The following is a 56,475-nucleotide window of genomic DNA, read 5'->3' on the forward strand; positions in this document are numbered from 1 at the left end:
GCGGCCCGAGTGGGTATCTGTCGCCTCGACCCGGCAAACTGGACGCGTGCTGTTGAAGGACATCCGCGCCATCGTGAGCGAACCGGTGGTGCTGGCGCCGGAAGACCCGGCCGCCGAGAACGCGAACACGAACTGGTTCGGTGCGCCGCTACACGAGCGCATCAGCCTGTCCGCGGACGAGGTCGTCGCCACGTTCGAGGAGGCGGCTTTCGTGCTGCGTGAACAGATAGCCGGCGCCGGGCATCAGGGCTCCGCGACGTTTTACGTCTGGCACGACGCCATCGCCGGGCAGCTTCGGTGCTCGGCCGGGACGTGCAAGGCGAACGATCTGCCGTTCGATACGCCGTACCAGGTGACCGATGATCTGCGGGCCATCGTGGTCGAGTTCCTCGAGGATCGGGCGCCCGGTTCGATCGTCTGGGGTGAGCTGGAGCCGGTGCCGTTCCCCGAGGGACCGGAGGAGGCGTCCGGCCTGGCCGTGTGGGCGTTCGATCTGACGCCGTTCGGCCGGTGACGTCCGCTGACGCTGCCGGGCTGATCGCCGGTTACCTGCTCGACGCGGTGGTGGGCGATCCACGGCGGTTCCACCCGGTCGCCGGGTTCGGGACTGCCGCAGGTGCGCTGGAGCGGCGGGTCTATCGGCCCGGCCGTGCTGCCGGTGCGCTCTATACGACTGTCGCGGTCGGTGTGCCGGTGCTTGCCGGGTACGCCGCATCGCGGGCCACCCGTGGGCGCCCCGTGGCCCGGTTCGTGGTCACGGCTGCTGCCACGTGGACGGTGCTCGGCGCGCGTACCCTGCGGCGGGAAAGCCGCGCGATGGGCCGGCACCTGACCGAAAATGACATGCCTGCCGCCCGCGAGAGGCTCAGCCATCTGTGCGGCCGGGATCCGTCGGCGCTGGACGAGCCGGAGCTCGCTCGCGCGACCGTCGAGTCGGTCGCCGAGAACACGTCGGACGCTGTGGTGGCGCCGCTCTTCTGGGGCGCGCTGCTCGGGCCGGCCGGTCTGCTCGGTTACCGCGCCGCCAACACGCTCGACGCGATGGTCGGCCACCGGTCGGAGCGCTACGCGCGTTTCGGTACGCCGTCGGCCCGGCTCGACGATCTGCTTAACCTGGCGCCGTCCCGGCTGACCGGCCTGCTCACGATCGCGGTGGCGCCGATCGCGGGCGGTTCGCCCCGGGAGACGCTGCGAGTCTGGCGGCGGGACCGCAACGACCACCCGTCGCCGAACGCCGGCCAGTGCGAGTCGGCGATGGCCGGCGCGCTCGGTGTCCGATTGGGTGGACGAAACGTCTATTTCGGTCGGAGCGAGACCCGGCCGTTCCTCGGCGACGGCCCCCGCCCGGGTGCCGCGCACCTGCGCCGGGCGGCCCGCGTGTCCGGCGCGGTCGGTGCGGCAGCGGCGGCTCTGGCAGCCGTGGCCGCCCTGTGGCGACGGCGCTGACAAGACGACGGGCTGACAGAAAATGCTGATCGCTGGTACTACATCGGACGCCGGGAAAACTGTTGTGACAGCGGGGATCTGCCGCTGGCTTCATCGCAGCGGGGTTCGGGTCGCGCCGTTCAAGGCGCAGAACATGTCGAACAATTCGGTGGTTGTTCTGGGGCCTGACGGGCGGGCCGGTGAGATCGGGCGTGCCCAGGCCATGCAGGCGGCGGCATGTGGTGTCGAGCCTGATCTGCGGTTCAACCCGGTATTGCTGAAACCGGGCAGCGACCGGTCCAGCCAGGTGATTCTCATGGGGGAGGCGGTCGACACGGCCACCGCCCGTAACTATCGGTCGATGAAGCCGCGGCTCGCCGAGACCGCTTACGCGGCCCTGGCCGAGCTGCGAAACGAATACGACGCGGTGATCTGCGAGGGCGCCGGCAGCCCCGCGGAAATCAATCTGCGAGACGGCGATTTCGTCAACATGGGGCTGGCGCGCCACTTCGGTATGCCGGCTCTGGTCGTCGGGGACATCGACCGCGGTGGAGTGTTCGCGGCGTTCTTCGGGACGCTCGCGCTGCTTTCCCGCGAGGATCAGGAGCTGGTCGCCGGCTTTGTGGTAAACAAATTTCGTGGTGATCTGGGTCTGCTCCAGCCGGGTCTCGACATGATCACCGAAGTGACCGGGCGGCCGGTCCACGGTGTGCTCCCGTTCCATTCCGACGTCTGGCTGGACGCGGAGGATTCGCTGGCTTACGGGCGGATTCTCGGCCGTCCGGGTCCGCCGCGCGGCGCCGAGTGGCTGCGTGTCGCGGTGATCCGGCTTCCGCGTGTCTCGAACGCCACCGACGCCGAGGCGCTCGCTGCCGAACCGGGTGTCCAGGTGCGGCTCACGACCGAGCCGGCCGAGATCGCCGACGCCGACCTGGTGGTGCTGCCCGGATCGAAGGCGACCGTCAGTGATCTGGCCTGGCTGCGGGAGACGGGCCTGGCCGACGCGGTCCGCGCGCACGCCGCCACGGGAAAACCGCTGCTCGGCATCTGTGGCGGATTCCAGATGCTCGGCGAACGAATCCACGATGAGGTGGAGAGCCGGCGCGGCTCGGTGTCCGGTCTTGGACTGCTGCCGGTCGAGGTGACGTTCGCAGCGCGCAAGACCCTCGGACGCTCGTCGGGCGCCGGCCTGGGTGCGCCGGCGCGCGGTTACGAGATTCATCATGGGTACGTGTCATCGGGCGGCCCGGAGCCGTTCCTGCACTACGACGACGGCCGTCCTGAGGGTGCCGTGTCCGGAAATGTTCATGGCACGCACTGGCACGGGGCGTTCGAGTCGGACGAGTTCCGGCGCCGGTTCCTGACCCGGGCGGCGGCGCAGGCCGGCCGGCACGGGTTCACGGTCGCGCCGGACACCCGTTATGCGGCGATCCGCGAGCGCGCTCTGGACGTGCTCGGTGATCTGGTCGAGGAGCACCTGGACACCGGGGCTCTGCTGCGGCTGATCGAGAAGGGCGCGCCGCCCGGTTTGCCGTTCGTACCACCCGGGTCCCCGTAGGGGTTCATCCCTGACGACAGTGGTTGCGTTCCGCGCGTACGTTGGTCCCACGCAGCCATGACTGCCGCGTGAGCGGCGGGGATCGGGGTGAGATCGATGACGACTTCCGACGACGCGACCCAGCCGGTGCGGCGCCGGGTGACCCTGACCGGCATCAGTTCACGTGCCTGGGAGCATCCGGCCGATCGCGGCGCACTCTCCGCTCTGCGCGAGCTGCGCGGCTTCGACGACGTCGTGAAGACGTTCTTCGGCATGTGGAACGAGCGGGGTTTCCGGCTCACCTTCCTGGCCGGTTCGATCCGCGTCGACCACCGGCAGTACCCACGGGTCTACCAGCGCTTCACCGAGGCTGCGGCCACGCTCGACGTGCCCGACCTGCCGGAGCTCTACGTCACCCAGAACCCGATTATCAACGGTCAGGCGATCGGCCTGGACAAGCCGTTCATCGTGATCACCACGGGTGCGGTGGAGAAACTCGACGACGACGAGCTGCGCGCCCTGCTCGGGCACGAGCTGGGCCACGTGCGCAGCGGCCACGCCGTCTACAAGACCATCATGTCGATCCTGACCAGCTGGGCGGCGAACATCAGCTGGATCCCGGTCGGCGCGATCGCGCTCCGGGCGATCATCGCGGCGATGCTGGAGTGGTGGCGCAAGGCGGAGCTCTCCGCCGATCGGGCCGGTCTGCTCGCCGGCCAGGACCCGGCCGCCTCGCTGCGCCTGCTGATGAAACTCGCCGGTGGCGGCGACCTGTCGCAGATCGACACCGCGGCCTTCCTGGAGCAAGCCGGCGAGTACGAGGGTGGCGGCGACCTGCGGGACAGCTTCCACAAGATCGGCATCACCGCGTGGAGCACCCACCCGGTGCCGGTCGCCCGCGCGGCCGAGCTGCGCAAGTGGGTCGACTCCGGCGAATACTCACAGATCCTCGCCGGCGACTACCCGCGCCGTGACGACGACGGTTCCTCGTCGGTCTCCGAGGATGTGAAAGCGGCCGCTTCGGCGTACAAAAAAGATTTTTCGGACTCGCAGGACCCGCTGGTCGGGCTGCTGCGCCGAGTCGGCGGCGGGGCGTCGGACATGGCCGGCGCGGCTGCCGGCCGGGCGATGAATTGGGCGAGCGACGCGCGGCGGCGCGGTCAGGGTGACAACGGTGGTGAGGGCGCGCCGCAGAACTGATCGGGCCTACGATCGGCGGCATGAGCCTGAGTGAATCCGATCTGCGCGCCGCGATCCGGCGCGAGTTGCCCGGCGTCCGTGCCGACCTGGAACGGTTGGTTCGGATCCCGGGCATCGCCTTTGAAGGTTTCGATCACGCGCACGTCGAGCGGTCCGCCGAAGCGGTCGCCGAGCTGTTGCGCGGGTGCGGGCTCGACACCGAGATCGTGCGGCACGGCGGCCAGCCGGCCGTGATCGGGCGCAAGGCGGCCCCGGCCGGCGCGCCGACCGTGTTGCTGTACGCGCACCACGACGTCCAGCCGGCCGGTGACCCCGCCCTGTGGACGAGCGACCCGTTCGAGCCGGTGGAACGCGACGGCCGGCTGTACGGCCGGGGCGCCGCCGACGACAAGGCCGGCGTGATGGCACACGTCGCCGCGCTGCGCGCGTTCGGCAACCAGCTGCCGGTCGGCGTGGTCGTCTTCGTCGAGGGCGAGGAGGAGTACGGCTCCGACTCCCTCGACACGATCATCCACGAGCACCTGGAAGAGCTGCGGTCCGACGTGATCGTGATCGCCGACTCCGGCAACTGGGACATCGGGCAGCCCGCGCTGACCACCTCTCTGCGCGGCCTGGTCAACCTGTTCGCCGAGGTCAGAGTGTTGAAAAGTGCCGTGCACAGCGGCATGTTCGGCGGCCCGGTCCCGGACGCGCTGATCACCCTGTCCCGGCTGCTGGCGACGCTGCACGACGACTCCGGTGAGGTCGCGGTCGACGGTTTGGTCGGCCGGGAAGGCGCCAGCGTCGATTACCCGGCGGACCGGTTCCGCCACGAGGCCGGGATGCTCGACGGCGTCGAGTTCATCGGCAAGGGCACCATCACCGACCGGATCTGGACGAAACCGGCCATCGCGGTGCTCGGCATCGACGCCCCGCGCACGCTGGAGGCGGCGAACGCGCTGCAGCCTTCGGCGCGGGCGAAGATCAGCGTGCGGCTGGCGCCGGGTGAGGACCCGGCGTCGGCGTTCAAGGCCATCAGTGCCCACCTGGAGCGGAATGTTCCGTGGGGGGCCTCGTTGAAGGTCGAGCTGGAAAGTGACGGCTCGCCCTGCGTCATCGATGCGACCGGGCCGGCGTACGACGCGGCCCGGGCAGCTTTCCGTGACGCGTGGGACGGCACCGAGCCGGTCGACATGGGTGTCGGCGGCTCGATCCCGTTCATCGCCACGTTCCAGGAGCTCTTTCCGGACGCGGCGATTCTCGTGACCGGCGTGGAGGACCCGCACTCGAGTGCCCACGGACCGGACGAGAGCCTGCACCTCGGTGAGTTCGAGCGTGTCTGCGTCGCCGAGGCGCTGCTGCTCAAGAACGTTGCGGAGAGCCTGACGAAGTAGTGAAGCGGGGTGGCCGATGGCCGAGTTGTCGTGCGAGGTCCTGGTGGTGGGCGCCGGTCCGACCGGTTTGATGCTTGCCAACTGGCTGACGCGCCTGGGCGTGGACGTGATCGTCACGGACACGAAGGACGGGCCGACCCGGGAGTCCCGGGCGCTCGTCGTACAGGCACGGAGTCTGGAGATTTACGACCAACTCGGCATCGGTGACCAGGTGCTGGAAGCGGCCCGGCGGGCTGAGGCGTTCGCGCCGGGTTTCGGCCCTCGCGCGTTCGGCCGGATCCCGCTCGGGCCGCTCGGGTTGACGGTGACTCCGTACCCGTACATCGAGATTCTCGAACAGAGCCGCAACGAGGAGATCCTCTACGACAACCTGCGCAAACTCGGCGGCGAGGTGCACTGGGAGAACCCGGTCACCGCTGTCACGCAGACCGAGCAGGGTATCTCCGCGAAGATCGGCAATGACACGGTCGGAGCGCGGTTCTGCGTCGGGTGCGACGGGGCGAACTCGGTGGTCCGCCGGGCTCGCCGGATCGGGTTCGACGGGGTCACCAACCCGCATCGGTTCTTCGTCCTGGACGCTGTGGGTGTCTCCGGCCTCGTCGCGGACTCGATCAACGCTCGGCCGAACGGGACTGATTTCATGGTCGCGTTTCCGATGGGTGGCAGGGCGAACTGGCGGCTGATCGGCGCGGTCGGTGAGACGGATCTGGATGAGGAAGACGCCCGGCACCGGCTCAGCCGAACATTTGGCGTTAAATACGAAAAATCTCGATGGTTTGCTACGTACAAAGTGCATCACCGGGTTGCCGCCGCCTTCCGGGACGGCCCGTTCTTCCTGGCCGGGGACGCTGCCCACGTGCATTCGCCGGTCGGCGGGCAAGGGATGAACACCGGCCTGCAGGACGCGCACAATCTCGCCTTCAAGCTCGCCGACGTGCTGCACGGCAAGGCCAAGGACACCTGGCTCGATCGGTACGAGGCCGAACGCCGCCCGGTCGCCCGCAAGCTCGTCGCCACCACGGACTGGCTCTTCGGGCTGATCACGTCGAACCGGCTTCCCGCGCGTACCCTGCGGCGTCTCGTTGTGCCCCTGATCGCGCCGATCGGTGTTCGGCTGCTGCCGCGCTCGTCGGCCGGGTCGCGGTTGTTCCAATACGTGTCGCAGACGCGGATCCACTATCGGGGGACATCGTCCGAGGGCCGGCGCGACCCCGTGGTGGGTCGCCGGCTGCCCTGGAGCGGCGCGAATTACGCCGTGCTGCGCGCCGCCGAGTGGCAGGTGCACGCCTATGGCGACGTGACCGCGGAAGAGGTGCCTGACCTGGGCATACCTGTGCATCTTTTCCCCGCTGCGCCGGGCACGGCGCTGCGTCCCGGCCTGCTTTATCTGGTACGCCCGGACGGCTTCGTAGCGGCCCGCTCCGAACCCGCCGAGGCGGAGCTGCGGTTCCGCTACGCCTTGGCACGGTGACTTAAATCGACCTTTGGTGCGGCGATCAATCCTGTTAGGATTCGAACATGCGTTCGATTGTTGCGCCTGCGCCGACCAGCCGCGTGGTCCGGGCTCTGCCCGCCGGCCCGCGGGACACGCTCGCTCGCCTCCGGACCCGCGATCGGATCGAGTCGATCGCCCGGCTTCGTGCCGCCGCCCGGGCACTGGGAGACGTCGACGTCTCCGGGTGGGACGACGACACGCTCCACGACCATCTCGAGGATCTCTCCAAGGTGCTCTGCGCGCTCGACACCGAGCTGAGCAGGGTCGCCGACGCGGTGCGGGCCCGAGGCTTCCGCGTCGCCGAGCCAAAAGCAGCGTGACCGTGGCGCGGGAAACAGCGTGACCGTGGCGCGACCCAGCGCCGAAAACAGCGTGACCCTGCCAGGATGGGATTCGTGCGGTTCCTCGACATCGCTGCCACCTCGGCCGCCGTCAGCTCGACCTCAGGCCGGAAAGCCAAGATCGAGCTGCTGGCCGACGCATTGCGCCGCCTTGAGCCGGGAGAGATCACGGCCGGTGCGGCGTACCTCGCCGGCGAGCTGCGGCAGCGGCAGACCGGAGTGGGTTATGCGGGCCTGCGCGATCTGCCACCGCCGGCGGCCGAGCCCACGCTGAGCGTCGCCGCGGTCGACGCCGCGATCGCCGAGATCTCGGTGGTCGCCGGGGCCGGATCGCAGGCCCGGCGTCGTGATCTGGTCGGCGCGCTCTTCGGCGCGGCCACCGCCGACGAGCAGCGGCTGCTCGTCGGCCTGTTCGGCGGCGAGCTGCGGCAGGGCGCGCAGGCCGGGTTGCTGGCCGACGCGATCGCCACGGCCGCGCAGGTGCCCAAGACCGCGGTACGCCGGGCGCTGCTGCTCTGCGGTGACCTCAAACAGGTGGCGTCCGCGGCCCTGACCGGCGGCGCTGCCGCGCTCGCCGAGATCCATCTGCGGGTCGGCACCCCGCTGAGCCCGATGCTGGCGAGCAGCGCGCCCGATGTCGGCGCCGCCCTGCTCGCCACCGGCACACCGGCCGTCGTGGACACCAAGCTCGACGGCATCCGCATCCAGGTGCATCGTTCCGGCGATGACGTGGCGGTCTTCTCCCGCAGCCTGGACGACATCACGGCCCGGCTGCCCGACGTGGTCGAGGCCGTCCGGGCGCTACCGGTGCGTGAGGCAGTGCTCGACGGCGAGGCGATGGCGCTCGGCCCGGACGGCAGGCCCCGCCCGTTCCAGGAGACGGTGACGCGTGGCGTGACCCTGATGCCGTACTTCTTCGACCTTCTGCACCTCGACGGCACCGACCTGCTCGACGAGCCGGGCCGGGTCCGCTGGGCCGCCCTCGCCGACGCGCTGCCGGGTGAGCTGCTCGTCGGCCGGTCCACGGCCGAGACCGAGGAGCAGGCCGCGGCCGTCTTCGCCGCCGCGCTCGCCGCCGGCCAGGAGGGTGTGGTGGTCAAATCACCCGAGGCGGCGTACGACGTGGGTCGCCGCGGTGCCGCCTGGGTCAAGGTGAAACCCCGGCACACCCTTGACCTGGTGGTTCTTGCCGTCGAGTGGGGGCACGGGCGTCGCCGCGGCTGGCTGTCCAACCTGCATCTCGGCGCGCGTGACCCGGAGACCGGCGAGTTCGTGATGCTCGGCAAGACGTTCAAGGGGCTCACCGACGAGCTGCTGCGCTGGCAGACCGAGCGGTTCAAGGAGCTGGCCGTCGACGACAACGGCTGGGTCGTGCGGGTCCGGCCGGAGCAGGTGGTCGAGATCGCGTTCGACGGTGTGCAGACCTCGCCGCGTTACCCGGGCGGGGTCGCGCTGCGGTTCGCGCGTGTGCTGCGTTACCGCGACGACAAGCCGGCCGCCGAGGCCGACACGATCGACACCGTCAGAGGGCTGCGAGACTCCGGACATAGTTGACCTGCTGATTGATCACGGCGGCGTCGGACTCCTGGTGAATCTTGACGCGGGCGACGTACTGCCGGGTTCCGCTCATCACCGTGACGTGGACGGTGCCCTGCGGGACCGTCTCCTTGTAAAGCAGGAGCAGCAGGCTCAATCCAGCAGTGAGGCAGATGCCGACAAAAGCGAGAAGTTTCGCCCAGGCCGGGGTGCGCCTCTGCCCGTACCAATGATCGGTGACCTGCCAATGTGACCCGGCCAGCGGGAAATCGCCGACAGGCGTGCGCACCAGCGAGGAGGTGACCTCGATCTCGGCGATCTGGACGATCACCGGGCCGGCTGCCGTCGGTGACACCGCGCTCGGCGGCGGGGAATCCGTGCCCCAGGGGTCACCCGGCGGGAAGGTCATGCCGCGAGATTAATCCCCGGCGCCAGGCGCCGCGAGATCCCTTTCCTTCTCTTTGCGTTTCAGGTCGGCGGCTTCGACCCGGTCCAGCGGGCGTTGCCCGCTTGCGGCCTTCTTGGGTACGCGCGGAGCCTGGCTGACCGGAGCCTGCTTGTCCGGATCATTGAGACCGTGCGCCTCCCGGCGGGCCTGCCACCCATAAAGGAACAGGGCCATCACGGCGAACAGCCACCACTGGACCGCGTAACCGCCGTTCTGCCACGAGTCCTCGTGTGAGATCGGAACCTGCACGAAGGCCGGGTCGGCAGCCGGGGTCTGCTCGTTCAGCAGGACGTAGGCGCCGTAGACCGGGAACGGCAGCTCCTGGGCGAGACGCGGGACACTCAGCCGGCGGGTGTCCAACCGGCCGTCCCGGCGCTCCACCGCGGCAGGTCGGCTTTCCGACAGGTGAATCTGGCCGACGACCGTCACCCGGCCACCGGGCGCGGCCGGGACCTCGGGCGCGGCGAGCGCGCCGGTGTCCCCGGCGGGCACCCAGCCCCGGTCGACGAGGACCGCCGTGCCGTCGTCGAGCATCAGCGGGGTGACGATCTCGAAGCCCACCTCGCTGCCGACCGTCCGGCCGCGGGCCTGGATCTCGTAACTGGCGTCGTATCGACCGGTGAGGGTCACCTTTGTCCAGGCCAGGGCCTTGCCCGGGGCGGCGCCCGGAGTGCCGGCGGCGGTCGGCGCGGTGAGGATCGACGTGAGCGGAACGGCTTGCACCGAGTTCGCGGAATCGATCCGGTCATTGATGTCGGTGCGCTCGTGGTACCGCCGCAACTGCCAGTTGCCGAGCATCACCATGACCACCGCAGCGACGACGGTCAGCGCGAAAGCAGCGAGCCAGCGAGGTGTCAGCAGGAACCGGTACACCCCCAGAGGCTACCTGGCGCGACGGTAACGCCCGCCGCAGCCAGGTAGTCTGCGACATCCGGCAGTCGTTATCACGCGGCTGCCGATAGCGGAATCCTCGGGGGAGACATTGATCACCCAGCCTCGTCTGGTCGTGAGCGCGCCGTCGTCGGGCCACGGCAAGACAGCCATCGCTGTCGGGCTGCTCGCCGCCATCGCGGCGCGTGGCATCCCGACGGCTGGCTTCAAGGTCGGACCGGATCACACCGATGCGGCGTACCTCGGTCTGGCAGCCGGCCGTCCCGGCCGCAACCTTGACCCACGCCTGGTCGGCGCCCAGCGCGTCGCGCCGCTTTTCGCGCATGGCGCGGCCGGCACCCAGCTCGCCGTCGTCGAGGGGGCCATGGGCCTCTTCGACAGCCTCACCGGCCAGCCCGAGGTGGACGGCACCGCGGCCGTGGCGGCAGCGCTGCGCGCCCCCGTCGTGCTCGTGGTGGACGTCGCCGCGATGGGCCACTCGCTCGCCGCGCTCGTCCACGGGTTCCGCATGTTCGACGAGATGGTGCACCTCAACGGGGTGATTCTGAACAGGGTGGCCTCCGCCCGCCACGAGCAGATGCTGCGCAGCGCCATGGACGACATCGGCATGCCGGTGCTCGGTGCGCTGCACCGCGGCGATCTGCCCAACGTCCTGCCGGCCCGGGCGCACGGCCTGGTGCCGGTCGCGCACCGCACCGTCGAGGCCGGCCGGGCGGTCCGCCGTCTCGGCGAGGCCGTCGCCACCATGCTCGACATGGACCGGCTGATGGCCCTTGCCGCGTCCGCTCCGCCGCTGCCCGGCCCGATCTGGACGCCGTCCGAGGCGGCAGGCGAGGCCACCGACCAGCGGCCGATCGTCGCGCTGGCCGGTGGACAGGGCGCGCCCTACACGTACGTGGAGACCGCCGAACTGCTCGCCGCCGCCGGCGCCGACGTCGCGGTGGTGGACCCGCTGCGCGACGAGGCGCTCCCGCCCGGGACGCGCGCCCTGGTGGTGGGCGCCGGCCTGCCCGAGGGGTACGCCGAGGAGCTCTCCGCCAACCATCGGCTCAGCGCGGTCGTCGCCCAGTTCGCCCGCGAGGGCTGGCCGGTCGTGGCCGAGGGCATCGCGTTCCCGTGGCTCACCCGGGAACTGGACGGGCGGCAGATGTGCGGCGTGCTGGACGCCGCGGCGACCACCGCCGAGCAGACCGTCGCCGGTTACCGCGAGGCGACCGCGCCGAGCACGTCCGTTCTGGCTCCGGCCGGAGCGCGCATCACCGGGTACAAGCAGCACCGCGCGATCGTCACGCCGCGCGCGGGCTCGACGCCGGCCTGGACCTGGTCCGGCGGCAATCCCGAAGGCTTCGTCTGGCGGCAGGTGCACGCCTCACAGCTGGGCCTGCACTGGGCCGCGGCGCCGGAGATCGCCAAGCGCCTGGTGGCGGCGGCGCTGGCCGGCCCGGGGCAATCGTCCGGCCCGTCGGGTTCCGGGCAAGGATCCGGGCCTGGTTCGCAGGGTCCTGGGCAGGGCTCGGGGCAGGGTTCCGGGCAGGGGATGTCTGGGCCTGGCATGCAGCAGCCTGCGATGCAGCCGGTCATGGTGCCGCAGCAGCCGCCGGTCATGGTGCCGCAGCCGCCTGCGATGCAGCCCCCTGCGATGGCGCCGGCGGGGATGGCCGGAGCGGGGATGGGCGGAGCGGGGATGGCAGGCGCCGGCCTGGCGACGGCCAATCTCGGGCCGCAGGGTCAGCGGGATCAGCAGTTCGCGGGCGGGCCTGGGAACGGGCCGACCGGTCCGGTGCCGATGCCGGCGAGTTCGGTGCCGGTGCAGGCGGGCTCCCCGGTGATGCGTCAGCAGGGCCCTGGACCGTTGACTCAGCACAGCCCGGGACCGGCCATGCACGGCGGCCCCCCGATGCCTCCGGGCGCTATGCCTCCCGGCACGATGCCGCCGAACGGAATGCCGCCGAACGGAATGCTTCCGAACGGAATGCCTCCGGGCGGGATTCCGATGATGCCGCCGATGCCGAGTCCTGGTTCCGGTCCGGGGATGCCCGGTCCGGGGATGCCGCCGCCCAACCAGGGCCCGGCCAAACCGCCGAACCAGGGTCAGTCCGCGAACCCGGAGAACCGCCCGACCGCGGACATCCCGATTCACTCCTGAGTGGCCGGTGACCAGCCACAAAAGCCGGAAACAACCCTGCGTGCGAAAGCAGATGGCGGCACCCGGAAGTTGTCGTACCCCCCTCGTACGGTGAGGCATACGACAACCGAAGGAGGGCATCGTGGCCGATCGTGTGCCGCTGGACTTCGATCCGCCGGTTCGTCAGATCAGAGCTCTGCTGCTCGGCGTCGACGAGAGAGACCTGGCCACGCCGACGCCCTGCCCGGGCTGGCCGGTCGCCGCGTTGCTGGACCATCTGATGGGCCTGGCCTACGCGTTCACCCAGGGAGCCCGCAAGCGCTCCGGCATCGGGGCCGATGGCCCTCCGCCCGAGCCGTCGGCCGAGCATCTGTCCCACCACTGGCGCAGCCGCCTCCCGGTGGTCCTCGAGGAGCTGTCCATGGCGTGGAAAGATCCGTCCGCCTGGACCGGCACGGCCACCGTGGGTGGCGTGACCCTCCCGGCAACCGACATGGGCATTGTCGCGATGAACGAGTTGGTCATGCACGGCTGGGACCTGGCCCGATCCACCGACCAGGACTACGCGGCCGACCCGCGGACTCTGGAGGTGCTCATCGAGTTCCTCTCCCAGGGCCCGGCCGAGGGCACCCCGGGCCTCTTCGGCCCGGCGCTGCCGACCGGCCCCGGCGACGACCCGCTGCGCCAGGCCCTGGGCCTGGCCGGCCGAGACGCGACCTGGCAACCACCCCGCCGCAGGTGAGACAGCAGTGACGACCAACCGGACCTGATCGTTGACCGCGGGGCGCCCTCCTCGGCTCTCGCCCAAGAATCACGGCGGTGAGGCACCGGGGTTCTACCAGGTCAGTTTTTCGGTGGGCGGGGTGAATTGCTTTTTGGGTTCGCCCTTGAGGGCGTCCCGCAGGGTTTGCGCGACTGTGAACTTCGAGATCGTTCCGCGGCCGGTGCCCACCACGTGCTCCGGGTTGTCCGGGTCGGCGACGAAGGCCGAGGCTGCCAGCTCAGGTGTGTAACCGCTGAACCACGCCGTCTTGTTGCCGTCGGTCGTGCCGCTCTTGCCGGCTACCGGGCGGCCCAGCGTGGCGTGCACCATCTCGGAGGTTCCCCAGCCGCCGCAGCTGCCGCGCGCCGAGCCGTAACCCGTCACGCACCGGGCCGCGTCGGTGGCGGCGCGAGCCACGTTGACGCTGAGTTCCCGGTGGCAGCGTGGCGCGGCGACCAGTTTGCCGTCGTGGACGGCGTGCGAGCCGTCCGGGTTGCGGATCGACATCACCGGCAGTGGTTCACAGTACTTTCCCTCGGCGGCGAGCGTCGCGAAGACGTTCGCCATCTCCACCGGGGTGGCGTCGCTGACGCCGAGAGTGAAGGCGCCCCAGCCGTTCGCGTGGTCCGGGGTGGCCAGTTGCTTGTCCACCTCGGTACGCCACCGCAGGCCCAGCCGTTCCGCCATGGTGACCGCCTTCGCCGCGCCGACCCGCTGTTCGAGCTGCACGAAGTACGTGTTGACGGACTTGCCGAAACCACTCCACATGTTCTGCCGGCCGGTCATCGACTTGCTGGAGTTCTTCGGGCACCAGTGTGTGCCGCAGGTGGCCGGCCCGGGCGCGGTGATGTACTGCGAGTAGAAGCGTTCCGGTGAGTAGAACGACGTCGACAGCGGCATCCCGGCTTCCAGCGCCGCCAGCATCGTGAAGATCTTGAAGGTGGATCCGGCCTGGTAACCGGCCATGTTGCCGCCGCCGAGCAGCGGGTTCACGGTGTTCGGGTAATTGCCCTTGGTGCCGCTCTCGGTACGCCAGTCGCTGTGCCGCCCGTTGTCCTTCTGATCGAGCGAGTACCGCCGGTTCACCGCCATGCTGAGCACCCGTCCGGTGCCGGGCTGGATGACGACCTGCCCGTGCGCGAACGGACTGCCGCGCTTCTCCTTCTTCAGGATGTGCTCCAAGGCGTACCCCTGGATCTTGGGGTCGATGGTGGTGACCACCCGGTAACCGCCGCGGCGCAGATTTTCCTCGCGCTCCTGGGTGTTGCGGCCGAAGGCCGGCTGCTCACGCCACCAGCTCTTGAAGTAGTCGCAGAAGAAGCCCCAGTCGTTGTGGATACGCGCAATCGACACACAGTCGTTCGGCGGCGCCGTCAGCTTCAGTTTGATCTTCGCCCGCTTGGCGGAGACGGCCTGTTCGCTGGTGATCGAGCCCATCTTGAGCATCTGGTCGATGACATAGTTCCGGCGCTGCTTGGCCGCCCGCTGATCCTTGGTGGCCGGGTCGTACGCCGAAGGTGCCTTGACCAGGCCGGCGAGCAGCGCGGCCTCGGTGAGACTGAGATTCTTCGGCGGTTTCGAGAAGAACACCTGAGAGGCCGCGAAGATCCCGTACGCGCGATGGCCGAAGTACGCGGTGTTCAGATATCGCTCCAGGATCTGCCCTTTGGTGAGGCGCTGTTCGACCTCGATGGCGAGCCGCATCTCCCGCAGTTTCCGGGCCGCGGTCTGCTCGGTGGCTTCAAGGGCCTCCTTCGGCGTCCGGGCGCTGTCCCGCAGGGCCATCCGGACGTACTGCATGGTCAGCGTGGACGCGCCCTGGGAGACGCCGCCGGCTTTCTGGTTGGCGACGAACGCGCGGGCGACGCCTTTCGCGTCGACGCCGTTGTGCTCGTAGAAGCGGGAGTCCTCGGAGGCGACGATCGCCTTCGTGATGTACGGCGACATCTGCTTCAGCGCGGTCTGCTTGCGATGCTCCTCGTAGAACATGGTGAGCAGGGTTTTGCCGTCGTTGGCGTACACGTACGTGGTCTGCGCGGACGGCACCTCGGTGAGCTCTTCCGGCATGGCTTGCAATGCGTCGGTGCCGGCCTTGACCCCCATCCCGGCGAGGGCTGCCAGGGGATAGGAGAGGCCGGAGATGACCAGGCCTGAGATCAGCCCGGCTCGGATCAGGAGGGCGACTCTTCCGGCTACGGTGAGGCGTCGGCTCGTCACCCCTTGACGGTAGGACAAAAGGGTTCATGTTCCCCCGGAACGGCAGAAGTCAGGCGTGAAAAGACCTGCGAACTTCGCGCGCCCACGGGTGTGACGGCCCACCAAAATCGCGGCGGACCCGCGTCCGGCATGCTGGGCCCATGACCTTCGATCTTGATCATCACGGCGACGCCGAAGTGGGCGCGGGCCTGATCGATCTTGCGGTCAACGTGCGGCGCCAACCGATGCCCGCCTGGCTGGCCGAGCCGATCACGGCATCACTGGGCGCGCTGGCCGCGTACCCGGATGCCCGGCCGGCGACCGAGGCAGTTGCCGCGCGGCATCGCCGCGACCCGGCCGAGGTGCTGCTCACCGCCGGCGCCGCCCAGGCGTTCGTGCTGCTCGCGCAGGCGCTGCGCGGCGCGCGCCGTCCGATCGTGGTGCATCCGCAGTTCACCGAGCCGGAGGCCGCGCTGGTCAACGCCGGCCACCGGGTCGACCGGGTGCTGCTGCGCGCCGATGACGGGTTCCGGCTCGATCCGGCGCTGGTGCCGGAGGACTCCGACCTGGTTTTCGTCGGCAACCCCACAAACCCGACATCGGTGCTTCACCCGGCCGCCGACGTGGCGAAACTGGCCCGTCCCGGGCGGGTCCTGGTGGTCGACGAGGCATTCGCGGACACGACCTACCGCCCGGGAGATGCCAGCGAGCCGGAGTCGCTCGCGGACGAAAGAGGTATTCCGGGTCTTGTGGTGCTGCGCAGCCTCACCAAGACGTGGGGCCTGGCCGGACTCCGGATCGGATATCTGCTCGGGCCGGCCGACCTCGTGCGCCAGCTGAAACTGAGCCAGCCGCTCTGGGCGGTCTCCACTCCGGCTCTCGCCGCCGCGACGGCCTGCGCCTCGCCGGTTGCGGTCGCGGCCGAACGGGAGATCGCCGCGGAGCTGGCGAGGGAACGCGCCCACCTGGTGGACCGCCTGCGGCACGTGCCGAGCGTCACGGTTGCCGGGAACCCGGCGAGCGCATTCGTCGCGATCAGCTTGCCCGGTGCCGACCAGATCCGCCGTGACCTGCGCGAACGCGGTTATGCCGTGCGCCGTGGCGACACTTTCCCGGGCCTGGGCACCGAGTGGCTGCGGATTGCGGTGCGCGACACTGCCATCACTGACGGATTCGTGCAGACTCTGACCGACCTGATCGAGGAGCGATCGTGACGCTGGAGACCACCCTGGCAGCCATCCGGCCCGCCGACGAGCAGGCCATGACCGCCGCCCGCGAACTGCAGGCCCGGCTGACCAAACCGGCCGGCTCGCTCGGTGCCCTGGAGGAGCTGTCGGTCCGGCTGGCCGGCCTGGCCGGAGTCTGCCCGCCGCCGCTTCCGGCGCCGGCCACGGTCGCCGTCTTCGCCGGCGACCACGGGGTGCACGCCCAGGGCGTGACGCCGTGGCCGCAGGAGGTCACCGCGCAGATGGTGGCGAACTTCGTGGCCGGTGGCGCCGTGGTCAACGCGTTCGCCCGGCAGGCCGGCGCGGACGTCATGGTGATCGACGTGGGTGTCGGGATCCCGCTGCACGGCGGCTCGAACCTGCTGGACGTGAACGTGCGCCGCGGCACCCGGGACATGACCGTCGAGCCCGCGCTGACCCGCGAAGAAGCCCAGGCGGCCGTCGAGATCGGCATCGCAGTCGCCGCGCAGCTCGTCGAGTCGGGCGCGAAATGCCTGCTCACCGGTGACATGGGCATCGCCAACACGACCCCGGCGGCGGCACTGACCGCGGTCTTCACCGGTTCTGAACCGGCGGCCGTGACGGGTCGCGGCACCGGCATCGACGACGCGACGCTGGCACGCAAGACGGCCGTGATCACCGCGGCGCTGGCCCGGCACACGCCCGACCCGGCCGACCCGCTCGGCGTGCTGGCCGCGGTCGGCGGTCTTGAGCACGCGGCGCTTGCCGGTTTCATCCTGGGCGCGGCCGCGCACCGGGTGCCGGTGATCGTGGACGGCGTGATCGCCGCCTCGGCCGGGCTGGTAGCGGCGGCGTTCGCCCCCGACTCGGTGGCCGCGATGGTCGCCGGACACCGGTCAGCCGAGCCGGGCGCGACCGTGGCGCTCGCCCACCTGGGCCTGGAACCGCTGCTCGACCTGGGCATGCGCCTCGGCGAGGGCAGCGGCGCGGTGCTCGCCCTGCCGGTCGTGTCGGCTGCGGTGCGGGTACTGCACGAGGTGGCGACATTCGACAGCGCGGGAGTATCCGAGAAATGAGCCTTTACCCACTGGCCCTGCGGCTGGCCGGCCGCCGCGTCCTGGTGGTCGGCGGTGGCATGGTCGCCACCCGCCGGGTACCTGCGCTGATCGCGGCGGGCGCCCTGATCGAGATCGTGACGCCTGAACTCACTCCCGCTCTGCGCTCGCACGTCGACGCAGGGCGTGCGGTCTGGACGCCGCGGCGCTTCGTGCCTGGCGATGTCGAAGGCGCGTGGCTGGTCCATGTCGCCATCGACGACCCCGTCGCTGCCGCCGAGGTGAGTGAGGCGGCGGAGGCTCACCACATCTTTTGCGTACGCGCGGACGACCGCGACGCCGCGACCGCGTGGACCCCGGCTGTCACCCGGCACGGGCAGGTGACGGTGGCGGTGACCGACGGTGGTGACCGCCGTCGGGCGATGGCGGTCCGTGACCTGGTCGCGCACGCGCTGGAGGCGACACCGCCGGCCGCGCCCGAACTCAAGGGCGTCGCCCTGGTCGGCGGCGGCCCCGGCGACCCCGAGCTGATCACTGTGAAGGGCCGGCGCCTGCTCGCCGCCGCTGACGTGGTCGTCGCCGACCGTCTCGTCCCGGGTGTGCTCCTCGGTGAGCTGCGCCCCGAGGTCGAGCTGATCGACGCCGCGAAGATTCCGTACGGGCCGTCGGCGGCTCAGGAGGAGATCAACCGGATTCTGGTGGATCGGGCGCAGCAGGGGAAGTTCGTGGTGCGGCTCAAGGGTGGCGACAACTTCGTCTTCGGCCGTGGTGGCGAGGAGGCGCTGGCGTGCGCGGCGGCCGGCGTGCCGGTCGTGGTGGTGCCCGGCGTGACCAGCTCGATCGCGGCGCCCGCGCTGGCCGGGATCCCGGTCACCCATCGGGGTGTGGCGCACGAGTTCACCGTGGTCTCCGGGCACATCCCGCCGGAGCACCCGGACTCGCTGGTGGACTGGCCGGCCCTGGCGCGGCTGCGTGGCACGCTCGTGGTGCTGATGGGCCTGAAGAACCTGCCGAAGATCAGCGAGCGGCTGATCGCCGAGGGTCGGTCGCCGGAGACGCCGGTCGCCGTGGTGCAGGAGGGTTCGACGGCGCATCAGCGCTCGTTGCGCAGCACCCTGGGGACAATCACCGCTGACGTTGCCGAGGCTGGGATCCGGCCGCCGGCCGTGGTGGTCATCGGTGACGTGGTTGCCGTGTCCGACGTATTTACGCCAGCCGCGAGCTGACGGGGCGTTCTTCGCGCGTACCGGAAGAAGGCGCCGGGCCGGAAACGGCCCGGCGCCTGACAGCGGGTTTTACGCCTCTTCGGTGTCCGGGGTCTCGTCGACGCCCAGCTCATCGAGGAAGGTGTGTGCCCAGCGAGCGACGTCGTGGGTCCGCAGGTGGCGCTGCATGACGCGCATCCGGCGCTTGAGTTCCGGCTGCTCCGCGCCGACCGCGCGCAGCAGAGCGTCCTTCACGCCGTCCGGGTCGTGCGGGTTGCAGAGGAAGGCCTGGCGCAGCTCGGTCGCCGCACCGGCGAACTCGCTGAGCACCAGCGCGCCGCCGGTGTCACCCCGGCAGGCGATGTATTCCTTGGCGACCAGGTTCATGCCGTCGCGCAGCGGGGTCACCATCATGACGTCGGCCGCCACGTAAAGCGCGGCCAGCTCGTTTTTCGGCATCGACTGGTGCAGGTAGTGCACGGCCGGCACACCCACCCGGCCGAACTCGCCGTTGATCCGGCCGACCTCGCGCTCGACCTTGACCCGCAGCGTCTGGTAGTGCTCGACGCGCTCCCGGCTCGGCGTGGCGACCTGCACCATCACCGCGTCACCGACGTTGAGCTTGCCGTCCGCGAGCAGCTCGCGGAACGCTTTGAGGCGCAGCTCGATGCCCTTGGTGTAATCCAGCCGGTCGACGCCGAGGATCACGGTTTCCGGGTCGCCCAGCTCGGCGCGGATCTGCTTGGCCCGCGCCTGGACGGCCGGATCGGCGGCGAGCCGTTCCATGTCCTTGGTGTCGATGCTGATCGGGAACGCGCCGGCCTTGACGCTGCGCCCATCCACCTTGATCGACTGGCCTTCGTACCGCAGGCCGAGCAGGTGGCGGGCGAGGCGTACGAAGTTCTGCGCGGCGAGACGTTGCTGGAAACCGACCAGGTCGGCGCCGAGCAGGCCGCGCAGGATCTCCGCGCGGAACGGCATCTGCATGAACAGTTCGATCGGCGGGAACGGGATGTGCAGGAAGAACCCGATCCGCAGGTCCGGCCGCAGCTCGCGGAGCAGGGACGGCACCAGCTGGAGCTGGTAGTCCTGCACCCAGACGGTCGCACCCTCGGCGGCCACCTCGGCGGCGGCCTCCGCGAATCGCTGATTGACGATCCGGTACGTCTCACGCCAGCGACGCTTGTAGACCGGCGTTTCCACCGCGTCGTGGTACAGCGGCCAGATCGTTGCGTTCGACTGGCCCTCGTAGTAGCGCTCCAGCTCTTCGGTGCTGAGCGGGACCGGGTGGATGTTGATGCCTTCGAGCTCGAATGGCTCGGGCGCTTCGCCCTCGCCGCCAGCCCACCCGATCCAGGTGCCGCGGTGCTCGGTCAGCACCGGGTGCAGGGCCGTGACCAGGCCACCCGGGCTCGGCCGCCACTGCTTCTCACCCTCTGGTGTGGTGATCTCGTCAACGGGTAGACGGTTGGCGACGACGACGAAGGAACTTCGTTCGGCCACGCTGAGTACACCTCCGAGTGGTTTCTGTTCCCAAGGCGAGCCTACTGTGCGTAGGCTGCCGCGGTTCAACGCCTGGCGATGGACCGGCTGGAACCGGGGTGCCATCCTGAGCCGGTGACCCCCCTCGATGATCATTCCCAGCAGCGGCGTCCGTTGTTCTTTCCTGTGGTAATTGCCACGGTGCTGCTGACGATCATCGGGATGATTGGTGGATACCTCCTCGGTGAGGAACGAAACCGGAAGCCGCGTGCCGAAGTCACGCCGTCACCCGTGACGCTCGCCGAAGGCCCCCTCTGCCCGGAGCAGACCCAGCGAGCCGGTGCGATCCAGGGCGCGTCCGGCGAGCTCGTCGAAGTGCTGCGGGTGCGTACCGTCCGCAAGACCGTGATCTGGATCTGCCAGGACCGGACGGGCCAGCTGTTCTATCACGCCAACAAGGGCGGCACCGACGCCGAATGGATCGAGAACAAGACCGCACTCTTCCTCGCCGGGGTGTGGCAGGACAGCAACGGGTCGTACGTGGCCACGGCCGTCGACGGCAACGTCTTCTCGGTCGACGAGACCGGGCTGACGATCGCGTACTCGGACGGCACGAGCGAGGAGCAGAAGGCGGTCAGGGAGTAAACCTGCCGGGGTCCTCGTTCGGAGTCGTGGGGGTACCTGGAAAGATTGCCCTTTGATTCGGCACCGATCATTCACGATCTTGGAGGTAGGGCACACCGTGGCCCAATACATCTACGTCCTGGAAAAGGCTCGCAAGGCGCACGGCGACAAAGTCGTGCTCGACAACGTGACGCTGAGCTTCCTGCCAGGCGCAAAGATCGGTGTCGTCGGCCCGAACGGCGCCGGTAAGTCCAGCCTGCTGAAGATCATGGCGGGTCTCGACATCCCCAGCAACGGCGAGGCCCGGCTCATGCCCGGCTACACCGTCGGCATGCTGGCGCAGGAACCGCCGCTGAACGAGGAGAAGACCGTCCTCGGCAACATCGAGGAAGCGGTCGCCGGCACCAAGGCCAAGCTGGAGCGGTTCAACGCGATCGCCGAGCAGATGGCCACCGACTACACCGACGAGCTCATGGAAGAGATGGGCAAGCTCCAGGAGGAGCTCGACCACGAAGACGCGTGGGACATCGACTCCAAGCTGGAACTGGCGATGGACGCGCTGCGCTGCCCCGCGCCGGATGCCGACGTCACCCAGCTCTCCGGTGGTGAGCGCCGCCGCGTCGCGCTCTGCAAGCTGCTGCTTGAGGCGCCCGACCTGCTGCTGCTCGACGAGCCCACCAACCACCTGGACGCCGAGAGCGTGTCCTGGCTGGAGCAGCACCTGGCCAAGTACGCCGGCACCGTCCTGGCGATCACTCACGACCGGTACTTCCTGGACAACGTGGCCGGCTGGATTCTCGAGCTGGACCGTGGCCGGGCGATCGGTTACGAGGGCAACTACTCCACGTACCTGGAGAAGAAGGCCCAGCGTCTCTCGGTCGAGGGCCGCAAGGACGCCAAGATGAAGAAGCGTCTCTCCGAGGAACTCGAATGGGTCCGGTCGAACGCGAAGGCGCGTCAGACCAAGAGCAAGTCCCGCCTCGAGCGGTACGAGGAGATGGCCACCGAGGCGGAGAAGACCCGGAAACTGGACTTCGAGGAGATCCAGATCCCGCCGGGCCCGCGTCTGGGCAGCACGGTCATCGAGTCGAAGGACCTGGTCAAGGGCTTCGACGGCCGTACTCTGATCAACCACCTGTCGTTCTCGCTGCCGCGTAACGGCATCGTCGGCATCATCGGCCCGAACGGCGTCGGCAAGACCACCCTCTTCAAGACCATCGTCGGGCTGGAGGAGCCGGACTCCGGTTCGGTGCGGGTCGGCGAGACGGTCAAGCTGTCGTACGTCGACCAGAACCGTGGTGGCCTCGACGGCACCAAGACGGTGTGGGAGGTCGTCTCCGACGGTCTCGACCACATGATGGTCGGCAAGGTCGAGATGCCCTCGCGGGCGTACGTCGCGGCCTTCGGCTTCAAGGGCCCGGACCAGCAGAAGCCGACGAAGGTGCTCTCCGGTGGCGAGCGCAACCGTCTCAACCTCGCGCTGACGCTGAAGATCGGCGGCAACGTGATCCTGCTCGACGAGCCGACGAACGACCTGGACGTGGAGACGCTCTCCAGCCTGGAGAACGCGCTGCTGGAGTTCCCCGGCTGCGCCGTGGTCATCTCCCACGACCGGATGTTCCTCGACCGGGTCACCACCCACATGCTCGCGTGGGAGGGCACCGACGAGGAGCCGGACAAGTGGTTCTGGTTCGAGGGCAACTTCGAGGCGTACGAGAAGAACAAGATCGACCGGCTCGGCGCCGAGGCGGCGAGGCCGCACCGGGTGACGTACCGCAAGCTCACCCGTGACTGATCGTTTTGTGTATGACGTGCCCGTGCGCTGGTCCGACATGGACGCGTACGGGCACGTCAACAACGCTCGCTTCCTCACCCTGTATGAGGAGGCCCGGGTCGCGATGTTCTTCGTCGGCGCCCGCGCGCACGGCCTGGGCTCGTTCGAGGAGGGCATCGTGATCGCCCGGCACGAGATCGACTACCTGCGGCCGGTGGACTTCGGCGACCCGGTACGCGTCGAGATGTGGATCTCGGGTTTGAAGGCCGCGTCGTTCACGGTGGACTACGAGCTCTTCGACGACGGCCAGCTGGCCAGCCGGGCGCGGTCGGTCTGCGTGCCCTACAACCTGGCCGAGGGGCATCCGCGGAGGCTCTCGGCCGCGGAGAAGGACTTCCTGACGCCCTACTGGGTCCGGTCATGAGTGGGCACGGCCTGCTCGGGATTCCCGACGCGGGCGCGTTCCTGGCGAGGCTGACCCGCCTGGACCCGGCGGCTCCGGTCCGGCTCCGGTCCTCCGGAGGGCGTACCGCCCTCTGGGCGCATCTTCCCTGGGACGTCCTGGTCACCCGGGAGGTGGCCGGTGCCGGCCCGGGTGACGCCACGGTCTCGGCGACCGCGCTGCTCGCCGTTCTCGCCGGGGGCGGGGACACCCTGCCGGAGCGACGTGACGTGCTGTGGCGCTGGGCGTTGCCGCCGGCCGCTTCGCACGCCGTGGAATCGGTGTCGGGGGCCGAACTGGACCGGCTGGCGAGCGCCGCCGCCGGGACGCTGCGCGAGATCTCCACGGGTGGCATGTCCGGCCGGGCGGTCGGGCAGCGGGCGGTCCGGGACGCGTTGCTCGATCACGTCGCCCTCGTCGTCACTCCGGACGACGGCACACCCGTTCAGGTCTCGCAGCGACTCGTTCAGGCCGTCGCGCGGATGGGATTCCTCGGTCCTCGCCCGGCCGCCGGGCTGGAGGACGGCCCCGACGCGCGCGTCCGAGTGGCGGGGAGCTGGGTGGGAATTTCCGCACCATATGGAGTGGCGTGGCGACAGAGTGTTCATAAATTGACCGTTACTCCGATGTCAAGTCACCCGAAAGGGTGACGGCATATCGTTCTTACGGGCCCGCCCTCCGGTTGGGGGGATGACCTTCAGGAACGGGACGGGTACCGTCGGCCCTCGGGTCCACTGCAACGTCCGGCGGTGGATCTGTTGGGGAGTGAGGTGCACACGATGCCGTGGTGGTCATGGCGTCCGGGATCGGGGTCGTCGAACGAGCCTGATTCCGGTGGCGAAGTGGCGGTGCAGAGCGCGGTCCGTGTCGGTGTTCCGGCCCAGCGCGAGCCCTCCCGGTCGGCGGTCCCGGCCGAGCTGTCGACGACCGGATCCTCCGATCTGGTCGCCCCGGTGTCGCTGGCGCGCATCGGCAAGGCGCTCGACATGCTCGACATAAGGTTCCTCGCTGACGGTGGCGGCAGCCTGCTGGCCATGTGGGAACGGCACGCCGTGCTGTTCACCCTGGAGGGCCCCGACGACGAGATCCTCGTGATGCGGGCCCGCCCGCACGCGACGGTCCCGCCGGACTGGGCCGACCGGGCATACCGGGTGGTCAACGAGTGGAACCACACGAGGCGCTTCTGCAAGGCGTACGTCGGCGACCCCACCGAGCGGGGTCAGCTGCCGATATACGCCGAGTTGCAGGTGCCGCTCGCGGCCGGGGCGCACGACACCCTGCTGGTCGAGATGCTCGACTGCGGCGCAGCCGTGGCCACATCATTCGTGGACTGGCTCCACGACGAGGGAGCTTTGCTCTAACTCAACGGGAACATGCCGAGGCGGCCGTGGTACTCGCGGCCCAGCTGGTCGGTGTCGGATCCCACGAAGAGGCCCTGTGCGGTCGCCAGGAACGCGCGGACGCCCACGCCCCGGGAGCGGGTCGGGTTCCACGGCAGTGCCTTGCCCGTGTTCGTGCTGACCGCGCCGATGCCCGGCCTGGACACCGCGCCCGGCCCCGGGCCGTTGCTGTCGGTGCCGTACGGGTTGTCGAAGTAACGCTGGTGCCCGCCGAGGTAAACGGCAGCTCCGGTGACCGCCACGGCGTACAGCGAGTCGCCGCCGGTGCGCTGCACCCAGGTCGGGTTGCGCCGGCCGCCGCCGCTGGTTTCGAACCGGGCCGCCGAGTCGCAGAGCTTCTGCGCCGACGACGCCCGGCCGGTAGCCGCGACCACGGCGTACGACGCGTCCGGCGAGAACTTGACCTGCCGCAGGTACGTGTCGAAGCCCTGCATGCACGGCGGCTCGTACGCGGTGGTGTACCAGCTGGACAGCATCGCCGAGGAACCGCCGACGTCGAAGAGCGCGATCTGCGTCCGGGCGTACCCGCCGGACTTCAGGAACGCACCGACGGCGATCAGCTTGCGTCCGTCGGGGGAGACGTCGAAGTGCTCGACGCGTACCCGCTTCAGCCCCGGGCCGGACAGCCGGGCGTCGAAACCCTGGTCGACGGCGCCGGTCGTGGCGCTCATCCGGGCCAGCGCGACCCGGTTCACCCCGTTGACGGCGGTGAACGTGCCGCCGGCGTAGAGGTGGCCGCCACGGGTCGCGAGTGCGCGTACGTCACCCCAGTTGACCTTGGCGTTGAATGGGGCGACCCGGCCGCTGTCCCGCAGCGAGACGCGGGCCAGGCCACGCTGGTTCGCGCCGTTGACGGACTTGAACCCGCCGCCCAGGTAGACGGTGTAGTCGTCACCGGCGGCAAGCGAGTAGACCGCGCCGTCCACCTGCGGCGCGAACGAACGGATCTCCCCGTCGTAGAGGCCGAAGGCGAAGATGTTCTTGCGCGCCACGGTGACCCGGCGTTTCGCGTCGGCCACCCGGGTGAACGCGCCGCCGACCACCACGGTGTCGCCGACCAGGGCCAGCGCCCACACCGTGCCGTCCAGGACGTGAGGTGTCCAGTCGACCGGGTTGGCCGACACCACCGCCGGATGGCCGCGGTCGGCCGAGGCCGGAATGGCCGCGGCCATCACGGGCACGGCGACGGCCGCGGCAGCGGCGGCAGCGAGCAGACGACGGCGCATGGGGATGCTCCTGGGATCGGTCGCAGGTGGTCAACCGATCAACGAGTCACCCGCTGAGGCGACACTCCTAGGAAACGGGATCCATGGTGTTCACCATGAAGTACGCCGCCCGCTCCATGTAGTCCCAGAGCGTGGTCCGCTGCTCCTCGGGCAGGCCGAGCGAGTCCACCGCGGCACGCATGTGGAGCAGCCAGGCGTCCCGGGCGGCCGCGTCGACCTGGAACGGCGCGTGGCGCATCCGAAGGCGGGGGTGTCCGCGGGAGGCCGAGTAGGTGTTCGGCCCGCCCCAGTACTGCATGAGGAAGAGCGTCAGCCGGTCGGCGGCCGGTCCGAGGTCCTCCTCGGGGTACATCGGGCGCAGCAGCGGGTCCTCGGCGACGCCCTCGTAGAACTTGTCCACGAGGCGCCGGAACGTGGGCTCGCCACCGACGGCGGCAAAGAAACTGGCGGGTTCGCTCACCGCTCCATCCTGCCAGCAGGTCAGGGTTGCTCGCTTGTGACGCTCGTCGTGGGCTTCCGGGCCGACGGCACCGAGGCGTTCGCCCGTTCGGCGGCCTCGGCGAACGCCAGCGGGCGAGGCCAGAAGATCGCGACCAGCAGCATGGCGAGCGTGCCTCCGATGCTCCACAGGCCCACCACCGTGGGCAGGAAGAAGTGGTCGGCGAGCATGCCGGTGAGCATCACCGCGCTGAACTGGGACAGCTGGATCCCACTGTTGACCACGCCGAACGCCCGGGCCCGGAATCCGTGCGGCAGGGCCAGCACGAACGTCGCGTTCAGCGTCGGCAGCAGCGAGCCGTGGATCAGCCCGGCGAGCAGGACCAGCAGCGCCACGATCGGGGCGGGCGGGCCGGTGATGGTCGGTACCAGCAGCAGAGGGGCGATCACGGCGAGCAGCGGGATGAGGCGTACCCGCAGGGTCGCGGGCACGAATCGGTTGAACAGGATGCCGCCGATGACGAAGCCGAGCGGACCGGCCGCCATGATCATGCCTTGGTCGAGGCCGTGTGCGTCCTGGCCGGAGGTTCCCTCGGCGGCCCACGCGGCGGCCAGGCCCTCGGGGACGATGGCGAAGATGGTCATGGTGTAGACCACGATCGTGATCGACCGCAGCACCTGATCGCCGAAGACCAGGCGAAAGCCTTCGAACGTCTCCCGGAGCAGGTGGGTGCGCTCGCCGCCGGCCGACTCGGCCGGCCGGCGCCGGACGCCGAAGCCCACGATCGCTGCGGACACCGCGAAGGTGAGCACGTCGAGCCCGAGCGCGATCCGGGGAGTGAGCGCCACCGAGAGGGTCGCGCCGGCCAGGTATCCGATCACCTGCGCGGCCTGCCCGCTGGTCTGGGTGCTGGCAACGGCGAGCGCGAGACGGTCTCGCCCGACCACCAGCGGCAGCATCGCCGAGCGCGCCGACCGGGCCGGCGGCGCGCCCAGCCCGGAGAGGAAGAGCAGCACGAACATCACTTGGACCGGCAGGCCCGGCAGGAGCAGCAGGCCGATCAGCACCATCCGGAACAGATCCGAGGCGATCATCACCCGGCGGTGCGAGTATCGCTCGGCGAGCGCCGACAGCAGCGGGCCGAAGAGCCACGGCAGATAACTGATCGCGAACGAGGTCGCGGAGAGCAGGACCGATTGACTCTGCTGATAGACCAGAGCGGTGATGGCTGCCCGGGAGAGGTAGTCACCGATCTGGTTGACGACGCCGGACGAGAACAGCGCCCGGAACTCCGGCAACCCGAAGACTTCGCGGAAAGTCACCGCCTGCTCGCTTTGCGTGACCGCGTCGGCCGCGTTGCTTGGCCGTGCGGGTTGTTCTGACACCGAGCCCTCCATCGCTGTCGACGATCACCGAGGGCTGCCCGGGCGCGAACAAGCTGTCTGATGCGGACAGCTTTAGCGGATTCTGCCCGATCGTCCTAGCCCACGCTAGGGCAGTTGGGGCAAAAATCGGCCAAACGGGCTAGGGCGGAACTACCGCGTGATGGAGTATGCGCTGGTCAGGAAGTGCTGCCCGGCCGCTGCTCCGAAATCGAAGATGAGGAATTTTCGGAGCCGCCCAGCCAGGCCGGCGGGATCGCGCTGCGCGGTCCCAGCCGGGAGGCGGCGATCCGCTCCGAGAGACCGGAAGCGTCAAGCGCCTCGGTCAGCGCCCGGCGAAGTCTGCCCTGGATGATCGGCTGGGCGTCGGCCGTCGTCTTGGCGATGGTCCGGATCACCGCGCCGTCCACAGTCAGCTGCTCGACACCGACCACGTCCGGCGGCTCGAGGAACTCGGTCTGGTGCTCCGGCTCCGCGGCCACGGCCTCGGCGGCGCGGCGCAGCACGGCGACCGCTTCCTCGGCGTTGACGAAGCCGATCGGGAGGTCGATCACGACCATGCCCCACCCCTGGCTCTTGTTGCCGACCCGGACGATCTCGCCGTTACGGATGTACCAGAGCACGCCCCGGCCGTCGCGAATCGTGGTGATCCGCAGGCCGACGCTTTCCACCACGCCGGTCGCCTCGCCGACGTCGACCGTGTCGCCCACGCCGTACTGATCCTCAAGCAGCATGAACAGGCCGGCTATCAAGTCCTTGACCAGGCTCTGCGCGCCGAAACCGATGGCGACGCCGACGATGCCGGCGCTGGCCAGCAGCGGCGCCAGGTTGAACCCGAATTCACCGAGCACCAGCAGTCCGGCGATCGTGAAGACCACCGCGCTGACGAAGCTGCGCAGCACCGAGCCGATCGCGGTGGCCCGCTGCCTGCGTCGCTCGGGGATGAACTGGCCCTCTTCGGCCGTGTTCGACACCTTCTCCTTGAGCGGTTTCAGCAGCGCCGGCATCGAGGCGCGCGAGGTGCTCTGTGCCAGCCGGTCGATCGCCCGGTGCAGCAGCCATCGGATCAGCATCGCGATCACGATGATGCCGAGGATCCGCAGCGGCTTGATGAACACCACGTAGCTGCTGGACGCGAGCCACTGGTTCCCGGTCCAGTCATAGATCTGCGCGCACAACGCGTCGGCGTTGCATGCCGCGGACACGTCGACGGTCGGCAGCCCGGTGGGCCAGGAGCTGGATGGGGTAGGAGTCGGAGCTAGTTGAACCACGGGGAGTCAAGGTACCGGGTACGGCTGTGCGAAGACCTCAGACGTTTACCGCGTGGCCACAGATTGTGCTGGCAATTAGGTCATCCATCAGGGACTATTGGCGCACGGGCCTCGTTATCGAGGGCCAAATCACACACGCATGGGCTATGGGAGCGGTTACTAGCAACTGACACCGGAGGGTGACTCGCGATGCCTGACATACGACCCAGAGTTGGCTCTTCCGCGTTAGTGCTGAACGCTACCTACGAGCCGCTGTGCGTCGTATCGGTGCGTCGAGCGACAATCCTCCTGCTGACCGCGAAAGCCGAGTGCGTCTCCGACGGCGACGGCATTCTGCACAGTGCGCACCACACCCTCACGATCCCGTCGGTGGTCCGCCTCACGAGGTACGTGAAGGTGCCGTACCGGACGCATGTCGGGCTTTCCCGCCGGGCCATCTTCGCCCGCGACGGTGGCCGTTGCGCGTACTGCCGGGGGTCCGCCGAGACCATCGACCACGTCTTCCCGCGCAGCCGAGGTGGCCTGCACGCCTGGGAAAACGTGGTGGCGGCCTGCGCCAAGTGCAACCACAGCAAGGGTGACAAGACGCCGGCCGAGCTCGGGTGGCGGCTGCACTCCATGCCCGCGGCCCCGCGTGGTGTCGCCTGGCGGGTGCTCGGGCACCGTACCCCTGATCCTCGATGGATGGACTGGCTGGACCTGCCGTCCGCACCTGTCGAGGCCGAGGCGGCATAGCCGCCCGGCCTCGTTTCATGTCTGCGAGTCGACAAGCGAGGCGAAAACGACGATGTTGTCGGAGTAACCGCCGCGCGCGTCGCCCAGCCAGTCCCCGCCGCAGGTCATCAGCCGCAGCGACGGCCGGCTGTAATCGCCGTAGACCCGCTGCACCGGCAGCTTGTCCTTGTCGAATTTCTCCACCGAGTTCACCTCGAAGACCGCGACCGTGCCGTCGGCCCGGCTCACCCTGATCTCCTGGCCCGGCTTCACCCGGTGCAGGTCGTGGAAGACCGACGGCCCGGTACGCGTATCCGCATGCCCCACGATCAGCGCCGGGCCGAACTGACCCGGAGTCGGCCCGCCGTCGAACCAGCCGGCCTCGTTGTGCCGTTTCAGCGGCGGTACGCCGACCGAGCCGTCGTCGGCCAGGCCCACTTCGAGAACCGGGGCGGACACCTCGATGGCCGGGATCTCCAGCCGTTCCGGCCGGCTCGGGTCGAGCACCGGGAAGGCACGGGGAGGTGGCTCGTCCGGGCCCCGGAACAGATCGCTGACGTTGAAGCCGGTCGCGAAACCGAGACCGAGCCCGACCGCGAACAGCCCGAAGAACGTCAGCACCAGCGCGATCGCCGCGATCGGCCCGGACCGCTGCCCACGCCGGAGCCGGGGCCGGGGACCACCGCCGCGCCGGGGCAGGGGCAGTTGGAAGGGAGATCGCCCCCGCACGGTCGGCGTGGGCGGAAGCGGCCCGGTCACCACACCGGGCGGGGGCGCGGTGATCACCTGAGCCGGTCGTTTGCGCTGAACGGAAGCGGGCACCCGGGAACCCCCAGGCACCCGGGAACCCCCAGGCACCCGGGAACCCCCAGGCACCCGGGAACCTCCGGGCGCCCGGTCCTGACTCGCCACGGTGGCCTCAGCCCATTCGGCGGCGGCGCAGGGACACGACGGCGAGCGCCAGGCCAGCGGCTATCGCGGCCAGCCCGCCGCCGATGAATATCGACGCGGTGGAGCCCGGCGCGGTGCCACCGCCGCCGGTGGCCGGTCCGCGTGACGGCTCGACCTTCTCCACGACGTGCAGGGTGGCGGTCGCGGCGCCGCCGTTGTCCGGGCAGCGCAGGGCCACCGGGTAGTCGCCCGGCTCGGTGTCTTCCGGGACCCGGACGGTCGCGGTGAGGAAGCCGAACTCGGGCTGGACGGTCACCTCGCCGATCGGCTCGGCGGTAACGGTGGCCGGCTTGAGGTTGTCGTCGCAGGACGCGCGTAGGGAGATGTCGTCGCCGGCCGGGACCGTACTCGGGTTGAGTTCCACGAAGACGGCCGCAGAGGCCTGGGCGGGCGTGCCGGACAGAACCAGAGCCACCGCGACAGCGGCGGGGATGGACAGGCGCATGAAATCCCCCCTCCTTTGCCCTCCGCGGCGGATACGACGCGGACGGCGCGTGAGGGTGATTTTCGCACCCCGGAGCACATTCCGCGTAGATCCCGACGGCGTGAGACCCCGGTTCGAGACCCGACGGTCCGACACGAGTCGCGCTCCGCTACCGTGATTGATGTTCGGAATAAGTGGTAACACCGGCGCCTGGGGGCGTTCAGTTGTCAGTAATCAGCACCGTTCTGGTCTTTGTGATCATTCCGGCCGCGGTCATCGGCACGGTGGCGACGCTCGTCTTCAGCAACTCTGATCGAGCCAAGCCCTCCCGTCGATACCGCCCGGGCCAGACCTTCGATTTCCCGGCGATGTGGTTCAGCGCCGCGCCGGAGAAAACGGCCGCGCCGGCCATTTCCGGCACCGCGGAGAAGCACGGGCTCGTCATCGAGGACAGCTCCGGCGCTCCGGTCCGGCCCGGCCCGACAGGAGGCGCAAGTGACAAGTGGTGAGCTGACCCAGGTCGAGCAGCCCGCCGACGGTCCCTTCACGACCCGGCAGCTGCTGCGTCTCGACGAGGCGCTCCGGATCGCCGACCAGGCGACCGGGCTGAACTTCAGCATCTTCCTCGGCGAACTCGGCGATCCCTCGCGCGAGACGGCCGAGGACCTGCACCGCCGGACCCGGACACCGCAGCGCTCAGTGCTGATCGCGGTCTCACCGAACCAGCGCAAGCTGGAGATCGTCACCGGCTCGGACGCGCGGCACCGCATCTCGGACCGGGACGCGAAACTGGCCGGCCTGTCGATGGCCGCGTCGTTCGCGGGCGGCGACCTCGCGGGCGGCCTGCTGATCGGCATCGACCAGCTCGCCTCGCACGCGGGTCGTTACTGAAGAGCTAGATCCATCCGGACGGTTTCACCCGGATCGGGTACGGGGCGTCGAGCCGAACGTGGTCGGCGCCCTCGATGCTGTCAACGGCCCGGTAACCCTCGCCGTCCAGCAGGAACGTGTGCAGCACCGGACCCGGTTCCACCCGCCAGAACCCGGGGATGCCGGCGGCCGCGTACACAGCGGGTTTGAGCAGCCGGTCGAACCGCCGGGTCTCCTCGGACTCCACCTCGACCACAAGCGCCACGTCCGCCGGGTTGGCCCAGATCCGGCCGGCCGAACGCGGCCGCAGCACGGTGACGTCGGGGACAACGTTGCTCGACCCGGTGTCGATGCCGCTCCGGTCGCACACCCACCAGCCCTCCGGCGCCGCTGCTCGCAGCGCCTCGACGAGGGAAGCGACCACGGCGGCGTGCCGGTCGTCGGCCGGTGGGGTGACGTGCAGGCTTCCGTCGACGATCTCGTACCGATGGCCGTCCTGTGGAAACAGATGCAGATCCGGCTCGGTCCAGCGGCCGTCCGGCGCGTTCCACCGCATCGGAGCACCCTGGCTCAGCATCGTCACGGGCCACCTCCATCGCCGGGAGTGCAAGCTTACTCACACAGAGTTGTTTCCGGCGGGTTATCGGGGCGTAACTCGTGCCATGTGAAACGCCCCCGCTCCGACCTTGCGAAGCGGGGGCGTCATCTTGGGGAAACTAGGCCGAACGGTCCTTCGCGCGGGCCTTCAGCGCCCGCTCGATGCCGTCCCGGCCCTCGGCCACCAGCCGGCGCAGCGACGCCGGCTGACCCTCACGCTCAAGCCAGGCGGTGGTGAGCGCCACCGTCTCGTCGCTGATCTGGTACGCCGGGTACGCCAAAGTGGCGAACTCCTGAGCCGGCTCGCTGTCCGAGCGGGCCCACACGTCACCGACCACGTCGAAGAACTTGGCCGCGAACGGTTCCGTGAGCGCCACCTGCCGGGTGCTCTGGAAGCCCTGCAGCAGCGACCGGTTCTTCCAGTTCGGCAGCTGCGGACCGGTGAGCTCGGCCCAGACACGGGCCTTGTTCTCCGGCGTCGGCACGAGCGCGTGGGCAATCGCCGCCTCCCGCTCGCCGCTCGCCGTGAGGTCGCCGGCCAGCTCCTGCTCGATCTCCTCGGGCGACGCGGCGCCGAGCGCGGCGAGGCCCTGCAGCAGGCTCCAGCGCAGCTCGGTGTCGACGATCAGGCCGTCCGGACGGGACTCGCCGCTGAGCCAGGCGCGCAGCACGGCCGCCTGCTCGGGCGTACGCGCGGCGGTGATGAACGCCCGCGCCCAGGTGAGCTGCCAGCCACTGCCCGGCTCGGCCGCCGCGAGCTGCGTCTGCGCCAGGCCGGCCAGCAGGTTCCAGCCGGTCGGGTTCCACTCGGGGTCGGCGAAGCTGGTCAGCGCCATGCCGGCCTGCCGCAGCGTGGCCGTGGTGAGGTTGATGTCGGTCTCGGCCGGCAGCCCCGCCACGACCAGGGCCACGTAATCGCGGGCCGCCAGCTCGGCGTCACGCAGCATGTCCCAGGCGGCCGCCCAGCACAGCGCACGCGGCAGCGCCGAGTCGAACCCGGCGATGTGCCCGACGAGCGTGGCGAGCGAGCGCTCGTCCAGCCGCAGCTTCGAGTACGTGAGGTCCTCGTCGTTGACCAGCAGCAGGTCCGGCGCCTTAACCCCGGCCAGCGCGGCGATCTCGGTACGCTCACCGGCCACGTCCGCCTCGATGAGATCGCGCCGCACCAGCCGGTCACCGTCGAGGTCGTACAGGCCGATGCCGATCCGGTGCGTACGCAGGGTCGGGTAGTCCACCGGCGCTTCCTGCTTGACCACCACGCTGGTGTAGTTGCCGGCCGCGTCCACCTCGACGACCGGGCGCAGCGTGTTGACCTGAGCGGTCTCCAGCCACTGCGCGGCGAACTTGCGCAGTTCCCGGCCGGACGCCGCCTCGAGCTCGGTGAGCAGGTCGTCGAAGGTCGCGTTGCCCCAGGCGTGCTTGGCGAAGTACGCCCGCAGACCGGTGAGGAACGGGTCCAGCCCGACGTACGCGACCAGCTGCTTGATGACGCTGGCGCCCTTGGCGTACGTGATGCCGTCGAAGTTGACCTCGACCGCTTCCAGGTCCGGCATCTCGCAGTAGACCGGGTGGGTCGAGGAGAGCTGGTCCTGGCGGTAACCCCAGGACTTGCGGATCGACAGGAACGTCGACCACGCGTCGGCGAACCGGGTGGCCTCGGTGTTGCACCAGTGGCTCGCCCACTCGGCGAACGACTCGTTCAGCCACAGGTCGTTCCACCAGCGCATCGTCACCAGGTCGCCGAACCACATGTGGGCGAGCTCGTGCAGGATCGTGTTGGCGCGCTGCTCGTACTCGTAGTCGGTGACCTGCGAGCGGAAGATGTAGTGCGCCTCGGCGTGCGTGACGCAGCCGAAGTTCTCCATCGCGCCGGCGTTGAAGTCCGGCACCCACAGCTGGTCGTACTTCGGCAGCGGGTACCGCACACCGAACTGCTCGTGGAAGAAGTCGAAGCCCTGCTTCGTGACCAGGAACAGGTCGTCGGCGTCCAGGTACTGCGCCATCGACGCGCGGCAGAAGACGCCGAGCTCGATGCCGTCGTGCGAGTCACGCACCTCGTGGTACGGCCCCGCGCAGATCGCCGTGATGTACGTGCTCATCCGCGGCGACGTGGCGAAGTGGATCTTCTTGGCGCCCGGGCCGGCCTCCTCCTCGGACTCGACCGGCATGTTCGAGATGACCTTCCAGTGCGCCGGCACGGTGGCACGCCAGGTGAAAACGCTCTTCAGGTCGGGCTGGTCGAAGCAGGCGTAGGTGCGCTGCGCGTCCGCGGTCTCGAACTGGCTGTAGAGGTAGATCTCGGAGTCGACCGGGTCGAGGCTGCGCTGCAGGCCCTGTCCGCTCGCCGAATATCCGTAGTCGCCGTCGACGACCAGGGTGTTCTCGGCGGCCAGACCGGACAGGGCGAGGCCCTTCTCCGCGCTCCAGGCACTGAGGTCGACGTCGGCGCCGTTCAGCGTCGCGGAGTGGATCGTCGAGGCCGCTGCCTCGATGAACGTGTTCGCGCCTGGCTCGGCGCACTTGAATGTGATCACTGTGGTGGACCGGAACGTGTCAGAGCCGGGGTTGCCGTGCCCGTCGGTCAGGTCAAGGGTGATGTCATACCCGGTCACCTCGAGCAAACGACTACGCTCCGCAGCCTCGACCTGGGTCAGGTTGTGAACACCGGCCACGTGCACTCTCCTTCGAGCTTCGAGCTGACTTTTGTTCGTTTCTTGAAGCCTATGCGTCGACGGCGACCGAACTCACCCCGACCGGTCACCCAGAAGGGAGGATCATCGAACTCATGACAGAACGCGCCACCGTCGACATGTGGTTCGACCCCCTCTGCCCGTGGGCCTGGATCACCTCCCGCTGGCTGCTGGAGGTGGAGAAGGTCCGTCCACTCGACATCCGGTTCAACGTGATGAGCCTGGCGGTCCTCAACGAGGGCCGCGATCTTCCCGAGCAGTACCAGGAGCTGATGCGCAAGGGCTGGGGCCCGGTTCGTGTCTGCATCGCGGCCGCCGAGGCGGCCGGCCCCCAGGTGCTGCGTGACCTCTACACCGCGCTCGGCACCCGGATTCATCTCCAGAAGTACGAGCTGGACGACAAGCTCTTCACCGAGGCGCTGACCGAGGCCGGCCTCGACCCGGAACTCGCCGCCGCGGCGCACACCGACAGCCGCGACGAAGCGTTGCGGGCGAGTCACAACGCCGGCATGAAGCCGGTCGGCACGGACGTCGGCACCCCGGTGATCCACGCGCCGGGCCCGAACCCGGGCGAGACCGTCGCCTTCTTCGGACCGGTCATCACGCCGGCGCCGAAGGGTGAGGCGGCCGGCAAGCTGTGGGACGGCGTCGTGCTTGTCGCCGGCACGCCCGGCTTCTACGAGTTGAAGCGCAGCCGCGACCTGGGCCCGATCTTCGACTGATTTGGTTGCCATTGGGTGGCGTTCGGGCAAAAGTTCGACTCCCGGACGTCACCCGGTCGTTGGATGAGGTGTACATCACCTCGTTCAGCGCGGAGGCAGGGAAATGCCCGACAGTGAATCGTTCGCCATGTCGACGATCGGCGTCCAGCGCGGCGTTTGGGCTGATCTGCCCCCGGATGTCGCAGGCCTGATCGCGCCCCCGGTGATCGTCACGACCGCGCCTCTCGCATCGACGTCGACCAGGTCACCCCAGCAGATGCCGGTTGGTGGGCTGGGCAGGCACTCCGGGTAAGTTGCCCCCATGACGGTCGTGCACCCGATCAGCCGGGCCTGGATCACCAATGGCGGTACCGGGGCCCAGAATTATGACGAGTTCGCCGACGACGCCGAAATCACCGAGATCATCAAGGCCAACGCCTCCAGTTCTCTGGGCGTCGAGATGCCGCACCTGGCTCCCGAGTCGCTCGGCAAGTCCTTCACCGACTCCCTCCCGGACGCCGTCGTCCGCCTGGAGCGCGCGAAGGCCGAGGGGAAGTACCGCGCCGCCGAGGACGTGGTGGTGCTGTACCGCATCACCGGTCCGGGCGAAGCGCCCGCCTACGGCCTGTGGAGCACTGTCGAGACCGGGCAGATCTCGACGAACGCCGACGAGCCGGGCCTGGTGATCCGCAACGAGGACGTGTTCATCGCGAAGGTGCGCGAGCGTGTCGCTCTCGCTGACGCGATCGGCACCCTGCTGTCACCCGTACTCCTTCTACAGACCGGAAAGGGTGAGGAGCTGCACGCAGCCCTCGCCGACGCGGTTGACGCGGCGGGCGAGCCCGACGCGACCGACCTGGACGGAACCGGCCGCACCCACGCCATCTGGCAGGTCGGTCCGGGCGAGCTTCAGGACCGGCTGCTGGCTCTGGCCGGAGGCGGCGAGCTGGTGGTCGCTGACGGCAACCACCGCAGCCTGGCCGCGCAGACCGGTGGCATCCCGCGCTTCCTGGCCGTCGTGACCACGCCCGCGTCGGTCGCGATCCAGCCTTACAACCGCCTGGTCAGCGAGCTTCCCGCAGCGCTCGACGATCTGCTGGGCCGCCTGCGCGAGGCAGGCGCGACGGTCACCGAGCTGCCGCGCGTCGCGCAATTGCCCGCCAAGGGCACGATCGAGATGTACGCGGGAGGCCGCTCGTTCGCGGTCGGGCTTCCTGAGGACAAGTCCGGAACATCTGTGGAGAACCTGGACCACGCCTTGGTCGAGCGCGTGCTGCTTCGTGACGCGCTGGGCCTGGACCCGGGTGACAAGCGGATCGCGTACATCGGCGGCGATTACCCGGTCGAGTGGCTGCGCGGCGAGGTCGACAACGGCCGCGCCGAGCTTGCCGTGCTGATCGCGCCGGTGACCGTCGACGACTTCGTGGAGGTGAACCTGGAACGGCTCAAGCTTCCGCGCAAGAGCACCTGGTTCACCCCCAAGGCCCGTGGCGGTCTCGTTCTCGCACAGTTGGGCTAGCCGGATGCTCCACCCCCAGGTCACCGCCGCCGCGGCTCTGCGGCGGCGGCCCTCGGCCGAAGAGCTGGCCGCGGACCCGTACACGCAACTGCTCGCGGCGCGCGCCGCCATGGAGGAGTCGAACGAGGCGGAGACCGGGCCGGCGCTGCCGCTGCCGGTGGTCGCCGACTTCGACGCCGACGGCGTGCCCTGCCGGCTGTACGCCACCAAGATCGGCGCGCCGGTCCTGGTCTACCTGCACGGCGGCGGCTGGTGTTACGGCAGCATCGAGACCGTGGACCGGTTCTGCCGCCGGGTCGCCGAGCGGTCCGGCTGTGCCGTGGTCTCGGTCGAGTACCGCCTGGCGCCGGAGCACGTCTTCCCGGCCGCTCTCCAGGACGCCGAGACCGTTCTGGGGTACCTGCGCAAGTCCGGGTCCGACCTGGGCCTGGACTCGTCACGGCTGGCAATCGGCGGGGACAGCGCCGGCGGTCAGCTCGCCACTGTCACCGCACGCCGGCAGCGCGACGCGGCCACCCCGCTCGACTACCAGGTGCTGGTCTACCCGGCCCTCGACCCGCTCACCTCCGCCGAGTCGTACGACGAGGTGGGTGAGTACGGCCTGGACCGCGCGTCGATGAAGCTGGCCTGGGAGACGTTCGTGCCGGACCCGGCGCTGCGCTTCTCGCCGGACGTGGCCCCGCTCGCGGTGGCCGACCTGTCCGGAATGCCATCCTCCCTGATCATCACGGCGGAGTACGACGCGCTGCGCGACGAGGGCGCCGACTACGCCGACGCGCTGATCGCCGCCGGCGTCCCGGTGGTGCACACCCGGTACATGGGCGTGAACCACGGCTTCGCCCGCAAACTCGCCACCATCGACGCCGCCAGGGCAGCGGCGGATCAGGTGGCATCCTCCCTGCGCGCTGCCCTCACCTTCTGAAAGACTTCCGATATGCGTCTTTACCTGGGATCCGACCACGCCGGCTTCGAGCTGAAGGGTCACCTCGTCAACCACCTGATCAAGCAGGGGCATGACGTGGTCGACGTCGGACCGCACGCTTACGACCCCGAGGACGACTATCCGGTGTTCTGCTTCCACACCGGCGCCAAGGTGGTGGCCGACCCGGGCTCGCTCGGCATCGTGATCGGCGGCTCCGGAAACGGCGAGCAGATCGCGGCGAACAAGGTGCCCGGCGTGCGTTCCGCGCTGGTGTGGAAAGCCGAGATCGCCCAGCTGGCCCGCCAGCACAACGACAGCAACGTGATCGCCATCGGCGCCCGGCAGCACACCCTCGACGAGGCGACAGCGTTCGTCGAGGCGTTCATCGCCACGCCGTTCTCCGGCGACGCCCGGCACGCCCGCCGGATCGACCAGCTCGCGTCGTACGAGAAGGACCGCGTCCTGCCGTCGCTACCCACCAGCTGACCGCCATCTCATCCGGCTGGCTTCCACTGCTGACCCTGCTGGTCAATTGAGGATGCCGCGTGCCGGGGGGAGGCGACCTCGACGTCGGCATGGGTGGCGCGCCGGCGAGCCGTAGCTGAGACCTGTTTTGGGGCTGCGATTACGTGGCTGGTGTACGGCCGCCCGCGTCGCCCGGCCGTACACCAGCCACGATATGAGGGCTTGGTGGTGCCTCCAGGCTCTGCCAGTTTCCAAGATCGGCCGTGATGCCCGGCGGGTACGACACGCAGAGCGACGGAACAGGTCGCCGGTGAACCGCAAACCGCCACGCTCCGCAGGGCGGCTCCACCGCAGCCTCGCCGCGTGTTGATTTGGGGTGCGATTCGAACCCGAAGTCGACACAGGCAGCCGTTTCGTCGTGCGTGTGTCGGCATTGGGTGCGGATCGCACCCCAAATCAACACACTGGACCGTAAGTCGACACGCTAGGCCCGGTCGTGTGGTCGTGTGGTCGTGTGGTCGTCCGGTCGTGGGCCCTGTTCTGGCGGGCGGGAAGCCGTTCTGGCGGGCGGGAAGCTGTTCGGAACCGTCCAGTATTCCCGTCGAGGCCGGATAAATCCGTCTTCATCCGATTCCGGCATGCAAGCTTTCGGCGAGCACAGCCCGCTCCGCAGCCATAAGTCTCCAAGAGTCAGCGGTGAGAACCGGCCGGATCGGTTTTTTCAGCGGCGGGGGAGTTCCTCACGGGGCAGCCAGTTGCGGCGGACGATCACGAGGTCGCGCTCGGCGGCGGCGATCTCCTCGTCGCCCGCCCGTGAAGCATCACGGGCACGCAGCGCAGCACCCACGCTGACCTGCGACGACCCGGAGCCGACCAGGCCGCGCAGCCCGCGCTCGGACTCCCGCTCGTCGGGCGGCCCGCCGTTGCCCTGACCCTGAGCCGGACGACGGGGGAAGGTGGCGCGAGCTCTCGGAGCACTCACCTCGACTCCCGGTGGCGGCCCCGGCTGTGGTTGCTGTGGTGGCGGCCCCGGCTGTGGTTGCTGTGGTGGCGGCCCCGGCTGTGGCTGCTGTGGTGGCGGCCCCGGCACCGGGGGAGCGCTGACGACCGGGGGAGCCGGGGGTGCGCTCGGGGCCGGGGGCGGGCCTGGGATCGGCCCGGTCCTCGGGACGGGCGGTACCTCGTCGGCCGTCTCGGCGGGCGGAGCGTCGGCCGCTTGCGCGGCCGACCCCGACGGGGGGCGTACGCGACGGCGGCGGCGTTCGGGCTGACCCATGCCGCCGACGGTACCGCTGCCGCCGCCACCTCAGAAGATTTCGGTCGGACTCGGCTGCCGATGCCAGCGGAACGCGGTCGCCGGATCGTTACCGGTCAGCTGGCGTACCCGCCCGGCCGCCGCGAGCGTGGACAGCGATGCCGAACCCAGGTACGCCGCCCCGAGGTCGGTCACCGAGCAGGCCAGGTCGGCCGGCTCGGTGGTACGCGTACACACCGCGCCGTCCGGGCCGCCGATCAGACGCCAGCGGCCGGAGTTCTGCTCCAGGATCGGGTCGGTCACTTCGAGCACCACATCGACGTCGGTCAGGTATCGGCGGGCGGCCAGCGCGGCCGGCAGGTCGACCAGGCGGATCCAGAGGCCGTCGGAGACTCTCGGCGCGAGCCGCCGTGGCTCGTCGACCAGGTATTGCAGGGGTTCGTCGAGCGCGCCCAGCGAGTAGTTCACCCGGCGGCTCAGGTCGATGCCGAGGAGGAACCGCCAGAGGGCCTGGTACGTCTCCGGGTCGGCGGCCGCCACCTCGCGGACCCGCACCTCGCTGTCCGGCCCGTGACCGGTCCACTGGTCCTTGACCCGCCACAGCGCGTAACCGGTCGGGCCGCCCGGCCCCTCGTGCACCACGGCACGCAGCTGGGTGGCGCCGTCCCGCTTCTCCTTGAGGTCGCTCAGCACGAACCGCCACCAGCGGTCGTCCCGGCTCGCCCAGCCGACCTGGGACGGCCGCAGCTGCTCGAAGACCTTGCTGATGTCGGCGAGCAGATCTTTCGGATCGCCCATCCGCAGGTGACCGCTCGGAACGGCCGGTGGCGCCGGGAGACGAACCTCACGATTCATGATCGACAGCACGAGTCGGTTGCTCGCCGGACCGTACCCGAACCTGGGGTAGATCTTGGTCTCGCTGGCCCAGAGCACCGCGAGCGGCTCCCGCCCCGCCTCGGCGATCTCGCGCAACTGCCGGTGCATCAGCCGGGTCAGGATCCCGCGCCGCCGATGGGTGGGCAGCACGCCGACCCCGGAGACGTGCGCGGCCGGGACCACAGCGCCCGGAACAGTGAGATCACGGGTGAAAGCGTCGGCGTGCCCGACCACCGTGCCGTGGTCATCCGCGACCAGCGAACGCTCGGTCTCGTAGACCTCGGCCTCCAGGTCGGGGAGGACCTCCTCGTGAAACACGGTCCCCAGCAGATCGCAGATCGCGGTGAAATCGGCAGGGGTCGCGGGGCGTACCGAAAGCTCTTCGTCCATGGCATGTGTGTAACGGACTGGCGTGGGCCAGGGCGACCGATTTGTTGGCTCGTTACTCTCGAACTGACGCCGGTCGCCGACCGGGAGTTGAGAGGGGAACAATGCCGGAGCAACCGCAGTGGTCCGAGCGGACGCTCGACATGCCGCCGCAGGACCCGTGGGCCGAGGCGCCGACCACGCCCGTGTCCCATTCATCCCAGCACACCCAGGCCCCACACACCCCGGCCCCGCACACCCCGGCCCCGCACACCCAAGCCCAGCATCCTGATCAGCGCACCCGGGTGCAGCGCCCTGAGTCGCCGCAGTCGCCCGCCCCGCACACCCAGGTGCAGAACCCGTCGGTGCCGCCGTTCGGCCCGCACGGTGCGCATCCGGCGGCTCCGGAGGCCTCGCCGTTCAGTCGCGGCCGGGCCCGGGTCACCCAGCGCACCGAGCAATACACGGCGGAGCACGAGCCGACCGGCACCGGCTGGCCGCAGGAGACCGGTCAGGGCCCGGAACGGCAGCCGCTGAGCTGGCACATCCGCCGGCTGCGCCGGGGCAGCGAGTGGAGCAACGCGCCGCTGATCTTCGCGTTCGTCTCCTGGGGCATCTGGGTGCTCTCGTCGGACGGCTCGATGCTCACTCCGATCATCGTCTTCGTGACGTCGCTGGTGGTCGCCGCGGGTGTGTTCGCGCTGGCCCGCCTCGTTGGCCGGCTGGTGCTGGAACGCCAGCTCGGCCGTCAGCGGCACACCGCCCGCGGCGCCCACATGGCCACCGGTGTCTTCCTGATCGGCGTCGGCCTGGCCCACCTGCAGCAGACCGAGTGGGTGATGACCGCTGTCAACTGGGTCACCGGAGTCTTCACCAACTAGCTGACCGGCTTGCCCCCGGTCACACCGAGCACCTCGCCGGTGGTGTAACTCGACTCGGTGCTGGCGAAATAGACGTACGCGGCGGCCAGTTCGGCGGGCTGGCCGGCGCGGCCGAGCGGGGTGTCGCCGCCGAACGACTTCACCTTCTCCTCGGGCATGGTGGACGGGATCAGCGGAGTCCAGATCGGGCCGGGCGCGACCGCGTTGACCCGCACACCCTTGTCCGCCAGGTCCTCGGCGAGCGCCTTGGTGAACGCCACGATGCCACCCTTGGTGGTGGCGTAATCGACGAGCGCGCTCGACGACAGGTACGCCTGAACCGACGCCGTGTTGATGATCGTGGCACCGGGGCGCAGGTGCGGCACGGCTGCCCGGCAGAGCCAGAACATCGCGTACAGGTTGGTCTTCATGACCCGGTCGAACTGCTCGTCGGTGATGTCGGCGATCCCACCGGGCTGGGCCATCTGGTACGCGGCGTTGTTCACCAGGATGTCCAGGCCACCGAGATCGGTGACGGCGCGGTCGATGATCGCCCGGCAGTGCGCCTCGTCGCGGATGTCGCCCGGCACGGTCACCGCTTTCCGGCCGGCCTTCTCGATCCAGGCCGCGGTCTCCCGCGCGTCCGGCTCCTCCTCGGGCAGGTACGAGATGAGCACGTCGGCGCCCTCCCGGGCGTACGCGATCGCCACGGCCCGGCCGATGCCGGAGTCACCACCCGTGATGACCGCTTTCCGGCCGGTCAGGCGGCCGCTGCCCCGGTAGGTCTCCTCGCCGTGATCGGGCCGGTCGGGCATTTGCGAGGTGAGCCCCGGCGGTGTCAGGTCGCCGCCGTCGTACTCCGGCTTCGGGTACTGGTCACGTGGGTCCACGAGGTGCCTCCTGTGATGGGGAACGTGACCTCCGCATTCCCCGACCAGGCCCGGATAAGCGTCATCGCGGCTCGGAGACGTGGGCCGTGACGATTCGCCACCCTTCCGGTAGACGTACCCAGGTTTGTGACTGGCGGCCCTGCACGTCGCTGCCGTGGTAACCGAACATCGTCGTGACGACGGCGGTGCTTCGCCCGTACCCCTGAATGTCGGTCTCCTTCAGCCAGCGGCCCGGCGGCAGAGCGCTCTGCGCTCGCCGCCACCGGGTTTGTTCTTCGATGCCGAACTGCTGGTCGGCGATGCCGAAGCGGACCGCGTCGGCGGCGAAGAATCCGAGGATGGCGTCGACGTCGTTCGCGACCAGGGCGCGCTCATAGGCTTCGAACGCCGCGGTGACCTCGGTGATCACGTCGGGTAGATCTCTCTCCATGAAGGTTCCTCTCGCCGGCGCGGCCCGCCGATGGAAGGCCGCGCCGGATCAGGGGGTCACTTGGCGGGAACCGGCTCCTCCTCGGCCAGCAGCTCGGCCTCGCCGGGCTCGGGCTCGCGCGGGGCAGGCTTGCCGAGGGCGAAGAGGACGCAGACGACGGCGAGGAAGAGGTAACCGAGCGAGACCGGACCGTCGGCGTTCCACTGCACCTTCTCGGCGTGGATCAGGCCGATGAAGGTGAGCACCGCGCCGGTTCCGGCGAAGATCGCGGCGTGCCAGAAGCGCTTGTCGATGATGAAGGCGACGATCGCGCCGAGCACCAGGCCGGCCAGGATCGCGCCTTCACCGAGCGTCTTCAGGCCCCCGTAGACGACACCGGCACCGGCCAGCGCGTCGTTGCCGACCTCGGCCGCCGACGTGCCGGCCGCGGAGAGCACGTTGTCCATCTGCCCGGTCGCCCAGGACGCGATGTTCGGGATGAGCGCGGCCACCACGGCTGCGGCGTGCGCCCGTGGTGTCGCCTGGAACGCCTGCGCGCCGATCAGCAGGCCGATGTAGAGCAGGATGGGCACGATCGCGGCGGTCGGGAAGATCGCTCCGAGCAGACCGAACAGGCCGAAGAAGCAGAGCAGCGCGATCACCACGCCGGTCGCCATCGAGTAACCGGTACGGCCGCCGGCCGCCTTCCAGCCCGGGTGACCGACGTAGACGGCAGGCGGGAACGGCGAGCCCAGGCAGGAGCCGATCACCGCGCCGGCGCCGTCGGCCAGCAGCACGCTGCGCAGGTTGTAGCGGTCACCGGCGGTGGCGGCGCTCTCCACGTTTGTCATCGCCTCGGTGAAGTTGTAGACGCCGAGCGGGATAGCGGTCGCCAGCAGCGGCGCCATGTCCTGCAGGCCGTCGAGCAGCAGGTCGAACTTCAGGTGCGGGAACGCGAACGCGATGTCGCGGGCCGCAGCGGTCACGTCCGGCACGCTCATGGCGCCGCCGATCCAGCCGATCGCCGAGCCGACCAGCAGCGCGGCCAGGCCGATCGGGAAGTTGAAGGGCAGCTTCACGTCGGTGAGCAGGCCGATGAGCAGCATGCCGAAGACCGGCAGGGCGATCCAGGCGTAACTCCACATGTTCCCGGCCGGGTTCATCGAGATGAACGTGATCGAGATGCCGGCCAGGGTGCCGAGAAGCGCCGCGCGCGGCGTGTACTTGCGGATGTACGGGCCGACGAACGCGCCGATCAGCACGATCACGCCGATGATGAACGCCCACGCGATGCCGGCCGTCCACGCCTGGACCGGGTTCTTCGTGGTCAGGTAGATCGGCAGCATGATCACGAAGATCACGATGAACATGTGCGGGACGCTCGGGCCGTAGGGGAGAGCAGTCACATCGGTGCGGTTCTCCCGGGCGGCCAGGCGGCGGGCCAGGTGCGTGTAGTAGATGTTGCCGGCGACCAGGGCGACACCCAGCGCGGGCAGGATGACGCCGAAGACGTCGCCGGCCGGCAGCCCGATCACGCCGATACAGAGGCCGGTGAGGGTGAGCACGTTGACCAGGACGTTGACGCCGAAGCCGAAAAAGGCGTTGGTGTCACCCCGGACCCAGTAAGGCAGCTTGGCAGGTGCCGTGGAGGTGGTCATATCTTCACTCCTGAATGGCGGAGATCACTGCGGGGGATTCGGCGACCCAACCGAAGATGCCGCCCTGTGCGGCGATCATCTTGAGGCCGACCTGCTGGAACTCCGGGAAGTAGGAACCGACGCAGTCGGCCAGGACCAGGCACTCGTAACCCCGGTCGTTCGCTTCCCGGACAGTGGTGTGCACGCAGACCTCGGTCGTCACGCCGGTGACGATGAGGCTGGTCACGCCCGATTTTTCGAGAATTTCCGACAAATCGGTCGCATAGAAGGCTCCCTTGCCGGGCTTGTCGATCACGACCTCGTCACCGATCGGCTGGAGTTCGTCGATGATGTCGTGGCCGTATTCGCCCTGGATGAGGATCCGGCCGAAGGCGCCTGGGTCGCCGATGCGCTGGCTGGGCGCGCCGCGATTGAGCTTCGCCGGTGGGCAGTCGGACAGATCCGGCTTGTGCCCCTCGCGGGTGTGGATGATCGGCAGGCCGTTGGCGCGCCACGCCGTCATGAGCGCTGCCAGCGGCTTGATGGTCCGCCGCAATTGCGACACATCGTTCCCCAGCGACTCACCGAAGCCGCCGGGCATCAGGAAGTCCCGCTGCATGTCGATGACGAGCAGCGCGGTGGTGTTCGGATCGAAGGTGAATTTCCCCGGTTGGGCGTCGACGCTGGGCATCATGCCTCCGTTGTTGTCGCCGCGATCACGTCGTCCGAAGTGGCGACGCAGCCGAAGACACCGCCCTGCATGGTGACCATGTGCAATGCGGCGGTGTGGTTGGACGGATCCGTGGCGCCGGTGCAGTCACTGAGGATCAGGCACTCGTAACCACGGTCGTTCGCCTCGCGCATCGTGGTGTGCACGCAGACATCAGTGGTGATGCCGGTGAGGATCAAATGCGAGATCCCATGGGTACGCAGAACGAGGTCGAGGTTGGTGGCGTAGAACGCGCCCTTCCCCGGCTTGTCGATCACGACCTCGCCCGGCGCCGGAGCGACCTCGGGCACGATCTCCCAGCCCGGCTCGCCCTTGATCAGGATCCGTCCGCACGGGCCCTGATCGCCGATCCCGGCCCCGATCCGGGCCGACCGCCATTTCTTGTTGGCCGGCAGGTCGGAGAGGTCCGCGTCGTGACCCTCCCGGGTGTGGATGACGAGCATTCCCAGCTCGCGGACGTGCGAGAGAAGTTTCGCGGTGTTCGGCAGGCCGGCCCGGGTCAGCTCGATGTCGTACCCCATCGCGTCGACATATCCGCCGGGTCCACAGAAGTCGGTCTGCCAGTCGATGCAGAGCAGCGCGGTCCGGTCCACCGGGACCGAGCCGTCGTAGGGCCAGGTGTACGGGTTGGCCTCGACCGGGCCGATGCGTGCGGTCATGAGTGAGATCCCTTCAGGCGGTGGTTCCGCCAGCCGCCGCTGGCGGTGATGTCCGGTGCGCCGTTCACGGCGTACGCCTCGCAGAGAAAGCCGGTGACCTGGGCGCCGTCCTCCAGCTCGAGCCGGCCCAGGGCCAGCGGTGCCGGGATGCCGGCGAGAAAACCGCCGACCTTCGAGGCGGGCAGCTGCCAGAGCTCGACCTCGATCGAGGCTCCTTCATCTGTGTCGCTCCCGGTCGCCCGGACCAGGCCCGGCGCGCCACTCGACAGCTGGTAGAGGCGGTAACAGGACGCGGTACGCGTGGTCCGCAGCAGCCGCCCGCCACGGTCCAGGAGCTCGTTGTTACGTGGTTCGCCGCGCAGATGCAGGCCGACGACAGCGAGCGTCATCACGTCGTCGGTGGGGATCGTCAGTGCCAGTTCCATCAGGGTGTCGTCACTGAACGCCGGCCCGAACAGCGTGATCGACGCGGGCCGGCCGTCCTCGGTGAACCCGTTCGGCACTGTCACCGCGGCCAGGTCCAGCAGGTTCGCGAACTGGGTGTACCACCCGAGCGTCAGGTTGTGCCCGATCGGGTCCTCGGCGATCTCGTCGTGCGTGAACGTGGTCCCGATCGTCGGCAGCGCCAGCACGTCGATGCGTTCCCACATCCGGTCGGTGGCGGCGCGCAGCTCCTGGAGCCGGTGCTGAGCCCGGAACGCGTCAGCGGCGGTGAACCGGTGCCCGCCCTCCAGGATCTGCCGGGTGATCGGCAGGATGCTGCTTTGGTGCCGGTCGACGAACTCGCCGAGGTCAGCCAGGCGCTCGGCCACCCACGGGCCGCGGTAGAGCAGGTCACCGGCCTCCAGGAGCGGGCTGATGTCCACCGTGGTGTCACCGGTGAACCGGGCGAACGCCTTCTCCTGGCCGGCGTCGGCCTCGATGCTCTCCGGAACGCCGATCCGCGGGCGATCGATCACCTTTTTGTGCTCCACGCGGGACCACGGATCGTCTCGCTCCGGCCCGCGCGCCACCCGCATCACCCGCTGCGCCGTCGCCAGGTCCCGCGCGAAGATCGAGACGCAGTCCAGCGAGCGGCAGGCCGGCACCACGCCGAGCGTGCTGAGCAGGCCACGGGTGGGCTTGATGCCGTAGATCCCGTTGAGCGCCGCGGGCACCCGCCCGGAGCCCGCCGTGTCGGTGCCGAGCGCGAAATCCACTGATCCGTTCGCGACAGCGACAGCCGATCCGGAACTCGACCCGCCCGAGATCAGCCCGCCGCCGAAGACGCTTTCCGGCGATCCGTACGGCGATCGCGCGCCGGTCAGGCCGGTCGCGAACTGGTCCAGATTGGTCTTGCCGACCGCGATCGCTCCGGCCTTTTCCAGGCGCGTGACCACTGCGGCGCTGCGTTCCGGCTGGTAGGCGAAGTCCGGGCAGGCTGCGGTGGTCGGCAGCCCGGCGACGTCGATGTTGTCCTTGACCGCGAACGTCAGCCCCGCAAGAGGAAGTCCCGGATCGATTCCGGCGGCCCGCTCCCGCAGCTCGCCATCATCGAACCGGCTGATCCAAACTCCCGACCCGTCAACACTCACATCGTCGATTGTCGACAGTTTCGTTTCAGAAAACCCCGTGCTCGGTTACGCGCCGATTTCCCAGAGCGATCTTCAGCTCAGATAGGTACGGGCCCCATGAGTGCTCAGCACCGCGAGGATCTCGGAGTGGTCATCGGACTCGATGGCAGCGAAGAGTCGCTCGTGGCGTTGCACGCCGTCCGCCGGAGCGGCAGTCTCGGCCTCGCGGCGCATGTTGACGGCCATGTAGAGCTGGATGCGTACCAAAATCGACTCGTACAAACCGGTGAGCTGGCGGTTACCGCTCAGGGCGACCACCTCGGCGTGGAAACGGCGGTGCGCGTTCGCCAGCTCCAGGCGGTCGTCGGCCTCGGTGGCCTTGCGGATCGTGTCGAGGGCGACGCGGAGCCGGGACAGGTCCGGCGCCGGTGGCATCGTCGAGACGGCGTGGCGTTCCAGCACGTCACGGACCTCGTAAAGCTCCCGCACGTCCTCGTCGGAGAGGGTGGCGACCCGCGCGCCGCGGCGCGGGATGTGCTCGACCAGGCCCTGCTCGGCCAGCAGGCGCATCGCCTCACGGAGAGGGGCGCGGCTGATGCCGAGGCGGCGGGTCAGTTGCTCCTCGACCAGGCGCTCACCAGGATCGGTGCGCCCGCTCAGGATGTCTCGCCGCAGTCGATCGACGGCAAGCTCGACGAGACTGTATGTCTCCAACTCCCCGTCACTCACGCGGCCAGTCTGCCAGTCGCGGTGGGAGGCGCCTCAGATGCCTTCCGATTTGTGGAGCCAGTCCGCCTCGTGGGTCTCTTTGTGCGGTCGGTCCGCCTTGTGGGCCCCGGCCGGGCGGTCGCCGGCGTTGCTGGTGCGCCGGTCGCGAAGGAAGACGAACACTCCCAGACCGACCACGGCTATCGCGGCAATGATGAAAAAGCTGGTCATAGGCCGAACGGTAACCGGCCCTGACAAGGCCGGTCACCGCAGGCTTGGCCTATTGGCCGGCCAGGATCTTGCCGGTCTCCAGCAGCGACTTGAGGTCGCTGAGCACCCAGGCCCAGCCGCCGCCACCCTCGGCGCCGGCCTCCGGGGCACCCTTGATCATCGTGCCGGTCGCGGGCGCGTCAGTGACGTCGTGCGTGATGGTGACCCGGCAGACACCGGGACCGGCGTCCTCGATGTCGTAGGTGAGCGTGGTGAACGGCTCGCTCGCGGTGCTCGGATCCATCAGCATCCGCCAGGTCTGCACCAGGCGGCGCGGCTCGTCCACCTCGAGAATCTCGCCCTCGATGATGGTCTCCGGGATCTGGAAGCCGTTGGCCGCGGAGTAGTCCTTCATCTCCTGGGTGGCGGTCGAGTAGAACTTGCCGCCCTTCTTCAACTCGTAGAACTGGGGCGCCGCGTACCCGTAGCGCGCGTTCCACTCGGGGTCGGTGACGGCGGTCCAGATCTTCTCCGGGGTCGCCTTGATCCAGATGCGGAAAACCTGGGTCGTGCTCATGGCTCTTCCTCCAGCTGTCGCTTGAGATCGATCAGTGCGGTGACCTGGTGCTCGGTGTATTTGTCGATCCACCTGTCGTGGATCTGCCGGATCGGCACGGGGTTGAGGAAATGCAACTTTTCCCGGCCGGAGCGGCGCACGACGACGAGACCCGCCTCCTCGAGCACCTTGAGGTGCTTGGCGACGCCGAACCGCGTCATCTCCAACTCGGACTCCAGCTCGGACTGCGTGCGGCCGTCACGCGCGAAGAGGAGATCGAGCAGGAAGCGACGGCTCGGGTCACCAAGGGCCTTGAACACCCGATCGTCGTCCGTCATCACCCAAAGTTAGGTGACCAAACAGTCACCTGTCAACGTACACGAGGGCCAAAGAGTGACCGAAGGCCAAAGAGTGACCGATGCTCAAAGAGTGACCGAAGGTCAAGAGTGACCGAAGGTCAAAGAGTGACCGAAGGTCAAAGAGTGACCGAAGGTCAAAGAGTGAGTCCGCACCGTGGGGGTCTGGGGGCTCGGCCCCCAGGCAGATATGGCGAGCGCCCCGGTCTGCTGCGTTCCTCAGCAGCAGACACAGGGCGCCCAAAGCGAGCGGGCGACGAGAATCGAACTCGCGTAGTCAGTTTGGAAGACTGAAGCTCTACCATTGAGCTACGCCCGCATGACCCCGATTTTACCCGGGGGCACAGGCACACTCTACTGAATCATCTGCCGTCCGCGCGAACCGGATTCCCCAGCAGGTGACTCCAGCGCACACGCAGGCGAGCCGACCGCATACACTGGCCGACGCCACGGGGTGTGGCGCAGCTTGGTAGCGCACTCGCTTTGGGAGCGAGGGGCCGTGGGTTCAAATCCCGCCACCCCGACTGAAATCAACTGTCCGCAGCAACAAGGAGTACGCCTGTGAAGAGCACCGTCGAGACTCTGAGCCCGACTCGGGTGAAGCTCGCCATCGAGGTGCCGTTCGACGAGCTCAAGCCGAGCCTGCAAAAGGCGTACCGGGAGATCGGCGCGCAGGTGCAGGTCCCGGGCTTCCGTCGTGGCAAGATCCCCGCAGCGGTGATCGACCAGCGCGTCGGCCGTGGTGCGGTCCTCAACGAGGCCGTGCAGGAGGCGATCCCGCAGCAGATCCTCGCCGCGGTGCAGGAGCATGACGTCAAGACGCTCGGCCGTCCCGAGGTGGAGATCACCGAGTTCGCCGACAACGCGCCGCTGAAGTTCACGGCCGAGGTCGACGTCCGCCCGGAGATCACCGTCCCGGACCTCTCCACGATCGCCGTGACGGTTCCCGCCGTCGAGATCGGCGACAACGAGATCGACGAGCAGATCAACGGCCTGCGTGAGCGCTTCGCCACCCTGAAGACCGTCGAACGGCCCGCCGCCGAGGGCGACTACGTGCAGCTCGACCTCAACGCCACCGTCGACGGCGAGGAGGTGCCGGGCGGCTCTGCCACCAACATCTCCCACGAGGTCGGCAGCAAGCAGCTGCTGCCGGGTCTGGACGAGGTGCTCGTCGGCCTCTCCGGCGGCGAGGAGGCCACCTTCACCACGCAGCTGGTGGGCGGTGACTTCGCCGGGCAGGACGCCGAGGTGAAGGTCGTCGTGCGGACCGTCAAGGACAAGCAGCTTCCCGAGATCGACGACGAGTTCGCCCAGCTGGCGAGCGAGTTCGACACCCTCGAGGAGCTCAAGGGCGACCTGCGCGAGCGTCTCACCAAGGTGAAGAAGGTCGAGCAGATCTACGCGGCCCGTGACGAGGCTCTCAAGCAGCTCGTCGAGGCGGCGAACATCCCGGCGCCCGAGGGCGTCGTCAAGGACGAGGTCGAGGGCCGCAAGCAGGCCATGACCGACCAGCTCGAGCGGATCGGCGCGACTCTTACGGACTACCTCGCCTCCGAGGAGAAGACCGAGGAGCAGATCGACCAGGAGCTGACCGAGGCCGCCGAGGAGGGCGTCCGGATCCAGCTGCTGCTCGACACCGTCGCCGACGCCGAGGACGTCCAGGTCTCCGACGACGAGTTCGGCCACGAGATCGTGCACCGGGCGCAGCGTGCCCAGATGCAGCCGCAGCAGTACTACGACCAGCTGGTGCGCTCCGGCGCCGCGGCCTCGGTCTTCGGCGACGTGCGCCGGGGCAAGGCGCTGGCCTCGGTCATGGAGCAGGTCTCGATGTCGGACAGCGAGGGCAACGTCCTCTCGCTCGACGACCTGCGGGCCGCGGGCGAGGACGAGCACGCCGGGCACAACCACTGATAACACCGTTCAGCCGGCCACCGTGCAGCGCTTGCGCCGCACGGTGGCCGCTGCCGTTTCATGGGTACGCCCAGAGGCGGGTGCGCTGTCAGCGAACACCCGCCTGAGCGGGAAGCTGATGCGCATCCGACCAGTTAGGTTGGTCGTACGACGGACAACCTGCCGGCCGGATCTCTCGGCCGACACAGTCAGCTGTGAAGGGCTGCCATGACCGATCTCCACATCCCCGCCACCCCCATGGCGCGGCGGGGCGAAGCACTCAGTGGCAACCTCGACGATTCGGTTTTCAACCGCCTGCTGCGTGAGCGCATCATCTTTCTCGGCAGCGAGGTGACCGATGCGGTCGCCAACCGCATCTGCGCGCAGCTGCTGCTGCTCTCCGCCGAAGACCCCGAGGCTGACATCCACCTCTGGATCAACTCACCCGGTGGCTCGGTCTACTCGGGCATGGCGATCTACGACACGATGCAGTTCATCGACAACGACGTGTCCACCGTCGGCATGGGCATGGCGGCCTCGATGGGACAGTTCCTGCTCTGCGCCGGGACCGCGGGCAAGCGCTACGCCCTGCCGCACGCGCGCATCATGATGCACCAGCCGTCCGGCGGGATGGGTGGCACGGCCGCCGACATCGCCATTCAGGCCGAGCAGATGCTTTACACCAAGCGGATGTTCCAGGAGCGCATCGCGTTTCACACGGGACAGACCCAGGAGCAAATCGCTGCCGACTTCGACCGTGACCGCTGGTTCACGGCGCAGGAGGCGAAGGACTATGGCTTCATCGACAAGGTGATCACCGGGGCCACTCAGGTCCCGGACGGTGCCGGAACGCTGAACTGAGGAGCTGAACCATGACCGACCTTTCTATGCCTCCCGGGTTCGCACCGGTGCACAACCGCTACGTGCTGCCCTCGTTCTCCGAGCGCACCTCGTGGGGGATCAAGGAGTCGAACCCGTACAACAAGATGTTCGAGGACCGGATCATCTTCCTCGGCGTCCAGGTGGACGACGCGTCGGCCAACGACGTGATGGCCCAGCTGCTGACGCTGGAGAGCACCGACCCGGACCGCGACATCCTGATGTACATCAACTCGCCCGGTGGCTCGTTCACCGCGATGACGGCCATCTACGACACCATGCAGTACGTCCGGCCTGACATCAGCACGGTCTGCCTCGGCCAGGCGGCCAGCGCCGCGGCCGTCCTGCTCGCCGGCGGCACCCCGGGCAAGCGGATGGCGCTCCCGCACTCGCGGATCATCATCCACCAGCCGGCCACTGAGGGTGGTTACGGTCAGGGGTCGGACATCGAGATCCAGGCCCGCGAGATCATGCGGATGCGCACCCAGCTGGAAGAGATGCTTTCGCACCACTCCAACCAGCCGCTCGACAAGGTCAAGAAGGACATCGACCGCGACAAGATCATGACGGCGGCCGAGGCCAAGGAGTACGGCCTGGTCGACGTGGTCCTCGCGACGCGTAAGAAGAGCCTGCAGGGCGTCGGCGCCGGCAACTGAGTGCGCCGTGCAGGGGCCGGCCGGTGATGGTTAGACTGGCCGACCCCTGACACGCCCGTTTTGGGGGGTCGGAGAACAGCTCCACAGCGGGTAACGTCGAGTCTGCATCCTCAGTTACGCGGGTCGGCGGACGATGAGATGGCAACGAGGCATTCCGTCCTCGTAAACGGACCGGTCGGCGATCGGCCATTGAACGCAGGGAGAACGTAGGTGGCACGGATCGGCGACGGTGGCGACCTACTCAAGTGCTCCTTCTGTGGGAAGTCGCAGAAGCAGGTCAAGAAACTCATCGCGGGCCCTGGGGTCTACATCTGCGACGAGTGCATCGACCTCTGCAACGAGATCATCGAAGAGGAGCTGGCCGAGACCGGCGAGGTGAAGTGGGAAGAGCTTCCCAAGCCGATGGAGATCTGCCAGTTCCTGGACAACTATGTTGTCGGCCAGGAGCAGGCAAAGAAGGCGCTCTCCGTCGCGGTCTACAACCACTACAAGCGCATTCAGGCCGAGTCGAACGGTGCGCCCGGTGGGGGCAGTGACGTCGAGGTTGCCAAGTCCAACATCATGCTCATCGGTCCTACCGGCTGCGGCAAGACACACCTGGCCCAGACGCTGGCCCGGATGCTCAACGTGCCGTTCGCCATCGCGGACGCCACGGCGCTGACCGAGGCCGGTTACGTCGGCGAGGATGTCGAGAACATCCTGCTCAAGCTGATCCAAGCGGCTGACTACGACGTGAAGCGTGCCGAGCAGGGCATCATCTACATCGACGAGGTCGACAAGATCGCTCGCAAGAGTGAGAACCCGTCGATCACGCGTGATGTCTCCGGCGAGGGTGTCCAGCAGGCCCTGCTGAAAATACTCGAGGGCACGGTTGCGAACGTTCCGCCGCAGGGCGGCCGCAAGCACCCGCACCAGGAGTTCATCCAGATCGACACGACGAACGTGCTGTTCATCGTTGGCGGTGCTTTCGCCGGCCTCGACCGGATAATCGAACAGCGCGTCGGCCAGAGCGGCGTCGGTTTCGGTGCCCGCCTGCGGTCGATCTCGGAGCGGAACACCGACGACATCTTCAGCAGAGTGATGCCGGAGGACATGCTGAAATTCGGGCTCATCCCCGAGTTCATCGGTCGTCTCCCGGTCATCACGACGGTGCGCAACCTCGACCGTGAGGCTCTCATCAAGATCCTCACCGAGCCGCGCAACGCCTACGTGAAGCAGTACCAGCGTCTCTTCGAGCTCGACGGTGTCGAGCTGGAGTTCGACGAGGGTGCACTCGAGGCGATCGCCGACCAAGCCATGCTCCGTGGCACCGGCGCTCGTGGTCTCCGCGCGATCATGGAAGAGGTCCTCCTCTCGGTGATGTACGAGGTGCCCAGCAACCCCGATGCGGCACGCGTGGTGATCAACCGCGAGGTGGTCCTGGAGAACGTGAACCCCACGATCGTCCCGCGCGAATTCGTCGGCCGGCGTCGCCGGCCGGACCGCGAGGAAAAGTCCGCCTGAGTTCTTTAGGCCGCCGCCCGATCTCCGGGCGGCGGCTTTTTGCTGCCCGCTTTCACGGGCCTGAGTCGTACGCTTCAACTTATGCGCGTCGCTGTCTGCCAGCTGAACTCACGTGAAGAGCGTGCCCAGAACCTCACTGTCGCCCGGGAGTTGCTTGAGCGAGCCGCCGCGGGCGGCGCGAAACTCGCGATCCTCCCGGAGTACGTGGACTTCCTGGGGAAGGGGTCCGACACGCCCGAGCCGGAACCGGTCGACGGTGAATTCGGCACGTTCTTCGCGGCGGCCGCGCGCGAGCTCGGGATCTGGGTGCACGCCGGCTCGTTCCACGAGATCGGGCCCGATCACAACCGGACCTACAACACCACGTTGCTCTTCGCGCCGGACGGCACGCTCACCGCCACCTATCGCAAGATCCATCTGTACGACGTAGAGATCGCGGGCCGTGTCTCCTACCAGGAGTCACGAACTGTGGCGCCGGGGGAGGAGACCGTGGTGGCCGCGGTGGCAGGCGTCCCGTTCGGCCTCAGCATCTGTTACGACCTGCGGTTCCCGGAGCTGTACCGGCAGCTCGCCATCGCCGGCGCGAAAGTCCTGGTGGTTCCCGCCGCCTTCATGCTGCACACCGGGCGTGACCATTGGGAGGTCCTGCTGCGCGCCCGTGCGATCGAGAACCAGTGTTACGTGCTGGCTGCCGGCCAGATCGGCGACCATGAGCCAGGACGGACTTGTTTCGGTCGCAGCATGATCATCGACCCGTGGGGGACGGTGCTCGCCCAGGCGCCGGACACGGTGGGCGTCACGTTCGCGGATCTGGACCTGGAGAGGCTGGAAACGATCCGTGCCGAGCTGCCGAGCCTGGCTAATCGCCGGCTTTGAGGCTCAGGTCACAAACTCTGTACGAGGTAGCTGACGACGGCGAGTCCGACCACCGCACTGCCGACCAAAAGAAGAGCCCCACCCATCCGGGTGGGGCCTCTCAGGAACAGGCGATGGACCGAGACAACCACCGTGACCAGCACAAGCAAGCCGATCACGATCTGCCAGAGCGGCACGATGAGGCCGAGAAACGCGTCGACCGCCAACGTCCCGGAACCGTCCATGACGCCACTCTGTCACGGTTTCTATTCGCCGTGTGTCGCCGCGCCGCCCGGACGGACCATGAACGTCGATTTGCGGTTGCCCGCCCCAGTCCCGTAACTTCTTCTCTGCAAGCGGGAAACCGGTACGGAGCGGCACGAAAGTGACAATCCGGAAGGTGACTCGGGAGCAGTCGAGAGCGAGCTAAGCTTGACCTCGACGGCCGGGTGGTGCGGCCAGATCCAAGAAATTGGATTTGCGGCCGCGACGCTGACCGGCTAGAGTGGTTCAGCCAGCAGGAAACGGACGAGATGAAAATCCGGCCGTCTGCTAGAGCCACATCACCTGGGCGATGCCGAGAGGCGAAAACCGACCAGGTAATCTTGAACGGTTGCCTCGACGGCGAGCCTCTTAGCTGAGGTTAACTTCGATGTGCGGTTGTTCTTTGAGAACTCAACAGGGTGCTTGATAAGCCAGTGCCAATAATGGCATTACCCCGACCCATCTCTTACCGGGGATGGGTGGGAGATTCCTTTGGCAACATTTGTTTGTTGCCGGGACGCTTTTCCAAAGATTTTGTTGGAGAGTTTGATCCTGGCTCAGGACGAACGCTGGCGGCGTGCTTAACACATGCAAGTCGAGCGGAAAGGCCCTTCGGGGTACTCGAGCGGCGAACGGGTGAGTAACACGTGAGTAACCTGCCCCAGACTTTGGGATAACCCTCGGAAACGGGGG

The 56,475-nt window shown here is 68.8% G+C and carries 57 protein-coding genes, 2 tRNA genes and 1 rRNA gene (1 of these 60 only partly in view); 34 read left to right on the top strand and 26 right to left on the bottom strand.

The window, feature by feature from the left end; all coding sequences use genetic code 11:
- The first annotated feature begins 46 nt into the window (after positions 1–46).
- The 8 genes from ACQP2E_RS05510 (at position 47) to ACQP2E_RS05545 (ending at position 8,925) form a co-directional block, all read left to right on the top strand.
- A complete protein-coding gene (locus tag ACQP2E_RS05510) occupies positions 47–514 on the top strand; it encodes a hypothetical protein (RefSeq protein WP_433828784.1) in 468 nt (155 codons plus the stop codon).
- Complete coding sequence (locus ACQP2E_RS05515) at positions 481–1,446, top strand: cobalamin biosynthesis protein (protein ID WP_433828785.1); 966 nt, start codon at positions 481–483, stop codon at positions 1,444–1,446. Before ACQP2E_RS05510 ends, ACQP2E_RS05515 begins: the two co-directional genes overlap by 34 nt.
- A gap of 22 nt (positions 1,447–1,468) precedes the next feature.
- Entirely contained in the window at positions 1,469–2,983 is a 1,515-nt protein-coding gene (locus tag ACQP2E_RS05520) for a cobyric acid synthase (protein ID WP_433828786.1), read from the top strand.
- A 96-nt stretch (positions 2,984–3,079) separates the two neighbouring features.
- Complete coding sequence (locus tag ACQP2E_RS05525) at positions 3,080–4,162, top strand: M48 family metallopeptidase (RefSeq protein WP_433828787.1); 1,083 nt, start codon at positions 3,080–3,082, stop codon at positions 4,160–4,162.
- 26 nt (positions 4,163–4,188) lie between these two features.
- Positions 4,189–5,535, top strand: a complete 1,347-nt coding sequence (locus ACQP2E_RS05530) for a dipeptidase (protein WP_433833775.1) — start codon at positions 4,189–4,191, stop codon at positions 5,533–5,535.
- Between the two features lie 16 nt (positions 5,536–5,551).
- The gene (locus ACQP2E_RS05535) at positions 5,552–7,006 is read left to right on the top strand and encodes an FAD-dependent monooxygenase (RefSeq protein WP_433828788.1); all 1,455 of its coding nucleotides are present in this window, start codon (positions 5,552–5,554) and stop codon (positions 7,004–7,006) included.
- A 47-nt stretch (positions 7,007–7,053) separates the two neighbouring features.
- Positions 7,054–7,350, top strand: coding sequence for a hypothetical protein (locus ACQP2E_RS05540; RefSeq protein ID WP_433828789.1), 297 nt, complete (start codon positions 7,054–7,056; stop codon positions 7,348–7,350).
- A gap of 66 nt (positions 7,351–7,416) precedes the next feature.
- Positions 7,417–8,925, top strand: coding sequence for an ATP-dependent DNA ligase (locus ACQP2E_RS05545; RefSeq protein ID WP_433828790.1), 1,509 nt, complete (start codon positions 7,417–7,419; stop codon positions 8,923–8,925).
- On the opposite strand, the gene ACQP2E_RS05550 is transcribed toward ACQP2E_RS05545, so the two are convergent.
- Complete coding sequence (locus tag ACQP2E_RS05550; RefSeq protein WP_433828791.1) at positions 8,894–9,316, bottom strand: hypothetical protein; 423 nt, start codon at positions 9,314–9,316, stop codon at positions 8,894–8,896. The two genes, ACQP2E_RS05545 and ACQP2E_RS05550, sit on opposite strands and share 32 nt — an antisense overlap.
- A 9-nt stretch (positions 9,317–9,325) precedes the next feature.
- On the bottom strand, positions 9,326–10,228 hold the full coding sequence (locus tag ACQP2E_RS05555; protein ID WP_433828792.1) for an SURF1 family cytochrome oxidase biogenesis protein: 903 nt from the start codon (positions 10,226–10,228) through the stop codon (positions 9,326–9,328).
- Positions 10,229–10,361: 133 nt separating this feature from the next.
- On the opposite strand from ACQP2E_RS05555, the gene ACQP2E_RS05560 reads away from it, so the two are divergent.
- Entirely contained in the window at positions 10,362–12,392 is a 2,031-nt protein-coding gene (locus ACQP2E_RS05560; protein ID WP_433828793.1) for a cobyrinate a,c-diamide synthase, read from the top strand.
- Between the two features lie 121 nt (positions 12,393–12,513).
- Positions 12,514–13,113 (top strand): TIGR03086 family metal-binding protein, encoded by a 600-nt coding sequence (locus tag ACQP2E_RS05565; RefSeq protein WP_433828794.1) that lies wholly within the window; start codon positions 12,514–12,516, stop codon positions 13,111–13,113.
- Between the two features lie 93 nt (positions 13,114–13,206).
- Here ACQP2E_RS05565 and ACQP2E_RS05570 read toward each other — a convergent pair whose 3' ends face one another.
- The gene (locus ACQP2E_RS05570; protein ID WP_433828795.1) at positions 13,207–15,351 is read right to left on the bottom strand and encodes a transglycosylase domain-containing protein; all 2,145 of its coding nucleotides are present in this window, start codon (positions 15,349–15,351) and stop codon (positions 13,207–13,209) included.
- A gap of 140 nt (positions 15,352–15,491) precedes the next feature.
- On the opposite strand from ACQP2E_RS05570, the gene cobC reads away from it, so the two are divergent.
- Genes cobC through cobA form a run of 3 tightly spaced genes read left to right on the top strand, consistent with a single transcriptional unit; the run spans position 15,492 to position 18,798 of the window.
- A complete protein-coding gene (gene cobC, locus ACQP2E_RS05575; RefSeq protein WP_433828796.1) occupies positions 15,492–16,544 on the top strand; it encodes an Rv2231c family pyridoxal phosphate-dependent protein CobC in 1,053 nt (350 codons plus the stop codon).
- 47 nt (positions 16,545–16,591) lie between these two features.
- Positions 16,592–17,593, top strand: coding sequence for a nicotinate-nucleotide--dimethylbenzimidazole phosphoribosyltransferase (gene cobT / locus ACQP2E_RS05580; RefSeq protein ID WP_433833777.1), 1,002 nt, complete (start codon positions 16,592–16,594; stop codon positions 17,591–17,593).
- Positions 17,590–18,798 carry a uroporphyrinogen-III C-methyltransferase gene (gene cobA, locus ACQP2E_RS05585; RefSeq protein WP_433828797.1) on the top strand — a complete coding sequence of 403 codons (1,209 nt, stop codon included), beginning with the start codon at positions 17,590–17,592 and terminating at the stop codon, positions 18,796–18,798. The genes cobT and cobA overlap by 4 nt, the downstream gene beginning before the upstream one ends.
- 69 nt (positions 18,799–18,867) lie before the next feature.
- Here the strand turns inward: cobA and ACQP2E_RS05590 are convergent, their stop codons facing one another.
- Complete coding sequence (locus ACQP2E_RS05590; RefSeq protein ID WP_433828798.1) at positions 18,868–20,280, bottom strand: alpha,alpha-trehalose-phosphate synthase (UDP-forming); 1,413 nt, start codon at positions 20,278–20,280, stop codon at positions 18,868–18,870.
- A 114-nt stretch (positions 20,281–20,394) separates the two neighbouring features.
- Between ACQP2E_RS05590 and ACQP2E_RS05595 the strand changes: the two genes are divergently transcribed.
- The 5 genes from ACQP2E_RS05595 to ACQP2E_RS05615 all read left to right on the top strand — a co-directional run bounded on the left by ACQP2E_RS05595 (position 20,395) and on the right by ACQP2E_RS05615 (position 24,460).
- Positions 20,395–20,904 carry a hypothetical protein gene (locus tag ACQP2E_RS05595; RefSeq protein ID WP_433828799.1) on the top strand — a complete coding sequence of 170 codons (510 nt, stop codon included), beginning with the start codon at positions 20,395–20,397 and terminating at the stop codon, positions 20,902–20,904.
- Between the two features lie 97 nt (positions 20,905–21,001).
- Positions 21,002–22,678: an energy-dependent translational throttle protein EttA gene (gene ettA / locus ACQP2E_RS05600; RefSeq protein ID WP_433833778.1), complete on the top strand. Its 1,677-nt coding sequence runs from the start codon at positions 21,002–21,004 to the stop codon at positions 22,676–22,678.
- Entirely contained in the window at positions 22,671–23,081 is a 411-nt protein-coding gene (locus ACQP2E_RS05605; protein WP_433828800.1) for an acyl-CoA thioesterase, read from the top strand. Before ettA ends, ACQP2E_RS05605 begins: the two co-directional genes overlap by 8 nt.
- Positions 23,078–23,749 carry a hypothetical protein gene (locus ACQP2E_RS05610; RefSeq protein ID WP_433828801.1) on the top strand — a complete coding sequence of 224 codons (672 nt, stop codon included), beginning with the start codon at positions 23,078–23,080 and terminating at the stop codon, positions 23,747–23,749. The genes ACQP2E_RS05605 and ACQP2E_RS05610 overlap by 4 nt, the downstream gene beginning before the upstream one ends.
- Positions 23,750–23,878: 129 nt before the next feature.
- Positions 23,879–24,460 (top strand): YbjN domain-containing protein, encoded by a 582-nt coding sequence (locus tag ACQP2E_RS05615; RefSeq protein ID WP_433833780.1) that lies wholly within the window; start codon positions 23,879–23,881, stop codon positions 24,458–24,460.
- Here the strand turns inward: ACQP2E_RS05615 and ACQP2E_RS05620 are convergent.
- From ACQP2E_RS05620 to ACQP2E_RS05635, 4 genes are all read right to left on the bottom strand, one after another.
- Positions 24,457–25,725 (bottom strand): PKD domain containing protein, encoded by a 1,269-nt coding sequence (locus tag ACQP2E_RS05620; protein WP_433828802.1) that lies wholly within the window; start codon positions 25,723–25,725, stop codon positions 24,457–24,459. The two genes, ACQP2E_RS05615 and ACQP2E_RS05620, sit on opposite strands and share 4 nt — an antisense overlap.
- Before the next feature lie 67 nt (positions 25,726–25,792).
- The gene (locus ACQP2E_RS05625) at positions 25,793–26,185 is read right to left on the bottom strand and encodes a globin (RefSeq protein WP_433828803.1); all 393 of its coding nucleotides are present in this window, start codon (positions 26,183–26,185) and stop codon (positions 25,793–25,795) included.
- 20 nt (positions 26,186–26,205) lie between these two features.
- Positions 26,206–27,486 (bottom strand): MFS transporter, encoded by a 1,281-nt coding sequence (locus tag ACQP2E_RS05630; protein ID WP_433828804.1) that lies wholly within the window; start codon positions 27,484–27,486, stop codon positions 26,206–26,208.
- A 239-nt stretch (positions 27,487–27,725) separates the two neighbouring features.
- Positions 27,726–28,817: a mechanosensitive ion channel family protein gene (locus ACQP2E_RS05635; RefSeq protein WP_433828805.1), complete on the bottom strand. Its 1,092-nt coding sequence runs from the start codon at positions 28,815–28,817 to the stop codon at positions 27,726–27,728.
- 189 nt (positions 28,818–29,006) lie between these two features.
- Here ACQP2E_RS05635 and ACQP2E_RS05640 point away from each other — a divergent pair, with 189 nt between their 5' ends.
- The gene (locus ACQP2E_RS05640; protein WP_433828806.1) at positions 29,007–29,552 is read left to right on the top strand and encodes an HNH endonuclease; all 546 of its coding nucleotides are present in this window, start codon (positions 29,007–29,009) and stop codon (positions 29,550–29,552) included.
- Between the two features lie 15 nt (positions 29,553–29,567).
- On the opposite strand, the gene ACQP2E_RS05645 is transcribed toward ACQP2E_RS05640, so the two are convergent.
- Positions 29,568–30,353, bottom strand: a complete 786-nt coding sequence (locus ACQP2E_RS05645) for a class F sortase (protein ID WP_433828807.1) — start codon at positions 30,351–30,353, stop codon at positions 29,568–29,570.
- 97 nt (positions 30,354–30,450) lie between these two features.
- Positions 30,451–30,927, bottom strand: a complete 477-nt coding sequence (locus tag ACQP2E_RS05650) for a hypothetical protein (protein ID WP_433828808.1) — start codon at positions 30,925–30,927, stop codon at positions 30,451–30,453.
- A gap of 203 nt (positions 30,928–31,130) precedes the next feature.
- Between ACQP2E_RS05650 and ctaJ the strand changes: the two genes are divergently transcribed.
- Together ctaJ and ACQP2E_RS05660 are read left to right on the top strand one after the other, a co-directional pair.
- Complete coding sequence (gene ctaJ, locus ACQP2E_RS05655; protein ID WP_433828809.1) at positions 31,131–31,415, top strand: aa3-type cytochrome oxidase subunit CtaJ; 285 nt, start codon at positions 31,131–31,133, stop codon at positions 31,413–31,415.
- Positions 31,402–31,797 (top strand): DUF5130 family protein, encoded by a 396-nt coding sequence (locus ACQP2E_RS05660; protein WP_433828810.1) that lies wholly within the window; start codon positions 31,402–31,404, stop codon positions 31,795–31,797. The genes ctaJ and ACQP2E_RS05660 overlap by 14 nt, the downstream gene beginning before the upstream one ends.
- Positions 31,798–31,801: 4 nt before the next feature.
- Here ACQP2E_RS05660 and ACQP2E_RS05665 read toward each other — a convergent pair whose 3' ends face one another.
- Positions 31,802–32,353, bottom strand: a complete 552-nt coding sequence (locus ACQP2E_RS05665; RefSeq protein ID WP_433833782.1) for a Uma2 family endonuclease — start codon at positions 32,351–32,353, stop codon at positions 31,802–31,804.
- A gap of 139 nt (positions 32,354–32,492) precedes the next feature.
- Positions 32,493–35,045, bottom strand: coding sequence for an aminopeptidase N (gene pepN / locus ACQP2E_RS05670; RefSeq protein WP_433828811.1), 2,553 nt, complete (start codon positions 35,043–35,045; stop codon positions 32,493–32,495).
- A gap of 113 nt (positions 35,046–35,158) precedes the next feature.
- On the opposite strand from pepN, the gene ACQP2E_RS05675 reads away from it, so the two are divergent.
- The 5 genes from ACQP2E_RS05675 to ACQP2E_RS05695 all read left to right on the top strand — a co-directional run bounded on the left by ACQP2E_RS05675 (position 35,159) and on the right by ACQP2E_RS05695 (position 38,691).
- Entirely contained in the window at positions 35,159–35,785 is a 627-nt protein-coding gene (locus ACQP2E_RS05675; protein WP_433828812.1) for a mycothiol-dependent nitroreductase Rv2466c family protein, read from the top strand.
- A 103-nt stretch (positions 35,786–35,888) separates the two neighbouring features.
- Positions 35,889–36,077, top strand: coding sequence for a hypothetical protein (locus tag ACQP2E_RS05680; protein WP_433828813.1), 189 nt, complete (start codon positions 35,889–35,891; stop codon positions 36,075–36,077).
- 9 nt (positions 36,078–36,086) lie between these two features.
- Complete coding sequence (locus ACQP2E_RS05685; protein WP_433828814.1) at positions 36,087–37,283, top strand: DUF1015 family protein; 1,197 nt, start codon at positions 36,087–36,089, stop codon at positions 37,281–37,283.
- A gap of 4 nt (positions 37,284–37,287) precedes the next feature.
- Positions 37,288–38,205 carry an alpha/beta hydrolase gene (locus ACQP2E_RS05690; RefSeq protein ID WP_433828815.1) on the top strand — a complete coding sequence of 306 codons (918 nt, stop codon included), beginning with the start codon at positions 37,288–37,290 and terminating at the stop codon, positions 38,203–38,205.
- A 12-nt stretch (positions 38,206–38,217) separates the two neighbouring features.
- Entirely contained in the window at positions 38,218–38,691 is a 474-nt protein-coding gene (locus tag ACQP2E_RS05695) for a ribose-5-phosphate isomerase (RefSeq protein ID WP_433828816.1), read from the top strand.
- A gap of 700 nt (positions 38,692–39,391) precedes the next feature.
- On the opposite strand, the gene ACQP2E_RS05700 is transcribed toward ACQP2E_RS05695, so the two are convergent.
- Both ACQP2E_RS05700 and ACQP2E_RS05705 read right to left on the bottom strand, forming a co-directional pair.
- Positions 39,392–39,652: a hypothetical protein gene (locus ACQP2E_RS05700; protein WP_433828817.1), complete on the bottom strand. Its 261-nt coding sequence runs from the start codon at positions 39,650–39,652 to the stop codon at positions 39,392–39,394.
- A gap of 324 nt (positions 39,653–39,976) precedes the next feature.
- Positions 39,977–41,191 carry a GNAT family N-acetyltransferase gene (locus tag ACQP2E_RS05705; protein WP_433828818.1) on the bottom strand — a complete coding sequence of 405 codons (1,215 nt, stop codon included), beginning with the start codon at positions 41,189–41,191 and terminating at the stop codon, positions 39,977–39,979.
- A gap of 101 nt (positions 41,192–41,292) precedes the next feature.
- Between ACQP2E_RS05705 and ACQP2E_RS05710 the strand changes: the two genes are divergently transcribed.
- Positions 41,293–42,048: a DNA-directed RNA polymerase II gene (locus ACQP2E_RS05710; RefSeq protein WP_433828819.1), complete on the top strand. Its 756-nt coding sequence runs from the start codon at positions 41,293–41,295 to the stop codon at positions 42,046–42,048.
- Here the strand turns inward: ACQP2E_RS05710 and ACQP2E_RS05715 are convergent.
- The 11 genes from ACQP2E_RS05715 to ACQP2E_RS05765 all read right to left on the bottom strand — a co-directional run bounded on the left by ACQP2E_RS05715 (position 42,045) and on the right by ACQP2E_RS05765 (position 50,054).
- Positions 42,045–42,917, bottom strand: a complete 873-nt coding sequence (locus ACQP2E_RS05715) for an SDR family oxidoreductase (protein WP_433828820.1) — start codon at positions 42,915–42,917, stop codon at positions 42,045–42,047. The two genes, ACQP2E_RS05710 and ACQP2E_RS05715, sit on opposite strands and share 4 nt — an antisense overlap.
- A gap of 61 nt (positions 42,918–42,978) precedes the next feature.
- Positions 42,979–43,347, bottom strand: coding sequence for an AtzH-like domain-containing protein (locus ACQP2E_RS05720; protein ID WP_433828821.1), 369 nt, complete (start codon positions 43,345–43,347; stop codon positions 42,979–42,981).
- A gap of 56 nt (positions 43,348–43,403) precedes the next feature.
- Entirely contained in the window at positions 43,404–44,984 is a 1,581-nt protein-coding gene (locus tag ACQP2E_RS05725; RefSeq protein ID WP_433828822.1) for a regulator, read from the bottom strand.
- Positions 44,985–44,988: 4 nt separating this feature from the next.
- The gene (locus tag ACQP2E_RS05730) at positions 44,989–45,654 is read right to left on the bottom strand and encodes a cysteine hydrolase family protein (protein ID WP_433828823.1); all 666 of its coding nucleotides are present in this window, start codon (positions 45,652–45,654) and stop codon (positions 44,989–44,991) included.
- Entirely contained in the window at positions 45,654–46,352 is a 699-nt protein-coding gene (gene biuH / locus ACQP2E_RS05735) for a biuret amidohydrolase (RefSeq protein WP_433828824.1), read from the bottom strand. Before biuH ends, ACQP2E_RS05730 begins: the two co-directional genes overlap by 1 nt.
- Positions 46,349–47,926, bottom strand: coding sequence for an allophanate hydrolase (locus tag ACQP2E_RS05740; RefSeq protein WP_433828825.1), 1,578 nt, complete (start codon positions 47,924–47,926; stop codon positions 46,349–46,351). Before ACQP2E_RS05740 ends, biuH begins: the two co-directional genes overlap by 4 nt.
- Before the next feature lie 72 nt (positions 47,927–47,998).
- Positions 47,999–48,634 (bottom strand): GntR family transcriptional regulator, encoded by a 636-nt coding sequence (locus ACQP2E_RS05745; protein ID WP_433828826.1) that lies wholly within the window; start codon positions 48,632–48,634, stop codon positions 47,999–48,001.
- Positions 48,635–48,667: 33 nt separating this feature from the next.
- Entirely contained in the window at positions 48,668–48,844 is a 177-nt protein-coding gene (locus tag ACQP2E_RS05750; protein ID WP_433828827.1) for a hypothetical protein, read from the bottom strand.
- A 49-nt stretch (positions 48,845–48,893) separates the two neighbouring features.
- Positions 48,894–49,400, bottom strand: a complete 507-nt coding sequence (locus ACQP2E_RS05755; RefSeq protein ID WP_433828828.1) for an SRPBCC domain-containing protein — start codon at positions 49,398–49,400, stop codon at positions 48,894–48,896.
- Complete coding sequence (locus ACQP2E_RS05760) at positions 49,397–49,717, bottom strand: ArsR/SmtB family transcription factor (protein ID WP_433828829.1); 321 nt, start codon at positions 49,715–49,717, stop codon at positions 49,397–49,399. The genes ACQP2E_RS05755 and ACQP2E_RS05760 overlap by 4 nt, the downstream gene beginning before the upstream one ends.
- Before the next feature lie 266 nt (positions 49,718–49,983).
- Positions 49,984–50,054, bottom strand: a tRNA-Gly gene (locus ACQP2E_RS05765).
- 131 nt (positions 50,055–50,185) lie between these two features.
- Between ACQP2E_RS05765 and ACQP2E_RS05770 the strand changes: the two genes are divergently transcribed.
- From ACQP2E_RS05770 to ACQP2E_RS05795, 6 genes are all read left to right on the top strand, one after another.
- Positions 50,186–50,259 (top strand) — tRNA-Pro (locus ACQP2E_RS05770).
- A 37-nt stretch (positions 50,260–50,296) separates the two neighbouring features.
- Positions 50,297–51,646, top strand: coding sequence for a trigger factor (tig, locus tag ACQP2E_RS05775; protein WP_433828830.1), 1,350 nt, complete (start codon positions 50,297–50,299; stop codon positions 51,644–51,646).
- Positions 51,647–51,853: 207 nt separating this feature from the next.
- Positions 51,854–52,486, top strand: coding sequence for a ClpP family protease (locus ACQP2E_RS05780; RefSeq protein ID WP_111648064.1), 633 nt, complete (start codon positions 51,854–51,856; stop codon positions 52,484–52,486).
- 11 nt (positions 52,487–52,497) lie between these two features.
- Positions 52,498–53,160: an ATP-dependent Clp protease proteolytic subunit gene (locus ACQP2E_RS05785; protein WP_111648063.1), complete on the top strand. Its 663-nt coding sequence runs from the start codon at positions 52,498–52,500 to the stop codon at positions 53,158–53,160.
- Between the two features lie 210 nt (positions 53,161–53,370).
- Entirely contained in the window at positions 53,371–54,663 is a 1,293-nt protein-coding gene (clpX, locus tag ACQP2E_RS05790; RefSeq protein ID WP_111648062.1) for an ATP-dependent Clp protease ATP-binding subunit ClpX, read from the top strand.
- 81 nt (positions 54,664–54,744) lie between these two features.
- On the top strand, positions 54,745–55,539 hold the full coding sequence (locus ACQP2E_RS05795; protein WP_433828831.1) for a carbon-nitrogen hydrolase family protein: 795 nt from the start codon (positions 54,745–54,747) through the stop codon (positions 55,537–55,539).
- 8 nt (positions 55,540–55,547) lie between these two features.
- On the opposite strand, the gene ACQP2E_RS05800 is transcribed toward ACQP2E_RS05795, so the two are convergent.
- A complete protein-coding gene (locus ACQP2E_RS05800; protein WP_433828832.1) occupies positions 55,548–55,763 on the bottom strand; it encodes a hypothetical protein in 216 nt (71 codons plus the stop codon).
- 553 nt (positions 55,764–56,316) lie between these two features.
- Between ACQP2E_RS05800 and ACQP2E_RS05805 the strand changes: the two genes are divergently transcribed.
- Positions 56,317–56,475 (top strand): 16S ribosomal RNA (locus ACQP2E_RS05805); it runs 1,356 nt beyond the window's last position.

Source organism: Actinoplanes sp. CA-015351 (assembly GCF_050955685.1).
Classification (GTDB): domain Bacteria; phylum Actinomycetota; class Actinomycetes; order Mycobacteriales; family Micromonosporaceae; genus Actinoplanes.

Coding starts and splice junctions, on each gene's coding strand:
- ACQP2E_RS05520 (WP_433828786.1), top strand. CDS start 1,469: ATGCTGATCGCTGGTACTACATCGGACGCCGGGAAAACTGTTGTGACA.
- ACQP2E_RS05525 (WP_433828787.1), top strand. CDS start 3,080: ATGACGACTTCCGACGACGCGACCCAGCCGGTGCGGCGCCGGGTGACC.
- ACQP2E_RS05535 (WP_433828788.1), top strand. CDS start 5,552: ATGGCCGAGTTGTCGTGCGAGGTCCTGGTGGTGGGCGCCGGTCCGACC.
- ACQP2E_RS05540 (WP_433828789.1), top strand. CDS start 7,054: ATGCGTTCGATTGTTGCGCCTGCGCCGACCAGCCGCGTGGTCCGGGCT.
- ACQP2E_RS05545 (WP_433828790.1), top strand. CDS start 7,417: ATGGGATTCGTGCGGTTCCTCGACATCGCTGCCACCTCGGCCGCCGTC.
- ACQP2E_RS05550 (WP_433828791.1), bottom strand. CDS start 9,316: ATGACCTTCCCGCCGGGTGACCCCTGGGGCACGGATTCCCCGCCGCCG.
- cobC (WP_433828796.1), top strand. CDS start 15,492: ATGACCTTCGATCTTGATCATCACGGCGACGCCGAAGTGGGCGCGGGC.
- cobT (WP_433833777.1), top strand. CDS start 16,592: ATGACCGCCGCCCGCGAACTGCAGGCCCGGCTGACCAAACCGGCCGGC.
- cobA (WP_433828797.1), top strand. CDS start 17,590: ATGAGCCTTTACCCACTGGCCCTGCGGCTGGCCGGCCGCCGCGTCCTG.
- ACQP2E_RS05610 (WP_433828801.1), top strand. CDS start 23,078: ATGAGTGGGCACGGCCTGCTCGGGATTCCCGACGCGGGCGCGTTCCTG.
- ACQP2E_RS05615 (WP_433833780.1), top strand. CDS start 23,879: ATGCCGTGGTGGTCATGGCGTCCGGGATCGGGGTCGTCGAACGAGCCT.
- ACQP2E_RS05620 (WP_433828802.1), bottom strand. CDS start 25,725: ATGCGCCGTCGTCTGCTCGCTGCCGCCGCTGCCGCGGCCGTCGCCGTG.
- ACQP2E_RS05640 (WP_433828806.1), top strand. CDS start 29,007: ATGCCTGACATACGACCCAGAGTTGGCTCTTCCGCGTTAGTGCTGAAC.
- ACQP2E_RS05650 (WP_433828808.1), bottom strand. CDS start 30,927: ATGCGCCTGTCCATCCCCGCCGCTGTCGCGGTGGCTCTGGTTCTGTCC.
- ACQP2E_RS05665 (WP_433833782.1), bottom strand. CDS start 32,353: ATGCTGAGCCAGGGTGCTCCGATGCGGTGGAACGCGCCGGACGGCCGC.
- ACQP2E_RS05675 (WP_433828812.1), top strand. CDS start 35,159: ATGACAGAACGCGCCACCGTCGACATGTGGTTCGACCCCCTCTGCCCG.
- ACQP2E_RS05680 (WP_433828813.1), top strand. CDS start 35,889: ATGCCCGACAGTGAATCGTTCGCCATGTCGACGATCGGCGTCCAGCGC.
- ACQP2E_RS05685 (WP_433828814.1), top strand. CDS start 36,087: ATGACGGTCGTGCACCCGATCAGCCGGGCCTGGATCACCAATGGCGGT.
- ACQP2E_RS05690 (WP_433828815.1), top strand. CDS start 37,288: ATGCTCCACCCCCAGGTCACCGCCGCCGCGGCTCTGCGGCGGCGGCCC.
- ACQP2E_RS05695 (WP_433828816.1), top strand. CDS start 38,218: ATGCGTCTTTACCTGGGATCCGACCACGCCGGCTTCGAGCTGAAGGGT.
- ACQP2E_RS05705 (WP_433828818.1), bottom strand. CDS start 41,191: ATGGACGAAGAGCTTTCGGTACGCCCCGCGACCCCTGCCGATTTCACC.
- ACQP2E_RS05710 (WP_433828819.1), top strand. CDS start 41,293: ATGCCGGAGCAACCGCAGTGGTCCGAGCGGACGCTCGACATGCCGCCG.
- ACQP2E_RS05720 (WP_433828821.1), bottom strand. CDS start 43,347: ATGGAGAGAGATCTACCCGACGTGATCACCGAGGTCACCGCGGCGTTC.
- ACQP2E_RS05725 (WP_433828822.1), bottom strand. CDS start 44,984: ATGACCACCTCCACGGCACCTGCCAAGCTGCCTTACTGGGTCCGGGGT.
- ACQP2E_RS05730 (WP_433828823.1), bottom strand. CDS start 45,654: ATGCCCAGCGTCGACGCCCAACCGGGGAAATTCACCTTCGATCCGAAC.
- biuH (WP_433828824.1), bottom strand. CDS start 46,352: ATGACCGCACGCATCGGCCCGGTCGAGGCCAACCCGTACACCTGGCCC.
- ACQP2E_RS05750 (WP_433828827.1), bottom strand. CDS start 48,844: ATGACCAGCTTTTTCATCATTGCCGCGATAGCCGTGGTCGGTCTGGGA.
- ACQP2E_RS05755 (WP_433828828.1), bottom strand. CDS start 49,400: ATGAGCACGACCCAGGTTTTCCGCATCTGGATCAAGGCGACCCCGGAG.
- ACQP2E_RS05760 (WP_433828829.1), bottom strand. CDS start 49,717: ATGACGGACGACGATCGGGTGTTCAAGGCCCTTGGTGACCCGAGCCGT.
- ACQP2E_RS05780 (WP_111648064.1), top strand. CDS start 51,854: ATGACCGATCTCCACATCCCCGCCACCCCCATGGCGCGGCGGGGCGAA.
- ACQP2E_RS05785 (WP_111648063.1), top strand. CDS start 52,498: ATGACCGACCTTTCTATGCCTCCCGGGTTCGCACCGGTGCACAACCGC.
- ACQP2E_RS05795 (WP_433828831.1), top strand. CDS start 54,745: ATGCGCGTCGCTGTCTGCCAGCTGAACTCACGTGAAGAGCGTGCCCAG.
- ACQP2E_RS05800 (WP_433828832.1), bottom strand. CDS start 55,763: ATGGACGGTTCCGGGACGTTGGCGGTCGACGCGTTTCTCGGCCTCATC.